This is a genomic window from Streptomyces sp. NPDC050732, assembly GCF_040654255.1.
Lineage (GTDB): Bacteria > Actinomycetota > Actinomycetes > Streptomycetales > Streptomycetaceae > Streptomyces.
The window spans coordinates 1-45,119 of the sequence record NZ_JBFAHP010000054.1 but is presented as its reverse complement, the minus strand read 5'-3'; the positions used below and the strand labels follow the sequence as shown (position 1 = coordinate 45,119).

The 45,119-nt window shown below is 70.4% G+C and carries 33 protein-coding genes and 1 tRNA gene; 18 read left to right on the top strand and 16 right to left on the bottom strand.

What is annotated here, in order from left to right; translation table 11 throughout:
- Window positions 1-245: 245 nt before the first annotated feature.
- Window positions 246-3,359, top strand: a complete 3,114-nt coding sequence (locus tag AB0H82_RS34190) for an endo-alpha-N-acetylgalactosaminidase family protein (RefSeq protein ID WP_362999413.1) — start codon at window positions 246-248, stop codon at window positions 3,357-3,359.
- A 36-nt stretch (window positions 3,360-3,395) separates the two neighbouring features.
- Here AB0H82_RS34190 and AB0H82_RS34185 read toward each other — a convergent pair whose 3' ends face one another.
- Window positions 3,396-5,141, bottom strand: a complete 1,746-nt coding sequence (locus AB0H82_RS34185) for a beta-galactosidase family protein (RefSeq protein WP_362999412.1) — start codon at window positions 5,139-5,141, stop codon at window positions 3,396-3,398.
- A gap of 141 nt (window positions 5,142-5,282) precedes the next feature.
- On the opposite strand from AB0H82_RS34185, the gene AB0H82_RS34180 reads away from it, so the two are divergent.
- From AB0H82_RS34180 to AB0H82_RS34160, 5 genes are all read left to right on the top strand, one after another.
- On the top strand, window positions 5,283-6,191 hold the full coding sequence (locus AB0H82_RS34180; protein ID WP_362999411.1) for an AraC family transcriptional regulator: 909 nt from the start codon (window positions 5,283-5,285) through the stop codon (window positions 6,189-6,191).
- A 44-nt stretch (window positions 6,192-6,235) separates the two neighbouring features.
- Window positions 6,236-6,580 (top strand): chorismate mutase, encoded by a 345-nt coding sequence (locus tag AB0H82_RS34175; protein WP_362999415.1) that lies wholly within the window; start codon window positions 6,236-6,238, stop codon window positions 6,578-6,580.
- A gap of 61 nt (window positions 6,581-6,641) precedes the next feature.
- Window positions 6,642-9,197, top strand: coding sequence for an aminopeptidase N (gene pepN / locus AB0H82_RS34170; RefSeq protein ID WP_362999410.1), 2,556 nt, complete (start codon window positions 6,642-6,644; stop codon window positions 9,195-9,197).
- A 183-nt stretch (window positions 9,198-9,380) separates the two neighbouring features.
- A complete protein-coding gene (locus tag AB0H82_RS34165) occupies window positions 9,381-10,787 on the top strand; it encodes an aminotransferase class V-fold PLP-dependent enzyme (protein WP_362999409.1) in 1,407 nt (468 codons plus the stop codon).
- A complete protein-coding gene (locus AB0H82_RS34160) occupies window positions 10,784-12,232 on the top strand; it encodes a SidA/IucD/PvdA family monooxygenase (RefSeq protein ID WP_362999408.1) in 1,449 nt (482 codons plus the stop codon). The genes AB0H82_RS34165 and AB0H82_RS34160 overlap by 4 nt, the downstream gene beginning before the upstream one ends.
- Window positions 12,233-12,257: 25 nt before the next feature.
- On the opposite strand, the gene AB0H82_RS34155 is transcribed toward AB0H82_RS34160, so the two are convergent.
- Complete coding sequence (locus AB0H82_RS34155; RefSeq protein ID WP_362999407.1) at window positions 12,258-12,650, bottom strand: hypothetical protein; 393 nt, start codon at window positions 12,648-12,650, stop codon at window positions 12,258-12,260.
- Between the two features lie 105 nt (window positions 12,651-12,755).
- Between AB0H82_RS34155 and AB0H82_RS34150 the strand changes: the two genes are divergently transcribed.
- Entirely contained in the window at window positions 12,756-13,949 is a 1,194-nt protein-coding gene (locus AB0H82_RS34150; protein ID WP_362999406.1) for a GDSL-type esterase/lipase family protein, read from the top strand.
- Here AB0H82_RS34150 and AB0H82_RS34145 read toward each other — a convergent pair.
- Window positions 13,946-15,763 (bottom strand): 5'-nucleotidase C-terminal domain-containing protein, encoded by a 1,818-nt coding sequence (locus AB0H82_RS34145; RefSeq protein WP_362999405.1) that lies wholly within the window; start codon window positions 15,761-15,763, stop codon window positions 13,946-13,948. The two genes, AB0H82_RS34150 and AB0H82_RS34145, sit on opposite strands and share 4 nt — an antisense overlap.
- Before the next feature lie 129 nt (window positions 15,764-15,892).
- Here AB0H82_RS34145 and AB0H82_RS34140 point away from each other — a divergent pair, with 129 nt between their 5' ends.
- Window positions 15,893-16,582: an SIMPL domain-containing protein gene (locus AB0H82_RS34140; protein WP_362999404.1), complete on the top strand. Its 690-nt coding sequence runs from the start codon at window positions 15,893-15,895 to the stop codon at window positions 16,580-16,582.
- A gap of 22 nt (window positions 16,583-16,604) precedes the next feature.
- Here AB0H82_RS34140 and AB0H82_RS34135 read toward each other — a convergent pair whose 3' ends face one another.
- On the bottom strand, window positions 16,605-17,396 hold the full coding sequence (locus AB0H82_RS34135; RefSeq protein ID WP_362999414.1) for a glucose 1-dehydrogenase: 792 nt from the start codon (window positions 17,394-17,396) through the stop codon (window positions 16,605-16,607).
- A 171-nt stretch (window positions 17,397-17,567) separates the two neighbouring features.
- Here AB0H82_RS34135 and AB0H82_RS34130 point away from each other — a divergent pair, with 171 nt between their 5' ends.
- The gene (locus AB0H82_RS34130; RefSeq protein ID WP_362999403.1) at window positions 17,568-18,428 is read left to right on the top strand and encodes a helix-turn-helix transcriptional regulator; all 861 of its coding nucleotides are present in this window, start codon (window positions 17,568-17,570) and stop codon (window positions 18,426-18,428) included.
- 129 nt (window positions 18,429-18,557) lie between these two features.
- Window positions 18,558-19,994: a pyruvate kinase gene (pyk, locus tag AB0H82_RS34125; protein WP_362999402.1), complete on the top strand. Its 1,437-nt coding sequence runs from the start codon at window positions 18,558-18,560 to the stop codon at window positions 19,992-19,994.
- A 14-nt stretch (window positions 19,995-20,008) separates the two neighbouring features.
- On the opposite strand, the gene AB0H82_RS34120 is transcribed toward pyk, so the two are convergent.
- The gene (locus AB0H82_RS34120; RefSeq protein ID WP_362999401.1) at window positions 20,009-20,773 is read right to left on the bottom strand and encodes a transcriptional regulator; all 765 of its coding nucleotides are present in this window, start codon (window positions 20,771-20,773) and stop codon (window positions 20,009-20,011) included.
- A 107-nt stretch (window positions 20,774-20,880) separates the two neighbouring features.
- A tRNA-Leu gene (locus tag AB0H82_RS34115) sits at window positions 20,881-20,953 on the bottom strand.
- Between the two features lie 104 nt (window positions 20,954-21,057).
- On the opposite strand from AB0H82_RS34115, the gene AB0H82_RS34110 reads away from it, so the two are divergent.
- The gene (locus AB0H82_RS34110; RefSeq protein ID WP_362999400.1) at window positions 21,058-21,717 is read left to right on the top strand and encodes a response regulator; all 660 of its coding nucleotides are present in this window, start codon (window positions 21,058-21,060) and stop codon (window positions 21,715-21,717) included.
- Window positions 21,718-21,805: 88 nt separating this feature from the next.
- On the opposite strand, the gene AB0H82_RS34105 is transcribed toward AB0H82_RS34110, so the two are convergent.
- The 5 genes from AB0H82_RS34105 to AB0H82_RS34085 all read right to left on the bottom strand — a co-directional run bounded on the left by AB0H82_RS34105 (window position 21,806) and on the right by AB0H82_RS34085 (window position 27,482).
- A complete protein-coding gene (locus AB0H82_RS34105) occupies window positions 21,806-22,522 on the bottom strand; it encodes an ABC transporter ATP-binding protein (protein WP_362999399.1) in 717 nt (238 codons plus the stop codon).
- Window positions 22,519-23,343: an ABC transporter ATP-binding protein gene (locus tag AB0H82_RS34100; protein ID WP_362999398.1), complete on the bottom strand. Its 825-nt coding sequence runs from the start codon at window positions 23,341-23,343 to the stop codon at window positions 22,519-22,521. The genes AB0H82_RS34105 and AB0H82_RS34100 overlap by 4 nt, the downstream gene beginning before the upstream one ends.
- A 3-nt stretch (window positions 23,344-23,346) precedes the next feature.
- Complete coding sequence (locus AB0H82_RS34095; RefSeq protein ID WP_362999397.1) at window positions 23,347-25,194, bottom strand: branched-chain amino acid ABC transporter permease; 1,848 nt, start codon at window positions 25,192-25,194, stop codon at window positions 23,347-23,349.
- Between the two features lie 5 nt (window positions 25,195-25,199).
- Entirely contained in the window at window positions 25,200-26,129 is a 930-nt protein-coding gene (locus AB0H82_RS34090) for a branched-chain amino acid ABC transporter permease (protein ID WP_362999396.1), read from the bottom strand.
- A gap of 102 nt (window positions 26,130-26,231) precedes the next feature.
- A complete protein-coding gene (locus tag AB0H82_RS34085) occupies window positions 26,232-27,482 on the bottom strand; it encodes a branched-chain amino acid ABC transporter substrate-binding protein (RefSeq protein ID WP_362999395.1) in 1,251 nt (416 codons plus the stop codon).
- Between the two features lie 523 nt (window positions 27,483-28,005).
- Here AB0H82_RS34085 and AB0H82_RS34080 point away from each other — a divergent pair.
- Window positions 28,006-28,209, top strand: coding sequence for a hypothetical protein (locus tag AB0H82_RS34080; protein WP_362999394.1), 204 nt, complete (start codon window positions 28,006-28,008; stop codon window positions 28,207-28,209).
- A 154-nt stretch (window positions 28,210-28,363) separates the two neighbouring features.
- Here the strand turns inward: AB0H82_RS34080 and AB0H82_RS34075 are convergent, their stop codons facing one another.
- The 3 genes from AB0H82_RS34075 to AB0H82_RS34065 all read right to left on the bottom strand — a co-directional run bounded on the left by AB0H82_RS34075 (window position 28,364) and on the right by AB0H82_RS34065 (window position 31,671).
- Complete coding sequence (locus AB0H82_RS34075) at window positions 28,364-28,768, bottom strand: hypothetical protein (protein WP_362999393.1); 405 nt, start codon at window positions 28,766-28,768, stop codon at window positions 28,364-28,366.
- A gap of 75 nt (window positions 28,769-28,843) precedes the next feature.
- Window positions 28,844-29,335 carry a hotdog fold thioesterase gene (locus AB0H82_RS34070; protein WP_362999392.1) on the bottom strand — a complete coding sequence of 164 codons (492 nt, stop codon included), beginning with the start codon at window positions 29,333-29,335 and terminating at the stop codon, window positions 28,844-28,846.
- 56 nt (window positions 29,336-29,391) lie between these two features.
- The gene (locus tag AB0H82_RS34065) at window positions 29,392-31,671 is read right to left on the bottom strand and encodes an FdhF/YdeP family oxidoreductase (RefSeq protein ID WP_362999391.1); all 2,280 of its coding nucleotides are present in this window, start codon (window positions 31,669-31,671) and stop codon (window positions 29,392-29,394) included.
- A gap of 124 nt (window positions 31,672-31,795) precedes the next feature.
- On the opposite strand from AB0H82_RS34065, the gene polA reads away from it, so the two are divergent.
- The 5 genes from polA to AB0H82_RS34040 all read left to right on the top strand — a co-directional run bounded on the left by polA (window position 31,796) and on the right by AB0H82_RS34040 (window position 39,724).
- The gene (polA, locus tag AB0H82_RS34060; RefSeq protein ID WP_362999390.1) at window positions 31,796-34,549 is read left to right on the top strand and encodes a DNA polymerase I; all 2,754 of its coding nucleotides are present in this window, start codon (window positions 31,796-31,798) and stop codon (window positions 34,547-34,549) included.
- Between the two features lie 914 nt (window positions 34,550-35,463).
- On the top strand, window positions 35,464-36,414 hold the full coding sequence (locus tag AB0H82_RS34055; protein WP_362999389.1) for a serine hydrolase: 951 nt from the start codon (window positions 35,464-35,466) through the stop codon (window positions 36,412-36,414).
- A gap of 200 nt (window positions 36,415-36,614) precedes the next feature.
- The gene (locus tag AB0H82_RS34050) at window positions 36,615-38,387 is read left to right on the top strand and encodes a lytic transglycosylase domain-containing protein (protein WP_362999388.1); all 1,773 of its coding nucleotides are present in this window, start codon (window positions 36,615-36,617) and stop codon (window positions 38,385-38,387) included.
- Window positions 38,388-38,545: 158 nt separating this feature from the next.
- Complete coding sequence (locus AB0H82_RS34045) at window positions 38,546-38,680, top strand: SPW_0924 family protein (protein ID WP_362999387.1); 135 nt, start codon at window positions 38,546-38,548, stop codon at window positions 38,678-38,680.
- Between the two features lie 45 nt (window positions 38,681-38,725).
- Window positions 38,726-39,724: a DUF3068 domain-containing protein gene (locus AB0H82_RS34040; RefSeq protein ID WP_362999386.1), complete on the top strand. Its 999-nt coding sequence runs from the start codon at window positions 38,726-38,728 to the stop codon at window positions 39,722-39,724.
- Here AB0H82_RS34040 and hrpB read toward each other — a convergent pair.
- Together hrpB and AB0H82_RS34030 are read right to left on the bottom strand one after the other, a co-directional pair.
- Window positions 39,721-42,261, bottom strand: coding sequence for an ATP-dependent helicase HrpB (gene hrpB, locus AB0H82_RS34035; protein WP_362999385.1), 2,541 nt, complete (start codon window positions 42,259-42,261; stop codon window positions 39,721-39,723). The two genes, AB0H82_RS34040 and hrpB, sit on opposite strands and share 4 nt — an antisense overlap.
- A gap of 4 nt (window positions 42,262-42,265) precedes the next feature.
- Window positions 42,266-43,087: a class I SAM-dependent methyltransferase gene (locus tag AB0H82_RS34030; protein ID WP_362999384.1), complete on the bottom strand. Its 822-nt coding sequence runs from the start codon at window positions 43,085-43,087 to the stop codon at window positions 42,266-42,268.
- A gap of 373 nt (window positions 43,088-43,460) precedes the next feature.
- On the opposite strand from AB0H82_RS34030, the gene rpsA reads away from it, so the two are divergent.
- Entirely contained in the window at window positions 43,461-44,972 is a 1,512-nt protein-coding gene (gene rpsA / locus AB0H82_RS34025) for a 30S ribosomal protein S1 (protein WP_358588030.1), read from the top strand.
- Window positions 44,973-45,119: the final 147 nt, after the last annotated feature.

Sequence of the window (45,119 nt, the reverse complement as noted above, 5' to 3'; positions counted from 1 at the left end):
GCCCCCCGGTGTCTACCCCGCGGGGTCGACCTGCGCGGGGGACTTCGACCCGGCGGCGTCGGCGCGCTGCGGCCGGCGCCGCCGCGGTGCCGCCCGGGGGGGGGCCCGCGGTCGCGGGCACCCCGCTTTCGGCATGGGGGCGCAGCGGTTAGTCCAACACCTGCCCCTCCTTTGTCCATGGGCGCGTTCGTCCCGTCCGGCGCATGGTGAGCGGCACGAATTCCGTCCAAGGCGAGGGGTGCCGCATGCTGCCGTCAGAGACGTCCGGGCCGAGCCGCAGAGCAGTGGTCGCGACGGGCGCGATCGCCGGACTGGGGGTCGCCGTGGGAGCGGGCGGCACCGCCTTCGCCAAGGGCGCCCCGGCCGGGCCCCTCGCCGCCGAGGTGGTCCTGCGCTCGGCCGACCTCGACGTGCGCGTCGCCACCGCCTTCCCGCGCGTCGTCTCGTACACCGACCGCGCGAGCGGCGCCGTGCTGCACGGCGGCGCGGACGCCGTCACCACCGTCCTGATCGACGAGACCGAGCACACGCCGAAGGTCACCGCGAGGACCGGCAGGGCGCGCGCCGTGTACGTGCTCGCCTTCGACGGCGGCACCCGGATCGACGTCGAGATCTCCGTCGAGGGCCGGCAGGTCCACTGGCGCGTCACGCGGATCGCGGACACCGCCGCGCTGCGGGTCGGCACCCTGCGCATTCCCGGGCTCGCCCTCCTCTCCGTACGCAGCGACCAGCCCGGCGCCGCCCTCCTCGCCGCGAAGGTGCAGCTGGACAAGGCCAAGAGCGGCGACACCCTCGTCCGGCCCGCCGCCGACACCCCCGCCGAGCGGCCCACCGGCTGCGCGTACGCCGTCGTCGCACACGACCGGCTCGGCGGCGCCGTCGAGACGAACACCGTCTACGACAAGCCCACCTCCGAGGCGGGCACCACCTGGGAGAACGGCCGCCTGTGGCGCGAGACGGTGCGCCCCACCGAAAACGCCGACTACGTAGAGGCCAGGTTGTCGCCGGGACAGTGGACCCACCGCGCCGCGACCGCACCCGTCGACGCCACCGAACCCCTCCCGTACGCCACCGTCGTCATCACCGGCGACCGCAACGGCGACGGCAAGGTCGACTGGCAGGACGCCGCGATCGCCTTCCGCGACATCATGGTGAACCCCCTCGGCGCCGCCGAGCAGCACCTGCGGGTCGTCCCGCACATCCCCTTCAACTTCGCCTCACAGGCCACCAACCCGTTCCTCGCCACGCTCGACGACGTCAAGCGGATCCACCTGGCGACCGACGGCCTGCGCCAGTACACGCTCCTCAAGGGCTACCAGTCCGAGGGGCACGACTCCGCCCACCCCGACTACGCGGACCACTACAACACGCGCGCGGGCGGCCTCGACGACCTCAACACCCTGGTCCGCGAGGGCAAGAAGTGGAACAGCGACTTCGGCGTGCACGTCAACGCCACCGAGTCCTATCCCGTCGCGAACGCCTTCTCCGAGAAGCTCGTCGACAAGAGCAACGAACAGTGGGACTGGCTCGACCAGAGCTACCGCATCGACCAGCGCCGCGACCTGGTCTCCGGAGACATCGTCCAACGCTTCGCCGACCTGCGCGCCCAGACCGACGACGGACTGAACGCCCTCTACATCGACGTGTTCCGCGAGTCCGGCTGGACCTCCGACCGGCTCCAGCGCGCCCTGCGCGCACAGGGCTGGACGGTCACCACGGAGTGGGGCCACGGCTTCGAGCGGTCGGCGGTCTGGTCGCACTGGGCCACCGAGCCCGACTACGGCGGCGACACCTCGCGCGGCATCAACTCCCGCCTCATCCGCTTCGTCCGCAACCACCAGAAGGACGTCTTCGCCGACAAGTGGCCCACCCTCCTCGGCATCGCCCGCATGGGCAACTTCGAGGGCTGGGTCGGCAAGACCGACTGGCACGCCTTCTACGACCTCATCTGGACCCACTCCCTGCCCGCCAAGTACCTCCAGGCACATCCCATCAGGAGCTGGGGAGAGCACGAGATCACGTTCTTCGGAGACGGCCGGTCCGGAGCGACGACGGTGTCCGACGCCTCCGGCGAGCGGCGCATCACCACCGACGGAAACGTCGTCTACGAAGACGGCCGCTACCTCCTCCCCTGGGAGCCCCGCAAGGCCAACGATCCCGCCAAGCTGTACCACTACAACCCGGCGGGCGGCACCAGCAGCTGGCGGCTTCCGGGCGCGTGGGCAGGCCGCTCCAGGGTGGCGCTCTACCGGCTCACCGACCAGGGCAGGGTCTTCGAGTCGTACGTCTCCGTAGCGGGCGGAAAAGTCACCCTCAAGGCAGAACCGAAGCAGCCCTACGTCCTCTACCGCGAGCGCGCCGCGTCCCTGCCCGACCCGCAGTGGGGCCAGGGCACCCCGCTGCACGACCCGGGCTTCCACTCCGGCTCCCTCAAGGGATGGAAGGTCAGCGGCCCCGCCGCAGTGAGGCGCAGCGCACTCGGCGACCACGAACTGGTCATCGGCGCGGGCGGCGCCGCATCCGTGGGGCAGCGCCTGGCCCGCCTGAAGGCCGGCACGTACGTCGCGTCCGTACAGGTGGAGGTCGGCGAGAAGCCGGGGGAGCGGCGCAAGGCGTCCCTGGAGGTGCGCACCGCCGACGGCATCACCGCCGCCAACTTCACCGAGACGTCCACCGCTGGCAACTACGTGGCTGCCGACCGCAAGCACGGCACCCGCTTCCAGCGCATGTTCACGTACTTCACCGTCCCCGAAGGCGGCGGCACGGCCGAGCTGACCCTGCGCACCGGACCCGGGGACGCGCGCGTGCGCTTCGACAACGTACGCGTCGTCGCGACCCGCCGCCCCACCGGGCGCCCCCGCGGCACCCTCGTCCACGAGGACTTCGAACACGTCCCCCAGGGCTGGGGCCCCTTCGTGAAGGGCGACGCCGGCGGCGCCACCGACCCGCGCACCCACATCGCCCAGCGCCACGCCCCCTACACCCAGCGCGGCTGGAACGGGAAGACGATCGACGACGTCATCGACGGCACGAACTCCCTCAAGTCCCGGGGCGAGAACAAGGGCCTCGTCTACCGCACGGTCCCGCACACCGTCCGCTTCACCCCCGGCAAGCGCTACCGCGTCTCCTTCCGGCACGAGAACGAGAAGGCGGACCAGTACGCCTGGATCACCGCGGTCGACGCCCCCGCGCCCCGCGAACTGGACCGCAAGAACCTCCCGGCCGCCACCGAACCCACCACCCTCACCTACGAGTTCACCGCCCCCGCGGAGGGCGAGGCCTGGGTCGGCCTGCGCAAGACCGGCGACGACGGGAAGGCGGAGTTCGTCCTCGACGCTTTCGAGGTCAGCGAGGTCTGAGAGGTCTGAGAGGAGAGGGGTCGGGCTCGGTCGCCCTCACGCCAGCCCGACCCGCTCCCCGCCCTCCTCCAGCTCCAGCACCCACACCTCGTTCGCCCCCTCCCGCAGCACAGGGCCGGGCACGTACAGCGACGTCTGCGGGCCCGCCGACCAGTAGCGGCCCAGGTTGAAGCCGTTCACCCACACGAAGCCACGCGTCCAGCCGGGCAGCTCCAGGGAGGCGTCACCGGGAGCCCCGACCTCGATGACACCCCGGTACAGGCCGGGGCGGCCGTTCCCGGCGCCGGTCGCGGGGACCTCCCGTACCGCCGACGGCACGTCGAACGCGTCGAGGCGCAGCGCGCGGGCCCGCACCCCGTGCAGGTACTGCCGCTCGTGCAGGATGCCGCCGGTGATGCCCTTCGGCTCGCCCGTGCGCGGCCCGTAGTTGACCCGGCCGAGCGACTCCACCCACAGCTCCACGCGCGCGTGCCCGGCGACCGGGGCGAGCAGGGTCGGGGTGCCCTCCGTGAGGACACCCGCCCGTTCCCCGTCGACGTACACCACCGCCCGGTCGCGGAGGCCCCGCACGCTCAGCGGGTACGGCTCGCGCGGGCCCGGCACCGTCACCGCGTAGCGGACCAGACCGCGGTCCACGTCCAGCTCCTCGAACGTGGGCGGGACCGCGTGCTCCGACTCCGGGGTGCCCAGGAAGTCCAGGACCGTGTCCAGGGAGCACCAGGTGGGAAGCGTCGCCGACGCGGGCGCGGCCAGCGACGGCGGGGGCGGGGGCGGCTCCGGCAGGGGAGTGGCGGCGTACTCCGCGAGGACCTTCCTGAACGCCCAGAACTTCGGCGTGGCGCGGCCGCACTCGTCGACGGGCGCGTCGTAGTCGTACGACGTGACGTCCGGCTGCAGCTCCCCGTCGTGCAGCGAGCCGCCGCCCCGGTTGGCGCCCGCCCAGCCCGCGAAGTTCGTGCCGCCGTGCGCCATGTACAGGTTCACCGAAGCGCCGCACTCCAGGATCTCGCGCAGCGCCGCCGCCGCGTCGCCGGCCTCCCGTACGACGTGCTCCGCGCCCCAGTGGTCGAACCAGCCGCACCAGAACTCCATGCACATCAGCGGCCCCCCGGGGCGGTGCGCGCGCAGCTTCTCGAACGCCGCGCGCGCCCCGGACCCGAAGTTGGCGGTCGCCAGGACACCCGGGATCGAGCCGCCGGTCAGCATGTGGTCCTCGGGGCCGTCCGAGGTGAACAGCGGCACGCCCACGCCCTCGGAGCGCAGCAGGTCCACCAGGTGGCGCAGGTACACCTGGTCCGAGCCGTAGCTGCCGTACTCGTTCTCGACCTGCACCATGAGCACGGGGCCGCCGCGGCTCTCCTGGCGCGCCACCACCTGCGGCAGCAGCCGGTGGAACCAGCGGTTCACATGCCCGAGATACTCCTCGTCCCTGGTCCGCGCGCGGGCCCCCACCGCACCGGTCAGCCAGTGCGGCAGGCCGCCGTTCTCCCACTCCGCGCAGATGTAGGGGCCCGGCCGGACGATCGCCCACAGGCCCGCCTCGCGCACCGCGTCCAGGAACCGCCCCACCGCCTCCACGTCGCGGTACGCGCCCGGGCGCGGCTCGTGCAGATTCCACGGGACGTACGTCTCCACGCAGTTGAGCCCCATCGCCCGCAGCATCGCGAGACGGTGACCCCACTGCGCCTCGTGCACCCGGAAATAGTGCAGCGCGCCGGAGAGCAGCCGCACCGGACGCCCGTCCAGCTCGAAATCGTCCTCGCCGACCCTGAACCCGTTCATCGCGTCCTCCCGCTCACGTCCCGCCCACGATCACCTCTGGCGGGCGACGGGGTCCATGGACAAAGATCGAGCCCGGTTGGACGCAAGGAGCGGGCCGGCGCCCGGAGCGGGCCCGCGCCCGGACGAAAGGGGCGGAAGCGGATGTACCACACGTGGATGCGGTATTTCACCCCGAGCCCGGCCCACCACAAGCTCGGCCTCGCCTGCCTCGGCGTCGGCCTCCAGCACGGGCTCCTGCCCACCGTGGGCCCCCGCACCCTCGACCACCACGTCGCCGTCGTCATCAGCTCCGGCGGCGGCTGGTTCCGCGGCCCCGACGGCCGCCGCACCACCGTCACCGCGCCCGCCCTGATCTGGCTCACCCCGGGCGTACGCCACCACTACGGACCCGACCCCGACACCGGCTGGGACGAGTGCTTCGTCGACTTCACGGGACCCGCCACCGCCACCTACACCGAACTCGGCTACATCGAACCCACCCGCCCCGTCGTACCGCTCTCCGACGCGGCGGGCGCCCGCGGCGTCGTCGCCCGCATCGCCCGCGCGGCCCGCCGCGGCAACCCCCTCCTCGAAGTCGAGACCGGCGCCGCCGTCCACGAACTCCTCGTCGCCCTGCGCCGCGCCCGCGCCGACATCGCCCCCGACGGCGACCCCGTCCTCCAGTCCCTCGCCCGCGACGCCTTCAAGACCCTGTCCGTCGCCGAACACGCGGCCCGGCACGGCATGACCCCCGCCGAGCTGCGCACCGCCGTGCGGCGCGGCGCCGGATGCAGCCCCAAGGACTACCTCCTCGGCATCCGCCTGGGCCGCGCCAAGGAACTCCTCGCCGCCACCGAGCTGCCCGTCGCCGCCGTCGCCCGCCGCGTCGGCTACGACGACCCGGCGTACTTTTCACGCCTTTTCACCCGCCGCGTCGGCATGGCCCCCGTCCGCTTCCGCGACCAGCAGGGAAGGGCCGTCCCCGGCGGCTGGTCGCACCGGATACCCGACCCCGACCACCCACCCGTTTTGCGCTCTTCCGCCGGCAGCGGCCCCGGAGCGGCAACGTAGGCTCGTGGCCCATGACCACCAGCCACACCAGTGACGACAACAGCATGAACGGCACGAGCCCCGCCGCCGGCGCCTCCGCCGACTCCGCCCCGGCCCCGGACGACGCCGTGCGCGCCGAGCTGTCCCGGCTGCGCGACAGCATCGACAACATCGACGCCGCCGTCGTCCACATGCTCGCCGAACGCTTCAAGTGCACCCAGCAGGTCGGCCACCTCAAGGCCCAGCACCACCTGCCGCCCGCCGACCCCACGCGCGAGTCCCGCCAGATCGCCCGCCTGCGCGAACTCGCCGAGAGCGCCAAGCTCGACCCCGCCTTCGCCGAGAAACTGCTCAACTTCATCATCGCCGAGGTCATCCGCCACCACGAGACGATCGCCAAGTCCGCCTGACGCCGCCGCCCCGCGGGGGGAGTCCTCCACCCGCCCCCGCACCATCGGGCAGCATGTCCCCATGCCCGTACTGACGCGCGACGAAGCGCAGACCCGTGCCCAGCTCATCGACGTCCACCGGTACACGGTCGAGCTCGATCTGTCCCGGGCGGCCGACCCCGCCCACGACACCTTCGACTCCCGGACCGTCATCCGGTTCGGCGCCCGCACCGAAGGCGCCACCTTCGTCGAGCTCAAGCCCGCCGAGCTGCGCTCCGTCACCCTCGACGGGCACCCGCTCGACCCGGCGGCCCTCACCGGCAACCGCCTCCCGCTCGACGGCCTCACCCCCGGCGAGCACGAACTCCGCGTCGACGCCGCGATGCGCTACTCCCGCACCGGCGAGGGCATGCACCGCTTCACCGACCCCACCGACGGCGAGACGTACACCTACACACAGCTCTTCATGGAAGACGTCCAGCGCGTCTTCGCCGCCTTCGACCAGCCCGACCTCAAGGCCGTCTTCGAGCTGACCGTCACCGCACCCGAGAGCTGGACCGTCCTCGCCAACGGCATCACCGAACACCTCGGCGGCGGCACGTGGCGGGCCGCGGCGACCCCGCTCATCTCCACCTACCTCGTCGCCGTCGCCGCGGGCCCCTGGCACTCGGTCCGCACCGAACACCGCGGGCTGCCCTTCGGCATCCACTGCCGCCGCTCCCTCGGCCCCGCCATGGACGCCGACGCCGACGAGATCCTCGACATCACCCGCGCCTGCTACGACCGCTACCACGAGAAGTTCGAGGAGCCCTACCCCTTCGACTCCTACGACCAGGCGTTCGTCCCCGAATTCAACGCCGGCGCCATGGAGAACCCCGGACTCGTCACCTTCCGCGACGAGTTCGTCTACCGCTCCGCCGTCACCGACACCGAGCGGCAGACCCGCGCCATGGTCATCGCCCACGAGATGGCCCACATGTGGTTCGGCGACCTCGTCACCCTCCGCTGGTGGGACGACATCTGGCTCAACGAGTCCTTCGCCGAGTACATGGGCTTCCAGACCACCGCCGAAGCCACCCGCTTCAAGGACCCCTGGACCGACTTCGGCGTCGCCCGCAAATCCTGGGGGTACGACGCCGACCAGCGCCCCTCCACCCACCCCGTCGCCCCCGACCCCGACGCCGTGCCCGACACCGCGTCCGCGATGCTCAACTTCGACGGCATCTCGTACGCCAAGGGAGCCAGCGCCCTGCGCCAGCTCGTCGCCTGGCTCGGCGAGGAGGACTTCCTCGCCGGCATCAACACCCACTTCGCACGCCACAAGTTCGGCAACGCCACCCTCGCCGACTTCATCGACTCCCTCGCCCACGCCACCGACCGCGACGTCCACGCCTGGGCCGCCGCCTGGCTGCGCACCACCGGCGTCGACACCCTCACCACCAAGGTCGCCCACGCCGGACGCGAATGGACCCTCACCGTCGACCGGGACGGCGGCAGCCACGGACGCGAAGGCGGCCACGGCCCCGAAACCGGCCGTCCCCACCGCATCGCCGTCGGCGTCTACGACCGCGACCTCTCCGGCGGCCCCGGCCTCGTCCTGCGCGAACGCTTCGAGACGGACATCCCCGCCACTGGCCCCGACACCCCGCGCGACGGCGGCCGCCCCGCCCTCATCGTCCCCAACGACCAGGACCTCACCTACGCCAAGATCCGCCTCGACGACCACTCCCAGGAAACCGCCCTGCGCGGCCTCTCCGGCATCCCCGACGCCCTCACCCGCGCCGTCCTGTGGAACAGCCTCCGCGACATGGTCCGCGACGGCGAACTCGACGGCACCACCTACCTCCGGGCCGCCCGCACCCACCTGCCCGAGGAGACCGACCTCGCCCTCGTCCAGGGCGTCCTCGGCTTCGCCACCCACCAGATCGCCGACCGCTACACCACCCCCGACCGGCGGCCCGCCGCCCTCGCCCTCCTCGGCGACCTCTGCCGCGACCTGATCCGCCGCACCGAGGACGGCTCCAACCCCGGCCTGCGCCTCACCGCTGTCCGCGGCTTCATCGACGTCGCCACCCAGGAAGCACCCCTCCAGGCCTGGCTCGCCGAAGGCACCGTGCCCGGCGGCCCCGAACTCGACCCCGAGCTGCGCTGGCGCGTCCTCGCCAGGCTCGCCGTCCTCGACGCGACCGACGAGGACGCCATCGCCGCCGAACTCGCGCGGGACCCGAGCGCCACCGGCCGGGAAGGCGCCGCACGCTGCCGCGCCGCACTGCCCGACGCCGCCGCCAAACGAGCCGCCTGGGACGCCATGTTCGGCTCCGACGACCTGTCCAACTACCTCTTCACCGCCACCGCCCAGGGCTTCTGGCAACCCGAACAGGCCGACCTCGTCAGGGAGTACGTCCCCCGCTACTACGAAGACGCCGTGGCCCTCGCTGCACGCCGCGGACCCGCCATGGCCGAAGCCGCGGGCCGCTACGCCTTCCCCGCACCCTTCGTGGACGCCGAAACACTCCGCCTCGGCGAGCGGTGCCTGCGCGACGCCGAACCCACCCCGGCCCTGCGCCGCAAACTCACCGACCAACTCGACGACCTCGCACGGGCCCTGCGCGTCCGCCAGAGCACGCACCAGGACTGACAGGGCAGCCAGAGGGGCCCCTCCAGATGCGGGGCCCCTCTAGCATCCGAAACCACCCCCACACGTTTTCTCCGCACGGCAGTACCACTTTCGGGTTCGGATCGCCGAGGTACTCGGACGCGCCGTCCGCGCGCCGTACAGGCTGGTGCCCCTGTACGCGCGCACCCGAAGGACCCCTCTCCGATGAGCACCCCGAGCACCCCGCGCACCCCGCCGCCGCCCCTCGCCGGCGGCGCCCAAGGCCCCGACGCCCTGCGGCCGTTGCTCGCCGCCACCCTCGACGCACTCCGCGAAGGCGCCACCGCCCGCGGCGGCCCCCTCCCCGCCGGCGGCCCCCGCGCGGTCACCGACCGCGTCCGCGCCGCCGCCGACCCGGTCCTCCCCGAACACGGCACGGACCCCGAGGCAGCCCTGCGCACCCTCGTCCGCGCCCTCACCGAAGGCGCCGCCGACCCCGCGGACCCCCTGTGCGCCGCCCACCTGCACTGCCCGCCCCTCGCCGTCGCAGCCGCCGCCGACCTGGCCGCGTCCGCCCTCAACCCCTCCATGGACTCCTGGGACCAGGCACCCGCCGCGACCGCACTCGAAACCCTCGTCACCCGCGCACTCGCCGCCGAGATCCACGACGGCGGCGACGCCCTCATCACCACCGGCGGCACCGAAGCCAACCAGCTCGCCCTCCTCCTCGCCCGCGAAGCCCCCACCACCCACGTCCCCCTGCGCCTGGTCACCGGCGAGAACGCCCACCACTCCCTCACCCGCGCCGCCTGGCTCCTCGGCCTGCCCGAACCCGTCACCGTGCCCGCCCCCGCGGGCACCCTCGACCCCACGGCACTCGACGCCGCCCTCACCGACCTCGGCGGCCCACCCGGCACCCACCTCGTCGCCGCCACCGCCGGCACCACCGACGCCGGCCTCATCGACCCGCTCGACGACATCGCCGACATCTGCGCCACCCACGGCGCCCGCCTCCACGTCGACGCCGCGTACGGCGGCGGCCTCCTCTTCAGCGACACCCGCAGAGAACAGCTCCACGGCCTCCACCGCGCCGACACCGTCACCCTCGACCTGCACAAACTCGGCTGGCAACCCTCCGCCGCCGGACTCCTCGCCGCCCGCGACCCCCACGACCTCCGCGCCCTCGAACACCGCGCCGACTACCTCAACGCCGACGACGACACCGAAGCCGGCCTCCCCGACCTCCTCGGCCGCTCCCTGCGCACCACCCGACGCCCCGACGTACTCAAGATCGCCGTCACCCTCAGGACCCTCGGCCGCACCGGGCTCGGCGCCCTCGTGGACCAAGTCTGCGACCTGGCGGCCGAGTTCGCCGGCCAGATCCGGGCCCACCCCGCCTTCGAGCTCTACGACACCCCCACCATCAGCACCGTCCTGTTCCGCCCCGCCCACGCCACCGACGACCACATCGCCCACGTACGAAGGCGACTGCTCACCGAAGGCACCGCCGTACTCGGCCGCGCCGACCTCGAAGGACGACGCTGGCTCAAGGCCACCCTCCTCAACCCCCGCACCCGCCCCGAAGACCTCACCGCGCTCCTCAAGCTCGTGGAAGGAACCACCCCCCGATGACCGGCACCCCCGACCACCCCGGCCCCCGGCCGCTCACCACCCCCGAAGACCCCCGCGACCTTGTCGGCATCGGCATCGGCCCCTTCAACCTCTCCCTCGCCGCCCTCGCCCACCCCCTCGGCGGCCTCGACACCGCCTTCTACGAACAACACCCCGCCTTCCACTGGCACCCCGGCCTCCTCATCGACGGCGCCACCCTCCAAGTCCCCTTCCTCGCCGACCTCGTCACCCTCGCCGACCCCGCCAACCCCTGGTCCTTCCTCAACTACCTCAAGACCCGCGAACGGCTCTTCCCCTTCTACTTCGCCGAGCGCTTCCACATCCAACGCGCCGAATACGACGCCTACTGCCGCTGGGTCAGCGAAAACCTCCCCACCCTCCACTTCGGCCACCAGATCGACGCCGTCCGCTGGAACCCCGAACGCGACCTCTTCGAAGTCGACTACACCCAGCTCGACACCGACGGCGAAGCCGAAGCCCTCGGCCGCACCTACACCAAGAACATCGCCCTCGGCATCGGCACCGCCCCCCACATCCCCGAACCCCTCAAACCCCTCGCCGAAGCCCCCACCGTCCCCGTCATCCACTCCGCCGACTACCTCGACCACCGCGACACCCTGCTCACCGCCGACCACATCACCGTCATCGGCTCCGGCCAGTCCGGCGCCGAAATCTTCCTCGACCTGCTCCGCGCCCGCCCCGTCGGACACGAGAAGATCCACTGGCTCGCCCGCACCGAGGCCTTCGCCCCCATGGAGTACTCCAAGCTCGGCCTCGAACACTTCACCCCCGACTACACCCGCTACTTCCACGCCCTCCCCGAAGCCGTCCGCGACGGCCTCGTCCCCCACCAATGGCAGCTCCACAAAGGCATCGACGCCGACACCATCACCGCCATCCACGACGAGCTCTACCGCCGCACCCTCCACGGCGGCTGGCCCGACGCCGTCCTGACCCCCGGCGTCTCCGTACGCACCGCGGGCCGCGTCGCCAACACCCGCGTCGAACTCCACCTCGAACACCTGCAACAAGGCACCCGCTCCCGCCTCACCACCGACGCCGTCGTCCTCGCCACCGGCTACCGCGAACGCCCGCTCGACCACATCATCGGCGCCCTCGACCCCTACATCCGCAAGGACTCCTCCGCCCGCCCCCGCATCGACGAGCAGTACCGCCTCGTCCTCGACCCCTCCATCACCGGCGCCGGCAGCAACATCTACGTACAGAACGCCGAACGCCACACCCACGGCGTCGGCGCCCCCGACCTCGGCCTCGCCGCCTGGCGCAGCGCCACCATCCTCAACACCCTCACCGGCACGACCGCCTACCCACTGCCGCACCGCACCGCGTTCACCACCTTCGGACTCCACGGCCCCGAACAGCACACCGGCACCACCGGCCGCATCGGCGAACAGCGTGGAAACCTCGTACGCCTCAAGAACTGAGCGCGCCCCAAGAACTGAATGTGCCTCAAGAGCCCGCCGGGCCGCCGAGCTCCCCGACCGCGGCAACCACCCGCCGCGAGGCCGGACACGACCACACGGCGACACCCCTCACCACCCCCGCCTCCAACGGATGCGAGTCGGGGTGCGCGGGACACTCCGGCCACACCGCGGGCTTCAACTCCGCGCACAGCGCCTCCACCGCCCAGTCCTGCGCCTGGTCCGCGAGATCCGCCGTCCACTCCGCCCCACCCGCACCGAACCGCTGCACGAGCCCCGCACCCGAGCCGTCCGGCGCGTACAGCACCACGTACTCACCGATCCCGTCGTCCCGCTCCTCCCGGACGATCGGACGGACCGCACACGTGGCGTCGAGATCACGGAGCACGGGGGCAAGCGCAGCGGCAAGTTCCTCATTCATGAGCGGAATTGTCCGCCCCCAAGCGCCCCGGCACCTCCGAATATTCCTTCACGAAAAGTGCCGGGTGCCGAAATAACCGACCCCCGCGCCTGGGTTCGGACGACCATGACCACAGACTCCACGGCCTCCTGGACCGCAGCCTTCCGCTCCGCCGTCGTCAGCCCCCACGAAACCATCGACCTCTTCGAACTCCGCGGCTTCGCCGGACACACCCTCCGCCAGATCATCCGCCTCGACGGCGGCGGCAGCGCCCTCCGCATCCGCCTCACCAACCGCTACGGCAAGGAACCCCTCCACATCGGCGGCGCCCACCTCGCCAGACGCACCGAAGGCAGCGGCATCGACACCGGCACCGGCACGCCGATCCTCCTCGGCGGCGCCGCGGAATTCACCATCCCCGCCGGGGAGGAAGCCGTCAGCGACCCCGTCGAGCGAGCCGTCACCGCCGGCGAAGAACTCGCCCTCACCCTCTGGCTCCCCGACGACACCGGCCTCTCCACCTACTCCGCCGTCCCCCTGCGCACCGGCTACGCCGTCCCCGGCAACGCCCTCACCGCAGCCACCCTCGACGGCACCGAAGGCCTCGAAGAGCTCGCCACCCGCCACTTCATCAGTGGCGCCGACGTCCTCGCCCCCGCGGGCACCCGCGTCGCCGTCGCCTTCGGCGACTCCTGGTTCGAAGGCACCGGCACCACCCCCGACACCGACCACCGCTTCCCCGACCTGCTCAACGACCGTCTGCGCGCGGCAGGGAGCCGAGGCTGGGTGGTGAACCAAGGCCTTTCCGCCAACCGTCTCCTCACCGACGAGATCGGCGAACGCGCCCTGGCCCGCCTGGACCGCGACGCCCTCGACACCCCCGGCGCCACCCACGTACTGATCCACTTCGGCCTCAACGACCTCGGCATCCCCGGCCAGGAGGCCTACCCCGACCCCGCACCCATCCCCACCGCGAGCGACCTCATCGCGGGCCTCACCGCACTCGCAGAGCGCATCCACGCCGCGGGCCTCACCGCGACCGTCACCACCGTCGGCCCCTACAAGGACACGGTCTTCGAGGGCTACGCCACCCCCGAAGGCATCGCCGTCGCCCGCGAGGTCAACGACTGGATCCGCGGCGCCGACAGCCCCTTCGACACCTACGCCGACTTCGCCGCCGCCGTCGCGGACCCCGCCGACCCCGACCGGATCCACGACGACTACGACAGCGGCGACGGCCTCCACGTCAACGACGCCGGAGCCCAGGCACTCGCCGACTCCGTCGACCTCACCGGCCTGGGCATCCGACTCGCGGGCTAGAACACCGGCGTGCCGTCCCGGGTCAGCTTCCAGTCCACCGAAGCGAACCGGCCCGGGTCGACCGTCCCCTTCGCCTTCACCCAGCCGATGATCGTGTTCCGGATCTCCTCCGAATTCGCCCACAGCTGCTTGGCACCCGCGATGTGCGGGAAATTGCCGCCGCCGCTCGCCCGGTAGTTGTTCACCGCGAGCACGAACTCCGCCTTCGGGTCGATCTCCTTGCCCTCGAAGGACAGCTTCGCGATGCGCGACCCGGCCGGCTTCGCGATGTCGATCTCGTACGTCAGACCGAGCACCGCGTCGTAGTTGTAGTCCGGGATGTTCCCGGCGTTCGTCAGCTTCGCCGGGTCCACCGGGCCGCCCGCAGGGGTCTGCACGTAATAGCGCGCGGAGAACTCCAGATACTCCTTCAGCTGCGCACCCGTGAGCAGCCGCGCCTCCAGCGTGTTCTCGAAGGGGTAAAGCCCCGCCGCGTCCCGGATCGTCACATCACCCGCCGGAATCTGCGCCGTCCGCGAGAAACACGACGCCTGCGAAAGCACCGGCAGCGCCGCGTACGCGCCACCCTTCAACGCCTCCGCGACCGTCTCCTTCTGCACCTGGTTGATCAGATCGATGATCGCGACATCCTTGTACGGGCCCTCGGCCGTGCTCATCGCCGCCGTCGACGTACCGATCACCTGGTTGACGTACGCGACGACCTTCCTGTGCTCGTCCGCGAGAAGCCGCGTCACCTTCTTGTCCTCGGCCACCGTGTTGGAGTTCAGGACCTTCGCCCCGACCTTCTCGACCGTCCACCGGCCCTTCGCCCACACCAGGTCGAAGTCGAACAGCGTGAGGCGCTGCCCCCACTTCAAAGGCTCCGACAGCACGACCTTCTTGCCTGTCTTCTTGTTCTCCACGAAGTACTCGGGAATCTCCGTGTGCGCGTGCCCCACCAGAATCGCGTCGATCCCCGGCACCTGCTCCGCCACCAGACCCGCCGCGTTCTCCACGTACGGCAACTGGTCACCGTACGAGGAAGTGCCACTGGAACCCGAGTGCGCCGACACGATCACCACATCCGCACCCATCGACCGCAGCTTCGGCACCCACTTCGCCGCCTGCTCCTCAAGCCCGGGGAACGTCATCTTCCCCTGCACGTTCGCCTTGTCCCAGATCGCGATCCCCGGATTGGTGAGACCGAGCACCGCCACCTTCACATCACGGCCGTGCGGCGTGCGCAGCCGCTTCATGAAGTACGGCGGGAAAGCCGGCCTCTGCGTCTTCGCGTCCAGCGCGTTCGCCCCGAGCAGCGGAAAGTCGCACTGCTCCTCGAACTTCCGCAGCACCGGTATCCCGTAATTGAACTCGTGATTGCCCAGCGCCGCCGCGTCGTACCCGATCGCGTTCATCGCCTGCGCCATCGGATGCACAGGACCGTGCTTCGCCGTGATCGGATCGACCTTGGCGTAGTAGTACGACAGCTGCGTGCCCTGGATCGTGTCACCCGCGTCGATGAGCAGGGTGTTCCCGCGGCCCTTCTCCGCACGGACCCGATTCACCAGCGTGGAGATCTTCGCCAGACCCACGTCGTTGTGGTCCTTGTCGTCGAACTCCTTGTCCGTGAAGTAGTCCCAGTTGAAGACGTTCCCGTGCAGGTCGGTCGTACCGAGCACCGTGAACGAGTACCGCCGCTCGCGTCGCGCGGACTTCCCGGACGCCTCGACGGACGCGGCGGACGCGGTGGACGGCGCGACAGCGGCGCCCGTGACAGCCACACCCACACCGGTGGCAGCGGACGTACCCAGGAACTTCCTGCGGTTCAGCGGCATATTCGTACTCCTCGATCGACCATGGTTAACGCGCGTAGATTCTGACCCCGCCCACCACACCCGCAACAGACCCCGCAGGTTTCGATCCGATGACTGTCCGGTACGTCCACACGATGCGAGAGTGACCACATGGACGCGACCCCCGACGCACCCCGCCTCGCCGTCCGCGGCGAAGCACACCTCGAAGTCGACCCCGAAATCGCCCGCATCACCCTCACCGTCACCGCCCGCGGCACCGACCGCCGCGACACCCTGAACGACCTCACCCGCCGCAACACCACCGCCCTCGACCTCATCAAGACCTACGGCGAAACCGTCACCGCACTCGAAACCGGCACCTTCACCATCAACCCCGAACTCACCAAACACGGCCGCGGCGAACGCGTCCGCGCCTACCACGGCCGCGTCCACACCACCGCCGAACTCACCGACTTCACCGCCCTCGGCGAACTCACCACCCGCCTCGCCGACCTCGACCTCACCCGCGTCGAAGGCCCCTGGTGGGCCCTGCGCCCCGACTCGCCCACCCACCGCCACGCCAGGCAGCAAGCAGTCCGCGAAGCCGTCCAACGCGCCCGCGAATACGCCGAAGCACTCGGCACCGACCTCGCCGCCCTCATCGAACTCGCCGACATCGGCACCGAACAACCCGTCCCCGGCTACGGCGGCCCCGTCGGCGGCATGCGCTCCGCCGCCGCCTACGGAGGCGCACCCGGCTTCGAAGAGGAAGCGGCCCCCCTCGACCTCGAACCGCAACGCCAGCACGTCTACGCCCAGGTCAACGCCCGATTCACCCTCGTCCCACCGCGACTGGCGTGAACGGCGAACGGCGTGAACGGCCTCAGGCCAGCATGCCCCCGTCGACCCGCAGCACCGTGCCGGTGACATAGGAGGCGCGGTCGCTCAGCAGCCACGCGGCGGCCTCCGCGATCTCCCGCGGCTCGGCGGCACGACCCAGCGGCGTCCGCGCGTTGAGCGCGTCGACGGTGCCGGGAGACCGCTCGTCCCACTCGAACAGCAACTCGGTGAGCGTGGTGCCGGGCGCGACGGCGTTCACACGAATCCCCTCAGGGCCGTACGTGGCCGCCGCCGACGCCGTCAGGCTGTTCAACGCCCCCTTCAACGCCCCGTACGCCGGCAGCTGAGGATTGGCCATCAGAGCACCGACACTGGACGTGTTCACGATGGCCCCGCGCCCCGCCGTCGCACGCATGGCCGCGATCTCCGCCGACATGGCCACCCACGCACCCTTCAGGTTCACGGTGTAGACCTGATCGAAATCGGCCTCCGACAACTCGTCCAGCGGACCGGGCGGCTGACCCGTCGCACCGTTGTTGAAGGCCACGTCGAGCCGCCCGTACACCTCCACGGCACGGTCGACCGCCCCACGCACACTCGCCGGATCGGCCAGATCGCACACCACATGGTCCGCGACGCCCCCCGACGCCCGGATCTCCCCGGCCACCGCCTTGAGCTGGTCCTCCGAGCGCGCCGCGAGAAGCACCCGGGCACCCTCCGCCGCGAACAGCCGCGCCGCGGCCGCACCGATGCCGCGACCGGCCCCCGTGATGAAGGCGACCTTCCCGGCGAGCAGCCCGGAGGCGGTGGAGGACGAGGCGGGTGTGTCGTTCACGATGTCGCTGTCCACGTTGTCGCTGCTCACGTTGTTGTTGCTCACGATGTCGCTGTTCACGTTGTTGTCCGTGTTGTTGTTCATGCCGACGAGCCTGCGCCCGGCCGCCCCGCACAGCCAGGCACCAGCAGTGCCTGGCTGGGCCCCGCGACACCGGTACACACTGGACACGTGGACCGACGAGTACGAGAAGAGCTCGGTGACTTCCTGCGCAGCCGACGCGCCCGGATCACCCCCGCCGACGTGGGACTGCCCGCCGGCACGCGCCGCCGCACCCCCGGCCTGCGCCGCGAGGAGGTGGCACAGCTCGCCTTCATCTCACCCGAGTACTACGCACGCCTGGAACAGGCCCGCGCCCCGCACCCCTCCCGCGAGGTGCTGGCCCAACTCGTCCGCGCCCTGCGCCTCACGGACGTCGAACGCGACCACCTCCACCAACTGGCCGGACTTCCCCCCGCCCCGCCGCCCGGACCCTCCCGGGAAGTGCGGCAGAGCATCGTCGACCTGCTGCACCGCCTGCCCGAGGCCGCCGCGGTCGTCCTGTCCGCCACGTACGAGGTCATCGCCTGGAACCCCCTGGCCGCCGCCCTCATGGAGGACTTCTCCGCCCTGCCCCCGCGCGAACGGAACCTCATCCGGCGCACCTTCCTCACCCCGTACCGGCACGGCCGCCGGCTCTACGGCGTCTCGGACGCCGAGGAGTTTGCCCGCACCTCCGCACAGCACCTGCGCGCGGCCGCGGCCCGCTACCCCCACGACCCGGAGGTGAACGGCCTGGTCGAGGAACTCCTCGCCGGCAGCGACGAGTTCGCCCGGCTCTGGGCCGCCCACGACGTGACCGACCGGCCCACCCTGTGCAAGACCTTCGAACACCCTCTCGTCGGCACCGTCACCGTCAGGTGCGACGTCCTGGACATCGCCGACCGCGACCAGCGCGTCGTCATCTACACCGCCGCCCCCGGCTCACCGTCCGAGGAGGCACTGCGCCTGCTCTCGGTCGTCGGCACGCAACGCATGGACGTGCCTGGGTGACGCCCGGAACCGCTCATCGGAGCGGCTCCCCGCACAATTCAACACTTGTCAATAACCCTTCATGCAAAGGTTGTTGAGTAGTCACCCCCTACCAATTCCATACCGGCAAGTAAGCCCTAGGCTCGAACCATGCGCCGAGCCAAAATCGTCTGCACCCTGGGGCCCGCCACCGACTCGTACGACCAGATCAAGGCACTGGTCGAAGCAGGAATGGACATCGCCCGCTTCAACCTCAGCCACGGCACCCACGCCGAACACGAGGAGCGCTACCAGCGCGTGCGAAAGGCCTCCGAGGAGACCGGCCGCAGCGTCGGCATCCTCGCCGACCTTCAAGGCCCGAAGATCCGCCTCGGCCGCTTCCGCGAAGGACCCGTACTACTCGAACGCGGCGACGAGTTCACCATCACCGTCGAGGACGGCATCGAAGGCGACCGGCACGTCTGCGGCACCACCTACGACGGCCTCGCCGCCGACGTCACCACCGGCGAACGCATCCTCGTCGACGACGGCAAAGTGACCCTCGAAGTCACAGCGGTCGACGGCCCCCGCGTCACCACCACCGTCATCGAAGGCGGCATGGTCTCCGACCACAAGGGCCTCAACCTCCCCGGCGTCGCCGTCTCCGTCCCCGCCCTCTCCGACAAGGACGAGGAAGACCTCCGCTGGGCCCTGCGTTCGGGAGTCGACGTCATCGCCCTCTCCTTCGTCCGCAGCGGACGCGACATCGAAGACGTCCACCGCATCATGGACGAGGAGAACCGCCGCCTCCCCGTCATCGCCAAGGTCGAAAAGCCCCAGGCCGTCGACAACATCGAAGACATCGTCGCCGCCTTCGACGGCATCATGGTCGCCCGCGGCGACCTCGGCGTCGAAATGCCCCTCGAACAAGTCCCCATCGTCCAGAAGCGCGCCGTCAAACTCGCCAAGCGCAACGCCAAGCCGGTCATCGTCGCCACGCAGATGCTCGACTCGATGATCGACAACTCCCGCCCCACCAGGGCCGAGGCCAGCGACGTCGCCAACGCCGTCATCGACGGCACCGACGCCGTGATGCTCTCCGGCGAGACCAGCGTCGGCAAATACCCCATCGAGACGGTCAAGACGATGGGCCGCATCGTCGAAGCGGCGGAGGAAGACATCCTCGCGAAGGGCCTCCCCCCTCTGACGGAACGCAACAAGCCCCGCACTCAGGGCGGCGCCGTCGCCCGCGCGGCCGCCGAAATGGGCGACTTCCTCGGCGCGAAATTCCTCGTCGCCTTCACCCAGTCCGGCGACACCGTCCGCCGCCTCTCCCGCTACCGCTCACCCATCCCCCTCCTCGCCTTCACCCCCGACAAGGCCACCCGCTCCCAGCTCAACCTCACCTGGGGCGTCGAAACCTTCCTCGGCCCGCACGTCGACTCCACCGACGCGATGGTCGACCAGGTCGACGAGCTCCTCCTCAAGATCGGCCGCTGCGAGAAGGGCGACGTCGTCGTCATCACGGCCGGCTCCCCGCCCGGAGTCTCCGGCTCGACGAACCTGGTCCGCGTCCACCACATCGGCGAGGACGACAGCCCGGAGTAGCCGGGCTCGGGCCGTCAGTATTTCGGGCCGATGTGGGCGTCCATGAGGGCGACGGAGGCTTTGCGGGCGACGGAGATGTTGCGGGAGTTGGCCTGCTTCCAGTCGACTCCGAGCTTGTCCAGGGTGCCGGTGAAGAGCTGGACGATGTCGCTGGACAGGTTGGTGAAGAAGTACCGCGGATACTCGTAGCGCTTGTGCTCCCCGGCTACGAGGCGGGTGGTCCAGTTGGTGATGCGACAGCCGTCCGAGTGGACGAGTCCTTTCACGAACTCCCACGGGTGGGCGTCGACGATCTCCTGCTGCCAGGGTTCGAGGGCGATCTTCCGGTCGTGCTTCTTGCCGGGGCCGTGTTGGGGGAAGAGGCAGGGCCAGTGCTTGCTCCAGGAGGTGACGTACTGGCACCCGACGCTCTGGACCCGGCACACCTTGTTCTCCGGGCGTACGGCCCGGATAGCGTCGGCGCAGGCGTCGATGAGCCCTGGCCAGTCGTCGGCACAGGCGATCCGGAGTGAGTAGACCCCGCGCCGTTGCAGGCTGACGCAACCGTCGCCGAGGTAGAGACCGAGCAGGTACGAGTAGGCGACCGGATTCTCGGGTTCGCCCGGAATGGCACGGCACCGCGGACAAGGACGGGCGCGGTCGTAGCCAAGTGGCTCGATACGGCTTTGCCAGGACCGGATGGCGGCCCGGGAGACGCCGGTCGCTTTGCTCACGGAGTTGAGGCTGTGGCCTTGGCTGACCAAATGCAGCGCCTGTTTGCGTGTGCCCATGTCGTACATGCGCTCACTCTGTGGGGCGGGACCCGCGCGGTGTACAGCAAAAAGCGGATGTTCACGAGAACGCGAAGATCCGCTTGCGAGCTGTAACCTTAGGATCGAAGGTAAAGTGCCCCGGGTGGGATTCGAACCCACGCTGGATGGTGTTTGAGACCACTGCCTCTACCGCTGGGCTACCGGGGCATCCTTCGGAACGAAGGTCAGCGGAGACCCGCTGTGTCTCAAACATACAGGAGCTAGGTAGGCTCAAGGCAAGCAGTAGCCTGCCCTGCAACGAGGAGCCTCCCGTGACCGCCCCCGAGTCGCCCCAGCCCACCGACGCGTCGGACGACGACGACCAGTCGCACGTGCCTCCGGTGACGACCCGTGTCGTCATCGCCGAGGACGAGGCCCTGATCCGGCTCGACCTCAAAGAGATGCTGGAGGAAGAGGGCTACAGCGTCGTCGGCGAGGCCGGTGACGGTGAGAAGGCCGTCGAGCTGGCCCGCGAGCACAAGCCGGACCTCGTGATCCTGGACGTGAAGATGCCCGTTCTGGACGGCATCTCCGCGGCGGAGAAGATCGCCGAGGAGTCCATCGCCCCCGTACTGATGCTGACCGCGTTCTCGCAGCGCGAGCTCGTGGAGCGGGCCCGCGACGCCGGCGCGATGGCGTATCTCGTGAAGCCGTTCAGCAAGAGTGACGTCGTCCCGGCGATCGAGATGGCCGTCTCGCGGTTCACGGAGCTGAAGGCGCTGGAGAAGGAGGTCGCGGACCTCTCGCAGCGCCTTGAGACGCGGAAGCTGGTGGACCGGGCGAAGTCGATCCTGCAGACGGAGTACGGCCTGACGGAGCCGGCCGCGTTCCGGTGGATCCAGAAGACGTCGATGGACCGCCGTCTTTCGATGCAGCAGGTCGCGGAGGCGGTCATCGAGGACGCCGAGGAGAAGAAGGCGTCGAAGGGCTGACCGCTCCTTCAGCGGATACGAGATACGAGGAGGCCCGCACCCCGCGTCAGGGGTGCGGGCCTCCTCGTATGCCAAGGGGGAGTGGGGCTCAGTCCTCGCCCAGATACGCCTTCCGCACCGACTCGTCGTGCAGGAGGTCGCTTCCCGTGCCGGAGAGCACGATTCTGCCGACCTCCATGACGTGGCCGTGGTCGGCCAGCGAGAGCGCCGCCTGGGCGTTCTGTTCGACGAGGAGGATCGTCGTGCCGTTGGCCTTGAGCTCGGAGATGGTGGCCATGATCTTCTGCATCATGATCGGCGAGAGGCCCATGGAGGGTTCGTCGAGCATGAGGAGCTTGGGCTGGGACATGAGGGCGCGGCCCATGGCGAGCATTTGCTGTTCGCCGCCCGACAGCGTGCCTGCTGCCTGTTTCTTCCGTTCTCCGAGGATGGGGAAGAGTTCGTAGGCGCGCTGGATGTCCTTTTCGATGCCTGCTTTGTCGGAGCGGAGGTAGGCGCCGAGGCGGAGGTTGTTCTCGATGGTCATGCGGGGGAAGATGTGGCGGCCTTCGGGGGAGTGGGCGAGGCCTTGGGCCACGATCTGGTCCGCACGGTATTTGCGAATCGGTTTTCCGTTGAATTTGATCGAGCCGCCCACCGGCTTGAGGAGGCCGGACAGGGTGCGGAGCGTCGTGGTCTTGCCCGCGCCGTTCGTGCCGATGAGGGTGACGACTTCGCCTGCCTCGACCTTGAAGCTGATGCCTTTGACGGCTTCGATCTTGCCGTAGGCGACGCGGAGGTCCTCGACCTCAAGGAGTGCGGTCATTTGTTGTTCTCCTCGAAGGGCTCGCCGAGGTAGGCGGCGATGACGCGGTCGTCCTGCTGGACCGTCTCGCTGGATCCTTCGACGAGTTTTTCGCCCTGGACGAGGACGGCGACGCGGTCGCAGAGGTTGAAGATGAAGCGCATGTCGTGCTCGATGACGAGGACGGCGATGCCCATGTCGCGGATGGCGAGGACGAGTTCTTCGGTGGCGCGGGTTTCTTGGGGGTTCATGCCGGCGGTGGGTTCGTCGAGCAGGAGGAGTCCTGGTTCGCTTGCCAGTGCGCGGGCGATTTCGAGCTTGCGCTGTTCTCCGTAGGGGAGGTTGCGCGAGAGGTGTTCGGCTTTTTCGGCGAGGCCGACGAATTCGAGGAGTTCCATGGCGCGGGCCTTGGATGCGGCTTCCGCGCGGTGGAATCCGGGGCCGCGCAACAGTGCCGACCAGAGGCCTTCCTTCGTCCGCGTATGGCGGCCGACGAGCACGTTTTCCAGGACCGTCATGTTGGCGAAGAGGCGGATGTTCTGGAAGGTGCGGGCGATTCCTGCCGCGGTGACCTTGAAGGATTTGGCGGGCAGGACGGTGCCTTTGTAGCGGACTTCGCCCTCTGTCGGGATGTAGAGGCCGGTGAGGCAGTTGAAGAAGGTGGTTTTGCCGGCTCCGTTGGGTCCGATGAGGCCGACGATTTCGCCGGTGTTGACGGTGAGGTCGACGGAGCGTACGGCGGTGAGGCCGCCGAAGCGCATGGTGACGCCGCGGGCGTCGAGGACGGTTTCGCCGGTCGGGGTGGCCGGTGTGGGGTCCTTTTGGGTGGTGTCCGTGGTCATGGGTCAGACCCCCGTCTTGCTGAGGACTGCGGGTGGCGGCGTCTCGCCGGGCGGGAGCTCGGATTCGTGGAATTCGAGTTGGCGGCGGCGGTTGGGGATGAGGCCTTCGGGGCGGAAGCGCATGAGGAGTGCGAGGGCGAGTCCGAAGGCGAACAGCTGGTAGTCGCCGAGGAACTGGAGCTTGTTCGGGATGAGGTAGAGCAGTGCGGCGCCGACGAGGGGGCCGCTGATGGTGCCCATGCCGCCGAGGACGACGGCCGCCAGGAGGAAGGCGGAGTTGGGCGGTACGGAGTTGGCGAACTGGTACTGCTCGGGGGTGACGGTGTAGGTCACGTGGGCCTGTACGGTGCCGGCGAGTCCGGCGAGGGAGGCGCCGAGGGCGAAGGCGATGAGTTTGACGCGGAAGCCGTTGATGCCCATGGCGAGTGCGGCGGTCTCGTCCTCGCGGATGGCGACCCAGGCGCGGCCGATGCGGGAGTCTCCGCTGCGGCGGAAGACGAGGACCACCACGAGGGTGATCAGCAGCATCAGGAAGAAGTAGTTCGCGAAGCGGCCGATGGTGAAGCCCGCGATGCTGTGTTCGAGTCCGAAGTCGAAGCCGAAGATCTTCAGGTTCGGGACGGAGGAGATGCCGTTGGAGCCGTTGGTGATGTCGGGTCCGGAGGAGCCGTCGGAGTTGTTGGCGGCGATGCGGAAGATCTCGCCGAAGCCGAGGGTGACGATGGCGAGGTAGTCGCCGCGCAGGCGGAGGGTGGGGGCGCCGATGAGGACGCCGAAGACGAGGCTTGCGCCGGCGCCGACGAGGATGGCGGCCCAGAAGGGGAGGTGGACGTCGAAGGGTGAGGCGGGGGATCCGGAGACCATGGACGCGGCGTAGGCGCCGACGCCGAGGAAGGCGACGTATCCGAGGTCGAGGAGGCCCGCGAGGCCGACGACGATGTTCAGGCCGAGGGCGACGGTGGCGAAGATGAGGATGTAGACGCCGATGGTGGCGTACTGGTCGTCGCTCTGGGTGAAGGGGAATGCGGCGGCGGCGAGGAACGCGCCGATGAGGGTGATGTTGCGGTGGCGTGCGGTGTAGATGGAGACCTGTGCGACGAGGCCTGCCTTGGCGAGTGCGGCGAAGCCGAAGCCGACGGTGATGAGGAAGCCGATGAAGAGTTCGTCGTATTCGGTGCCGATGCCGTAGGTGAAGACGAGGAGGCCGGTGGCGAGGGCCGCGATGATGATGAGGATCTCTAGGTACGAGTTGAGTTTGCGGGGCGGTGCCGGGGTGGTGTCGGCGGTGAAGGCGCCCTTGATGATGGTGCGGGCGTTGCGTGCGCGGTGTTTGTACTGTTCCCAGGTGCTGTCTTCTTCGTCGACCGGGTAGGTGTGCGGTCGTTGGAAGGGCAGGGCGAGGGCGCCGGTGAGGGCGGTGAGGGTGGCGATGCCCGCGATCCAGCCGCCGGGTTCGAGGTTGGCGAGCCCGCCGAGTGTCTTGCTGATGGCGAAGATCGTGTACCAGGTGGTGGCGAAGGCGGCGAGTGCGGCGTATTTGAGTGCGGCGTCGGCTCCGGCGGGGGCGAGGGCGCGGAGGCCCTTCACGCCGTAGGAGGCGAGTCCGTAGGCGGTGGTGAGGGCGCCTGCGATGAGGACGAGCCATTGGAGGCCGCCGGGGTAGCCGTAGACGGTGAGGTCGCCGGGGAAGCGGGCGGTCCAGGTCCAGGCGAGGAAGGCGGAGACGATGGTGAGGATGCCACCGCCGGTGGCGAGGGCGCGGGCGGGGCCGACGGGGATGGGGAGGAGTCCGGTGGCCGGCTCGTCCTTGTGCGGACGGGGGCTGTCGGCTGCTGTGGTGTGTGTGGTCATGGTTGTCACGCCCTGTCCGCGACGCGCTCGCCGAGGAGGCCTTGGGGCCTGACGAGGAGGACGACGATGAGGAGTACGAACGCCCAGACGTCGGCCCAGGACTGGCCGCCGAGCTTGTCCATGCCGGGGACGTCGTTGATGTAGGCGGTGGCCATGGATTCGGCGAGTCCGAGGACGACGCCGCCGATCATGGCGCCGTAGATGTTGCCGATGCCGCCGAGGACGGCCGCGGTGAAGGCTTTGAGGCCGAGGATGAATCCCATGCGGAAGTCGATCTGGCCGTATTTGAGTCCGCGGGCGACGGCGGCGATGCCGGCGAAGGCGGCGCCGATGGCGAAGGCGACGACGATGACGCGGTCGGTGTTGATCCCCATGAGTTTGGCGGTGTCGGGGTCTTGTGCGGTGGCTTGCATGCCGCGGCCGATGCGGGTCTTCATGACGAAGTAGCCGAGGGCGACCATGCAGAGGGGTGCGGCGATGAGCAGGAAGACGTCGCCGGGTTGCATGGTGACGGAGCCGATGTGGATGGAGCCGCCGGGGAGTTCGGGGAAGGAGCGGGCGGATTTGGCTTCGGGGTACCAGGCCCAGACGGCTTGCTGGAGGGCGAGGGAGAGGCCGATGGCGGTGATGAGGGGGGCGAGGCGGGGGGCTTCGCGGAGGGGTCGGTAGGCGAAGCGTTCGGCGCCGACGGCGATGGTGGTGGAGACGAAGATGGCGCCTATGAGCATGAGGGGGACGGCGGCCCACATGCTGGTGTCGGCGGGGAGCCAGATCCAGACGGTGAGGGCGCCGAATCCGCCGGTCATGAAGATCTCGCCGTGGGCGAAGTTGATGAGCTGGACGATGCCGTAGACCATTGTGTAGCCGATGGCGATGAGGCCGTACATGGATCCCAGTAGCAGGCCGTTGACCAGCTGTTGCGGCAGTTCGTGCACCGCAGGTCCTCCGAGTCTTTCGAGCGACGGATGCGACGCCGCGCGGGGCGCTTGTCTGCGGCGCCCCGCGCGGGTTGTCGTGTGGGCTACGGGCCGGGAGGGTCAGTTGCTCCCGGTGTATGTGCCGGATTCGACGGGCTTCCAGCCGGTCTTCGGGTCGGTGGTCTTGACCTGGTAGACGGTGAGCTGCTTGTTGGTGGCGTCGCCGTATTCGTCGAAGGACACCTTGCCGGTGACGCCGTCGAAGGAGACGCCCTTCATGGCGTCGATGACCTTGGCGCGGGCGTCGCCGGGGAGTTTGCCGTCGTTGTCGTCGACGACCTTCTTGACGGCTTCGATGATGGCCCAGGCGCTGTCGTAGGAGTAGCCGCCGTAGGCTTCGTAGGCTTCCTTGAAGCCGGCTTTCTTGTAGTTGGCGATGAACTCCTTGGCGGAGGGGAGTTCTTCGACGGGCTGGCCGACGGAGGTGGCGTAGTCGCCGATGCCCTGCTTGCCGGAGAGTTTGATGAAGTCGGCGCTGTAGATGCCGTCGCCGCCGACGAGGGGGGCTTTGGATCCGGCCTGTTTCATCTGCTTGCTGAGGGGTCCGGCCTGCGGGTATTCGCCGCCGTAGTAGACGAGGTCGGCGTCGGAGTTTCGGATCTTGGTGGCGACGGCGCCGAAGTCTTTGGTGTCCGGATTGATGTGTTCGGTGCCGACGACCTTGCCGCCGAGTTTGGTGAACTCGTCCTTGAAGGTGGCGGCGAGTCCGGCGCCGTAGGTCTTCTTGTCGTCGACGACGAAGACCTTCTTCTTCTTGGCCTTGTTGTACAGGTACTGGGCTGCGAAGGGTCCCTGGATCGCGTCGGTGGTGGCCGTACGGAAGTACGACTTGTACGGGCGTTCCTTCTTGCCGCCGTTCCAGTCCGGGCCCTGGGTGAGGGCGGGGTTGGTGTTGGCGGGGGAGACCTGGACGAGCTTGGCGTCGTCGAAGACCTTCTGCATCGATTCGGCGACGGAGGAGTTCAGGGGGCCGACGGCGCCGAGGACGTCCTTGTCGGCGACGAGCTTGGTGGCGTTGGTCTGGCCGGACGAGGGCTGGCCCTGGTCGTCGAGCGCCTCGATCTTGAACGTGACGCCGTCGACGTAGTTCTTCTCGTTGGCCTGCTTGGTGGCGAGGTCGACGGAGTTGCGGATGCCGAGGCCCAGCGCGGAGAGCTCGCCGGTCAGTGGCGCGTCGACGCCGATGACGACGGTGGTGCCGCCGCCGCCCTCTTCCCCGTCGTCCTTGTCGTCGCGCGAGCCACAGGCGGTGAGGGTGAGAGCCCCCGCGGTGAGAGCTGCGGTGATGGCTATGAGCGAACGTTGACGCACGATCAGTCCTTTCCCCTGGCACGGCTGTCCCTTGTTGGGATGCCGAGTCGAGCGCGGAACCGAACTGACAGGAATCCGGTGGGCGCGGTGACTGGCCGTGACTCTAAGGGTGGCTTTGTTCTTGGTGGAGTGGTCGGACCAAGGCTGTGACTCTCTTGTTATGCCACGGAGTATTCCGGGCTGGAACGAGGGGGGCGGTTGGGGCTGAATATGGCCTTGTTCGGTGGATCTCGACGTATCCGCATGCTGAGAATCCCCAGCGCAACCGGCAGGACTGTAAAGCTGTTTCACTCATGACAGCGGTGTTCGTGGGCATGCGGCCGCGAGGGCGTCGGAAAGATCATTCGCGTATTCCGGACCCAGGATGTAACTCTGCTTCTCGTTTGCGCGCGTATTACGCAGCGTTACTTCCAGGAAAGGGAGTCCGGCATTCCGTGGCACTTCTCCACATTCGCGAATGTGCATCCTGATGATCAACTTCCGGGGTGATCCCGATTTGACCTCGAAAGGGGTGGGTGGGGAGGTGCTGACCGAAAGGGCTGCGGACGGCTGGCCGACCCCGCGGACGCTCACCGGCGGTCCGGACCTCTGGGTGAAGGTCACGGCGAAAGTGAAGTTCCGGTCCCCGGCCGCGGGCCGCGACATCTCGCCCGCGTACGTCACCGACACGCTCTGCGACGGCCGGGGCGGGGGCGGGGCGGGCGGTGGTTCCGGCCGGGTGAGGTAGAGGCTCAGTCCGGCGGCGCCCACGATCGCGGCCGCGGCGGCGGCGACCGCGGTGCGGCGGTGGCGGAGCCCGCGCGGGTCCGGCCTGGCCGGGCGCGGCGGGGCGGACGCGTGGTCGTAGGTGTCCTCGCCCGGCTCGACGGGCCCGATGGCGTTCACGTCCACGGCCCGCCGCTCGGCCCGCCGTCACGGTGGCGCTCCGCGCACCGCTCGCGGGCCTGACGCGCGATCAATTCCCGTCCCGCGGTTGCCGATTCGCGCCTGCGCTCGGCTCGTGCGGCGTCCAGGATGTCGCGCAGGATCATGTACTGCCCGTTCGACAGGCCCATCGACTGGTAGTCGCCGTAGGTCGTGTCACCCGAGTCGTAGATCTGCTGGGCCCACTTGGTGATGATCGCGGTGCACAGCTCGGCGGGGGACGTGGTGCCGGAGGAGGGGCGGGAGCCGGCGGACGCGGTGGAGCCCTCGGGGCGGTCGGGTCCGTCGCCGCCGGAGCTTCCGCATCCGGCGGCGAGGAGGGCGGCGAGGGCGAGCGCACAGAGCGGTATCCGGTGCCTCATGCACCGACGCTAGACCGGAGCAGCACGCTCCGACAGTGTGCGCTCCGAGATGGCGGGTGTGCCCGGCCCGTGGTGTCAGCCCGTCGCGCCCGCGGAGTCGGTCGCGGTCGCGGGGCCGGCGTCCCGCAGCATGCACGTCAGGCGCGCGCTGCACACCCGCTTGCCCTGCTCGTCGCTGATCACGATCTCGTACGTCGCCGTGGAGCGGCCCCGGTGCACGGGCGTCGCCACGCCGGTGACGAGGCCGGAGCGGGCGCCGCGGTGGTGCGTGCAGTTCAGGTCGACGCCGACGGCGACCTTGTGCACGCCGCCGTGCAGCATCGCGCCGACCGAGCCGAGGGTCTCCGCGAGGACCGCGGAGGCGCCGCCGTGCAGCAGGCCGTACGGCTGGGTGTTGCCCTCGACCGGCATGGTGCCGACGACGCGCTCCGCCGAGGCCTCCAGGACCTGCACGCCCATGCGGGTGCCGAGGTGGCCCGCCGAGAACAGGGAGGGCAGGTCGACCCCGAGCGAGGCGTACTCGTCGATGACCTCCTGCGGGAACTTCACGCTGCGCTGCTCACCCATGGGGCCCGGCTCCGTTCGTTCGTCGTCACACGCGTCACCTGTCGCTGAGCGAACGCTCAGTCGAGCGACGATTGTTCCAGGCGTACGACGACGGACTTGCTGGCAGGGGTGTTGCTGGTGTCGGCGGTGGCGTCCAGGGGCACCAGGACGTTGGTCTCCGGGTAGTAGGCGGCGGCGCAGCCGCGGGCCGTCGGGTAGTGCACGACACGGAAGCCGGGGGCGCGGCGCTCGACGCCGTCCTGCCACTCGCTGACGAGGTCGGCGTACGTCCCGTCGGCGAGGCCGAGGTCCGTGGCGTCGTCCGGGTGGACGAGGACCACGCGGCGGCCGTTCTTGATGCCGCGGTAGCGGTCGTCGAGGCCGTAGATCGTGGTGTTGTACTGGTCGTGGGAGCGCAGGGTCTGCAGCAGCAGCCGTCCCTTCGGGACGGCGGGGTGTTCGACGGGGGCCGCGGTGAAGTTGGCCTTGCCGGTGGTGGTGGGGAAGCGGCGCTCGTCGCGCGGGGCGTGGGGCAGGGTGAAGCCGCCGGGGCGGGCGATCTTCGCGTTGAAGTCCTCGAAGCCGGGGACCACGCGCGCGATGCGGTCGCGCACGGTGGCGTAGTCCTTCTCGAACTCCTCCCAGGGCGTGCGTGAGGCGCTGCCGAGGACGCGGCGGGCCAGGCGGCAGACGATGGCGGGCTCGGAGAGCAGGTGCTTGCTCGCGGGCTCCAGGCGGCCGCGGGAGGCGTGGACCATGCCCATGGAGTCCTCGACGGTGACGACCTGCTCGCCGCCGGCCTGGAGGTCGCGCTCGGTGCGGCCGAGGGTGGGCAGGATCAGGGCGCGGGCGCCGGTGACGGCGTGGGAGCGGTTGAGCTTCGTCGAGACGTGGACGGTGAGGCGGGCGCGGCGCATGGCGGCTTCGGTGACGTCTGTGTCGGGGGAGGCGGCGACGAAGTTGCCTCCCATCGCGAAGAAGACCTTCGCCTCGCCGTCGCGCAGGGCTTTGATGGCGCGGACGACGTCCAGGCCGTGATGGCGGGGCGGTGCGAAGCCGAATTCCTTCTCCAGGGCGTCGAGGAAGGCGGGCGCGGGGCGCTCGAAGATGCCCATGGTGCGGTCGCCCTGCACGTTCGAGTGGCCGCGGACGGGGCAGACGCCGGCGCCGGGGCGGCCGATGTTGCCGCGGAGCAGGAGGAAGTTGACGACTTCGCGGATGGTGGGGACGGCGTGCTTGTGCTGGGTGAGGCCCATCGCCCAGCACACGACGGTGCGCCTGGAGGCGAGGACCATGGCGAGGGCTTCCTCGATGCGGTCGCGCTCCAGGCCGGTGGCCTTGAGGGTGTCGTCCCAGTCGGCGGCCCGTGCGGCCTTGACGAACTCTTCGTAGCCGTGGGTGTGTTCGCGGACGAACTCCTCGTCGACGGCGCCCTCGGTCTCCAGGATGAGCTTGTTGAGGAGGCGGAAGAGGGCTTGGTCGCCGCCGAGGCGGATCTGCAGGAAGAGGTCGGTGAGGGCGGTGCCCTTGAGCATGCCCTGGGCGGTCTGCGGGTTCTTGAAGCGCTCCAGGCCGGCCTCGGGCAGCGGGTTGACCGTGATGATCTTCGCGCCGTTGTTCTTCGCCTTCTCCAGGGCGGAGAGCATGCGCGGGTGGTTCGTGCCCGGGTTCTGCCCGGCGACGATGATCAGGTCCGATTTGTAGAGGTCCTCCAGGAGGACGCTGCCCTTGCCGACGCCGATCGTCTCGGTGAGCGCGGAGCCGGACGACTCGTGGCACATGTTCGAACAGTCGGGGAGGTTGTTCGTGCCGAGCTCGCGGGCGAACAGCTGGTACAGGAACGCCGCCTCGTTGCTGGTGCGGCCCGAGGTGTAGAAGACGGACTCGTCGGGGGAGTCGAGCGCCGCGATCTCCTCGGCGATGATGTCGAAGGCCTGCTCCCAGGAGACCGGCTCGTACCGCTCGGCGCCCTCCGCGAGATACATGGGGTGGGTGAGGCGGCCCTGCTGTCCCAGCCAGTACCCACTGCGGGTGGCGAGGTCGGCGACGGGGTGCGCGGCGAAGAAGTCGGGGGTGACGCGGCGCAGGGTGGCTTCCTCGGCGACGGCCTTCGCGCCGTTCTCGCAGAATTCCGCCTTGTGGCGGTGGTCCGGCTCGGGCCAGGCGCAGCCGGGGCAGTCGAAGCCGTCCTTCTGATTGACGCGGAGCAGGGTGAGGGCGGTGCGGCGCACGCCCATCTGCTGCTGTGCCGTGCGCAGGGTGTGACCGATGGCGGGCAGTCCCGCGGCCGCGTGCTGGACCTCGGCGACCTGCGGCGCGTCCTGGACCGGATCGCCCTTGGGCGGCTTGCTTGCCATGGTCGGCTCCCCTTCGAGCACGTACGTGAGCTACGTCTCCGATCCTCCCACGCGACGGTGACAACGCAGGGGGGCGGGGCCGCGTGGGGCCGGACTGTCAGTGGGGCGTGGCAGGATCGGGGACGTGGCAGAAACAGCATCGAAGAAGAAGTCCGAGACCGCGGCGACGAAGGGTGCGCCGGCCGGTGGTGAGCAGCGCCCGCGCCTGATGCTCATGGACGGGCACTCCTTGGCATACCGGGCGTTCTTCGCGCTGCCCGCGGAGAATTTCACGACGGCGACGGGCCAGCCGACGAACGCGATCTACGGCTTCGCGTCGATGCTGGCGAACACGCTGCGCGACGAGGCGCCCACGCACTTCGCGGTGGCGTTCGACGTGTCGCGCAAGACGTGGCGCTCCGAGGAGTTCCCGGAGTACAAGGCGAATCGCTCCAAGACCCCGGACGAGTTCAAGGGTCAGGTCGAGCTGATCGGCGAGATGCTCGACGCGATGCACGCGGTGCGTTTCGCGGTGGACGGCTTCGAGGCGGACGACGTCATCGCCACGCTGGCGACGCAGGCGGAGGCGGCCGGTTTTGACGTGCTGATCGTCACGGGTGACCGTGACTCCTTCCAGCTGATCACCGACCATGTGACGGTGCTGTATCCGACGAAGGGCGTCTCGGAGCTGACGCGCTTCACTCCGGAGAAGGTCTTCGAGAAGTACGGACTGACGCCCAGCCAGTATCCGGACTTCGCGGCGCTGCGCGGCGACCCGTCGGACAACCTTCCGGGCATCCCCGGTGTCGGTGAGAAGACGGCCGCGAAGTGGATCAACCAGTTCGGTTCGTTCGCCGACCTCGTCGAGCGGGCCGAGGAGGTCAAGGGCAAGGCGGGGCAGAATTTCCGCGACCACCTGGAGTCGGTCAAGCTCAACCGTCGCCTGACGGAGATGGTGCGCGACGTCGAACTCCCCAAGACGGTCACCGACTTGGAGCGCGCGGCGTATGACCGTACGGCGCTCGCGATGGTCCTGGACACCCTGGAGATCCGCAACCCCTCGCTGCGGGAGCGGCTGCTCGCCGTCGACCCGGGTGCGGAGGAGGCCGAGCAGACCCCGGCCGAGCCCGGCGTGGAGCTGGACGGCGTGGTGCTTGGCGCGGGCGAGCTGGCCCCTTGGCTGGCCGAGCACGGCAACGCGATCCTCGGTGTGGCCACCGTCGACACCTGGCAGCTCGGTGCGGGCACGGTCACCGAGGTCGCGCTGGCCGCGGCGGGCGGGGCGGCCGCCTGGTTCGACCCGTCGACCCTGGACGAGGCCGACGAGAACGCCTTCGCGGCCTGGATCTCCGACCCCACCAAGCCGAAGGTCCTGCACAACGCCAAGGGCGCGATGCGGGTCTTCCCGGAGCACGGCTGGACGGTGGACGGCGTCACGATGGACACGGCCCTCGCCGCGTATCTCGTGAAGCCGGGCCGGCGCTCCTTCGCGCTGGACGCGCTGTCCCTGGAGTACCTGGGGCGTGAGCTCGCGCCCGCCTCCGCCGCCGACGGACAGCTCGCCTTCGGTACGGAGGAGGACGACCGGGCCGAGGCCGACTCCCTGATGTCGCAGGCCCGCACCATCCTCGACCTGGGCACGGCCTTCGGCGAGAAGCTGACGGAGGTCGGCGCGAGCGACCTGCTCACCGACATCGAGCTGCCGACGTCCGCGCTCCTGGCACGCCTGGAGCGGCACGGCATCGCGGCGGACCGCCCGCACCTGGAGTCGATGGAGCAGCAGTTCGCGGGCGCGGTGCAGCAGGCCGTGAAGGAGGCGCACGCGGCGGCGGGCCACGAGTTCAACCTGGGCTCGCCCAAGCAGCTCCAGGAAGTCCTCTTCGGCGAGCTGAACCTCCCCAAGACGAAGAAGACGAAGACCGGGTACACCACGGACGCGGACGCGTTGGCCTGGCTCGCCGCCCAGACGGAGAACGAGCTGCCGGTCATCATGCTCCGCCACCGCGAGCAGGCGAAGCTGCGCGTCACCGTCGAGGGCCTGATCAAGGCGATCGCGGCGGACGGCCGCATCCACACCACGTTCAACCAGACGGTGGCGGCGACGGGCCGGCTCTCCTCCACGGAGCCGAACCTGCAGAACATCCCGGTCCGTACGGACGAGGGCCGGGCCATCCGCCGCGGCTTCGTCGTCGGCGAGGGCTTCGAGTCCCTCATGACCGCGGACTACAGCCAGATCGAACTGCGCGTGATGGCGCACCTCTCCGAAGACGAGGGCCTCCTGGAGGCGTTCACGTCCGGCGAGGACCTGCACACGACGGTCGCCTCCCAGGTGTTCAACGTCGACGGTTCCGCCGTCGACGCGGAGATGCGCCGCAAGATCAAGGCGATGTCGTACGGCTTGGCGTACGGCTTGTCCGCGTTCGGCCTCTCCCAGCAGCTGAACATCGACGCGGGCGAGGCGCGCGCGCTGATGGACACGTACTTCGAACGGTTCGGCGGGGTCCGCGACTACCTCCGCCGCGCCGTCGACGAGGCCCGCGCCACGGGCTACACGGAAACGATGCTCGGCCGCCGCCGCTACCTCCCCGACCTCAACAGCGACAACCGCCAGCGCCGCGAGATGGCCGAGCGCATGGCTCTGAACGCGCCGATCCAGGGCACGGCCGCGGACATCGTCAAGATCGCCATGCTGAACGTGCACGGCGCGCTGACCGCGGCGAAGCTCGACTCCCGCATGCTGCTGCAGGTCCACGACGAAATCGTCCTGGAGATCGCTCCGGGCGAGCGGGACCGGGTGGAGGAGCTGGTCCGCAGGGAAATGGCGGGGGCGGTGTCCCTGCGGGCGCCGCTGGATGTGTCGGTGGGTGTGGGGCGGGACTGGGAGTCGGCGGCGCACTAGCCCTGGCGGGCGGCGGAACGGTGCTTTCCCGCCCCGGCGAGCACCGGGAGCCCCCTTGTGCCCGCGCCGTTCCCCGCGCCCCTGAGAGCCCAGCCCCGGGACCTGCCGGATGCGCGCCTGCGGACGGTCGGCGCCTGCTCGCGCAGTTCCCCGCGCCCCTGAGGGGGTGGGAGGGCCTGTCGGTTTGTGCCTGCGGGTGGCTGATGGCTGGGCGCGCAGTTCCTCGCGCCCCTGAGGGGGTGGGTGGGTCTGTCGGTTTGTGCCTGCGGGTGGCTGATGGCTGGGCGCGCAGTTCCTCGCGCCCCTGAGGGGGTGGGTGGGTCTGTCGGTTTGTGCCTGCGGGTGGCTGATGGCTGGTCGCGCCGTTCCTCGCGCCCCTGAAGGGGAGGGTGGGTCTGCCTGTTTGTGGCTGCGGGTGGACGGTGGTTGCTCGCGCCGTTCCCCGCGCCCCTGAGGGGGTGCGTGGGCTTGGCTGTTTGTGGCTGCGGGTGGGTGGTGGCTGGGCGCGCAGTTCCTTGCGTCTCTGAGGGGGCGCCGGGGGGCTGTTTTTAGGGGCGCGGGGAACTGCGCGAGCAACCACGCCGCCACCTGCAGGTGAAAGGAAACCGTCCATGCCCCGCCCTGGGAAGGTGCCGGGGGGGCTGTTTTCAGGGGCGCGGGGAACTGCGCGAGCGACCACGGACCACCCGCAGACGCGACGCAACCGCCCAACCCCCGCCGCGCAGCGGCATGCCCCGCGCAGGGAGTCCGCTCAAGCTCCGCGCAGCGGCATGCCCCGCGCAGGGAGTCCGCTCAAGCCCCGCGCAGCGGCATGCCCCGCGCAGTGGTGCCCGCCAAAGCCCCGCGCAGCGCCCCTCACCCGCGTGGCCCCCGGCAAAGCGACCCCCGACCGACCGTGGGGTCAGGATGAGCGCATGGTCTCTCACCTGCGAAAGTGCCGGACGGCTGTCGCCGCGGCGCTCACCACGGCCCTCCTGGTGCCCATACCGGCGACCGCCGCCGCAGCCGGCGACCTGCAGGGTGCGGACCTCTGCACGGCAGGCCGTGACCTCACTCTCGCCGCCCGGATGTCGAAGGACATCAGGGCGGCTTTGTGGTCCAGGGCCGGCACCGTTTCCGTGTCCGTGCACGACTCCCGTACCGGCCTCGTCTGCGAGCTCGCGAGCCGGCGCCGCTACGACGCGGCGAGCGTCGCCAAGGTCCTGGTGATGGAGGCGGCGCTGCGCCGCGCGCAGGAGTGGCGCCGCGGCCTCACCGGCTGGGAGCACCACCGGATCCGTCCCATGATCACCATTTCGGACAACCACGCGGCGCAGCGCCTGTGGAACGACCTCGGGTACCGCTACCTCTCCCGCTTCCTGCGCCGCGTCGGCACCACCGCCACCACCCTCGGCACGTACGGCCGTTGGGGCCTGACCGGCACCACCGCGGCCGACCAGTCGCGGCTGCTCGACGTGCTGACGGGGGTGCGGGGCGTTCTCGGCCCGGGTGCGCGGGCGTACGGGCTGCGGCAGATGGCCGAGGTGCGGCGCGACCAGCGCTGGGGGGTGCCCGCGGGGATGCCCCGCGGCGTCCGTGCCCACCTCAAGAACGGCTGGCTGCCGCGGGCCACGCACGGCTGGCGCGTGCACAGCGTCGGCATCTTCACCGGCGGCGGCCGCACCTACCGCATCGTCGTCCTCTCGCACGACAACCCGTCGATGGCGTACGGCGTGCGGACCATCGAGCGCATCGCGCAGGCCGTGCACCGGGGCCTCCACAAGGGCCGGGCGATCGGCCAGGAGCTGACTCCGGAGAGCGAGATCAGCGAGGTTCCGGACGGCTCGGCGCCCGCGGAGGGCGAGGACCAGGACCCCGCCGCGTAACAGAGCTGTCGCGGCGTCTTGGCCAACTGGTAAAAACCGGGCACGAACGGGTGCCTGGGCGCGCGAAGTTGTCGTAGTGTCGCCTGAGCCGCCCCACTGGGTGTACGTGCGTGCGAAGGTAGGCGTGTACGTGCTGGAAAGCGTGCACGAGGGTGGGGGCGGCGCGCAACAGTCGTCAAAAGGGGAGGGGTGGCTCGGTCATGGCGCCGGTATTCGGCAGGCGGCTGCGCAGGGGAACGGTGACCGCCGCGGTGGCCGCGGCGGCGGTGGCGGCCCTCGCCGCGTCGCAGGCCCCGGGCGTGACGGACGTACCGCGTGACGGGCAGGCGGCGGGCGCTTCCGACACCCCACCGCCGTCCGGTGACTCCGCGACCGGTGACTCCCCGTACTACACCGACCTGCCTCCCCTGCAGAGCCCCGTCCCGCCGAACGGCGGTGACAAGAAGGCCGAGGCGGGCGTCCCTGCCACGGTCCTGGACGCGTACAAGAAGGCCGAGACCGCCCTCAACACCGACAAGCCCGGCTGCAACCTGCCCTGGCAGCTGCTCGCCGCGATCGGCAAGGTCGAGTCGGGCCACGCCGGCGGCGGCCGTGTCGACGCGAGCGGCACGACGCTCAAGCCGATCCTCGGCCCGGTCCTGAACGGCAACGGCTTCGCGAAGATCACCGACACCGACAAGGGCGCCTACGACGGTGACGTGACGCACGACCGCGCGGTCGGACCGATGCAGTTCATCCCTTCGACGTGGGCCACCTCGGGCCGGGACGGCAACAACGACGGCAAGAAGGACCCCAACAACATCTACGACGCGGCGCTCGCCGCGGCCCACTACCTGTGCGCGAACGGCCGTGATCTGTCCGTCGAGGCCGACCTGCACAAGGCGATCCTGAGCTACAACCGCTCGACGGAGTACCTGAACACGGTCCTGTCGTGGCTGGAGTTCTACCGCAAGGGCACCCACGAGGTTCCCGACGGCAAGGGCGTGCTGCCCGACGAGCGCAGCGACAGCCGCTTCCCGGGCCCCAGCCCGAGCCCGACGTCGCCGAGCACCCCGTCGCCGAAGCCCCCGGCCAAGCAGAAGCCGAAGCCGAACCCGGGGAAGGACAAGCCCGGGAACAACGACGGCAGCAATGGCAGCAGCGGCGGCAGCAACAAGCCCAGTCCGCCGAACGGCGGTGGCGGTTCCGAGCGCCCCGAGCCCGGCTCGCCGGCCGACCGTGTCAAGGACCTGGCGAACGCCGGGACCGGCACGCTCACCGCGACCGCGGGCGACGCCTTCGCCGAGCGGGTCGAGGTGCGCGCACTGTCCAAGTCGGGTGCGTTCGTGGCCGGGGTCAAGGTCAAGTTCACGGTCGTCGGCACCACGGACACCCGCTTCGACGGCGGCGCGAGGACCGTCACCGTCACCACGGGCTCCACCGGCAAGGCCATCGCCCCGGTGCTCGAAGCGGGCGAGCGGACCGGCAGGTTCACCGTGCGGGCCACGGTCGTGGGCCGCACGGTGCCGGGCGTCGACTTCACCGCGGAGGTCACCGCGCGCCAGGCCGACGCGCTCGCCAGGACCAGCGACAAGCCGCTGGTCTGCGAGGCGGGCAAGGAGTTCGCCGACCGGGTCGAGGTCAAGGCGACGTACAAGGGCAGGGCCGCCGCCGGTGTCGCGGCCTCCGCCATGATGGTCACGTCGGCGTCGGACGCGACGGCCAGCGACAAGGGCCCCTACTTCAAGGGCGCGGACGGCAAGCCGATCCGCATGCTGAAGGGCCTGAAGACCGACGCGAACGGCCTGCTGAAGCTGCCGAGGATCTACGCGGACGACGCGGCGGGCACGTATCTGCTGCGCATCGCCACGGCCGGCGGCGGCATCCTCACCGTCGAGCTGAAGGTGAACGCAGCGCCCGACACGACACCCACGCCGTCGGACTCGGCGAGCGCCACCCCGAGCACCACCCCGAGCGCGTCTCCCCGGGCCTAGGAGCCAGAGAACCGGACACCCCGACCGCCCCTCCGCCACCCACGGCGGAGGGGCGGTCGGTGTTTGTGCAACGTGTTCTCATCTTGCTCGTCCGTTGCTACGGTGCCCGCCCTGACGCCCTATCAGTTCCGGCCGCAAGCCGAACCGGGAGGCCCCGTATGCGCGCCCTCATCGCCGCCGCCACCGGCCTCGCCGTCGCGCTCGCCCTGATCCTGACGATCACGGCGATCGGCGCCCCGTCCGGCGGGACGTCCCCCGAGCCGCTCCTCACCACCGTCCCGGAACACCCATAGACGTACGGTCCCCAAGCACCCACAGACGTAGGGAGGGCCGCAGCGATGCGCCGCAAGGCCAGCCTCGTCCTGCTCGCCTTCGCCGTGTTCTTCACGGCCATGTCCCCGCTCATGCGCTGGTACGCCTTCCCGCGGCTCGCGAAGATCCCGCCGAGCCAGTACCAGGACATGGTCCTGGAGGCGGACGACCCGACCCTCATCGACTACGGCTCCATGAAGGCCAAGAAGATCGACAAGGTCACCATCGTGCAGACCCTCAAGGGCAACGTGGAGGCCTCCGAGAAGATCGAGAGGAGCGCCGACCGCGATGTCGTCGTCTGGGACGCCCTCTCCTACGTCCAGGACGACAAGGGCAAGATGGTCTCCAAGATCCCCGAGCGCTACATCTTCGACGCCCACAGCCAGGAACCCGTGCACGCCACGGGCGAGGCGGTCGACGGGGACCCGGTCAAACGCGAGGGCATCGAGTTCAAGTGGCCCTTCCTGACCGAGAAGCGGGACTACGAGTACTTCGACGCGCAGGCCCGCGTCACCCGGCCCATCCACTACAAGGGCACCCAGGACTTCCGCGGCGTGAAGGTCTACTACTTCGAGCAGACCATCCCCTGGACCAAGGTGCCCTTCCCCAAGACGATGCCCGTCAAAGGCATCACTCCGGAGTCCCTCGCCAAGACCGGCACCACCCGCTGGTACACCACCGTCCGCAAGTTCTGGGTCGAGCCGACCACCGGAGCACCCGTCTACGGAGAGGAGATCCAGAACAACGAACTGCGCGGCGGCACACTCCTGGGCGACCGCGACAAGGTCACCGTCTTCTCCGGACACGTGAAGATGCGCGAGGACTACATCAAGGACACCGTCGACCTGGTCAAGTCCCAGCGCGTCCTCGTCCTCCTGCTGACCTCGTACCTCCCCTGGGGCTTCCTCACCCTCGGCATCCTCCTGCTGGCCCTCTCCCTCTGGCTGGAGGCCCGCGGCCGCAGGCCCGGCGACCCCACGCCGACGACGGAGAACGACCCGGAACCGGAGCCGGTCAACGCCTAGGAGCTGCCCCGTCCGGCCTGGCGGGCCTTGGTGTAGCGGGTCGGCTCGGCCGCCGCCGGGTCCTCCGGCCACGGGTGCTTCGGGTAGCGGCCGCGCAGGTCCGCGCGGACCGCGCGGTAGCCCGACCGCCAGAACGAGGCGAGGTCGGCCGTGACGGCGGCAGGACGGCCCGCGGGGGACAGCAGGTGCACGAGCACCGGTACGCGGCCGTCCGCGATCCTCGGCGTCTCGGCGAGCCCGAACATCTCCTGCAACTTGACGGCGAGCACCGGCTGTTCGGGATCGGAGTAGTCGACCCGGATCCTGGACCCGCTCGGCACCTCAAGCCGCTCCGGAGCAAGCTCGTCCAGGCGGCCCGCCTCGCCCGTCGCCCACGGCAGGAGCCGCCCCAGCGCCTGCCCGGCGTCGATCCCCGCCAGGTCGGCCCGGCGCCGGGCCCGGGAGAGCTCGGGCTCCAGCCATTCGTCCGCGCGCGCGTGGAGAGCGTCCTCCGATACGTCGGGCCAGGGCGCCCCGAGCCGGCGGTGCAGGAACGCGAGCCGCTCCCGCAGCTCCCGCGCACCCCGCGACCACTGCAACAGCGCGGTCCCCTCCTGCCGCAACCCGGTCAGCAGCGCCTCCCGCACCAGACGCGGATCGGGCTTCTTCAAGGGCCGCACCGCCAACTCCACGGCGCCGAGACGCTCCACGTGCCGCGCCACGAGCTCGCCGTCGCCCCACGCCACCTCGTCGCCCTCGGAGTACAGCGGTGCGGCGGCGCTCCGGGCGACGTCCTCGTCGATGTGCCCGGCGAGCAGCACGCGCGCGTGCCCCGCGCCCACCGGCCGGTCGGCCACGGCCACGGCGAGCCACCGCGCACCGGACAGCGCGGACCCCTGCCGCGCCTCCGCCCGCGTCCCGCCCGCCATGAGATACACCCCGCCGCCCACGCTCCGCGCCACCCGCTCAGGGAACGCGAGTGCGGCCACCAGACCGGCGACGTACTCGTCGCTCCCCTCGCCGCCACCCTCGGCGGGCCCACCCGGCGCCGCCGAGGCGAGGCGCCCGGCCTCGGTCCGCCACCGCGCCCCATAGGCGTCCTGGCCGCGCCGCGCCGCACGCCAGGCACCCGCGAGGTCGTCGCCGTACTCACGGGGCGGCTCCTCGCTCAACAGCGCCACCGCCTCCGCCGCCCGGCGGGCGCCGACGCGCGGCGCCGCGTCCAGCAGGGCACGGGCGAGGCGCGGATGCAGGCCCACCCGCGACATCCGCGTGCCGCGCTCCGTCGCACGGCCCGTCTCCGGGTCCACCGCGCCCACCGCCACCAGGACGTCCCGCGCCGCCGCCATCGCGCCGCCCGGCGGGGGATCGAGGAGAGCGAGCCCGGACGCGTCAGGATCGCCCCAGCAGGCCGCCTGCAACGCGAACGCCGCGAGGTCGGCCACCTTGATCTCGGGGGCGGGAAAGCGTGGCAGCCGCCCGTCCTCCGCCTCCGCCCAGCACCGGTACACCGCCCCCGGCGCCTCCCGCCCGGCCCGGCCCGCCCGCTGCCGTCCGGCCGCCTGCGAGGCCCGCACGGTCGCCAGCGCGCTCAGCCCGCGCGCGTGATCGACCCTCGGCTCCCGCGCGAGCCCCGAGTCCACGACGACCCGCACCCCCGGCACCGTCAGCGAGGACTCCGCCACGGAGGTGGCGAGCACCACCCGCCGCCCGTCCGACCCGGCGAGCACCGCGTCCTGCACCGCGGCCGGAGCCCGCCCGTGCACCTGCAGCACCTCCACCCCGCCGAGCCCCGCCAGCTGCCCCGCCACCCGCGCGATCTCACCGACCCCGGGCAGGAAGCACAGGACGTCCCCGTCCCGCTCGGCCAGCGCTCTGCGCACCACCGACGCCACATGGGTCAGCAGCGCCGGATCGACCCGCATCCCGTGCGGCGGCCGCACCGCGCGCGGGGGCGGCGCCCACACGACCTCCACCGGGTGCGCGACGCCCCGCGCCTCGACCACGGGCGCACCCCCGAGGATCCGCGCCCAGCCCTCCGCGTCGGTCGTCGCCGACGCCGCGACCAGCCGCAGCTCGGGCCGCAGCGCCGCCCGCACGTCCACCAGGAACGCCGCCACCGTGTCCGCGTCCAGATGCCGCTCGTGGCACTCGTCGAGGACCACGACGTCCACGCCGGCCAGCTCCTGGTCCCGCTGCAGCCGCTGCAGCAGCACCCCCGTCGTCACGACCTCCACGCGCGTGCGCGGGCCCACCACGCGCTCACCGCGCACCGTGTAGCCGACGCTGTCGCCCACCTTCTCGCCGAGCAGCCACGCCATGCGCCGCGCGGCGGCCCGGGCGGCGATGCGGCGCGGCTCGGCGACGACGACACGGCGTACGCCGTCATGGGCGCCCGGCACGTCGACCAGGCCCGCGAGCGCCAGCGGCACCAGCGTCGTCTTGCCCGTGCCGGGCGGCGCGCAGAGCACGGCGCTGCCCGGCCCCTCCAGAGCGGCGGAGAGACCGGGCAGCGCGTCACGTACGGGGAGGTCCAGGGCTGCGTGGTTACGGATCACATGTTCAGTCTCGTACGCATACGTAGATGGCCGTCCCCGGGATCAGGTTTCCGCGCAGCGGGGACCAGCCGCCCCACTCCTGCGTGTTCCAGGCGGGCCACTCCGGCTCCACGATGTCGACGAGCCGGAACCCGCCGGCCACGATGTCCCGCACCCGGTCGCCGATCGTCCTGTGGTGCTCCACGTAGACGGCGTTGCCCTCGTCGTCCTGCTCCACATAAGGAGTGCGGTCGAAGTAGGAGGCCGCTACGGAGAGGCCCTCCGGACCCGGCTCGTCCGGGAACGCCCAGCGGATGGGGTGGGTCGCGGAGAAGACGAACCGCCCGCCGGGCCGCAGCACGCGGCGCACCTCCTTGAGGACCTGCACGGGGTCGGCGACGAACGGCATCACGCCGTAGGCGGAGCAGACGAGGTCGAAGGAGCCGTCCTTGAAGGGCAGCACTCCCGCGTCGGCCTGGACCAGCGGTACGTCCCCGCCGATCCGCAGCGCGTGCTGGAGCTGGCGGTGCGAGAGGTCGAGGGCGACGGGGCGCGCGCCCTGCGAGAGCAGCCAGCGCGAGCACTGGGCGGCACCGGCGCCGATCTCCAGGACGTCCTTGTCCTTGAGGTCCTCCGGCGGACCGAGTAGCTCCGCCTCCACCTCGTCGAGCCCCTCGGGGCCCCACACGAAGCGGTCGTCCCCGAGGAACGTGCCGTGCTCGATCTGGTAGTCGTCGGCATTCCGGTCCCACCAGCCGCGGTTGGCGCGGCTGCTCTCCGTGACGTTCGCGTGACGCCTGGTGGCCTCGGGCTCGGACGGCTCGGATTCTTGGATGATCGGCTCCATCGTCATAATCTTCCGTGTCTTCTGCGTACCCCGGTCGAACCTCGCCGCGGAGGGCCGCGGAGGGGCGCGGTGCGGCCCGTGTGGCCTCAGGCGACAGGTTTTGTGCCGGGTATGCGGCGTTCCGCCCCGGGTGTGCGCCTTCGCGCATTGACCCTGTCCGGCTGCCCCCGTATGCTACAAGTTGCGCTGCGAGCCTGCGCTCCTCAGACATAGCAGGCTGCGCTCGCGTCTGTTGTATGTCCCCTCGGTTGTCGAGGCGCCTTCCCTTGCCGGAAGCCGCGCCTCCTAGGCTGTCCGGCTTCTGCAGAGCGAAATCGGCTCCCGGCGTTGCAGTACCTACGACTTCAATGTCCGTACCGGAGCCCTAACCCACATGACGAGCAGCACCGAGACCACCGCCACCACCCCGCAGGTAGCGGTCAACGACATCGGTAACGAGGAAGCCTTCCTCGCCGCGATCGACGAGACGATCAAGTATTTCAACGACGGCGACATCGTCGACGGCGTCATCGTGAAGGTCGACCGGGACGAGGTCCTGCTCGACATCGGTTACAAGACCGAAGGCGTCATCCCGAGCCGCGAGCTCTCGATCAAGCACGACGTCGACCCGAACGAGGTCGTCAAGGTCGGCGACGAGATCGAGGCCCTGGTTCTCCAGAAGGAGGACAAGGAAGGCCGTCTGATCCTGTCCAAGAAGCGCGCTCAGTACGAGCGTGCCTGGGGCACGATCGAGAAGATCAAGGAAGAAGACGGCATCGTCACCGGTACCGTCATCGAGGTCGTCAAGGGTGGTCTCATCCTCGACATCGGCCTCCGTGGCTTCCTGCCGGCCTCCCTCGTCGAGATGCGCCGCGTCCGCGACCTCCAGCCCTACGTGGGCAAGGAGCTTGAGGCCAAGATCATCGAGCTGGACAAGAACCGCAACAACGTGGTCCTGTCCCGCCGTGCCTGGCTTGAGCAGACCCAGAGCGAGGTCCGCCAGACCTTCCTCACGACCCTGCAGAAGGGCCAGGTCCGCTCCGGCGTCGTTTCCTCGATCGTCAACTTCGGTGCGTTCGTGGACCTCGGTGGCGTCGACGGTCTCGTCCACGTCTCCGAGCTTTCCTGGAAGCACATCGACCACCCCTCCGAGGTTGTCGAGGTCGGCCAGGAAGTCACCGTCGAGGTCCTCGACGTGGACATGGACCGCGAGCGTGTCTCCCTGTCGCTCAAGGCGACGCAGGAAGACCCGTGGCAGCAGTTCGCCCGTACGCACCAGATCGGGCAGGTCGTTCCCGGTAAGGTCACCAAGCTCGTTCCGTTCGGTGCGTTCGTGCGCGTCGACGAGGGCATCGAGGGCCTGGTCCACATCTCCGAGCTGGCCGAGCGCCACGTGGAGATCCCGGAGCAGGTCGTCCAGGTCAACGACGAGATCTTCGTCAAGGTCATCGACATCGACCTTGAGCGTCGCCGGATCTCGCTGTCGCTGAAGCAGGCCAACGAGTCCTTCGGCGCCGACCCGTCGGCCGTCGAGTTCGACCCGACCCTGTACGGCATGGCCGCGTCCTACGACGACCAGGGCAACTACATCTACCCCGAGGGCTTCGACCCCGAGACCAACGACTGGCTCGAGGGCTACGAGACCCAGCGCGAGGCCTGGGAGACCCAGTACGCCGAGGCGCAGCAGCGCTTCGAGCAGCACCAGGCTCAGGTCATCAAGTCCCGCGAGGCCGACGCCCAGGCCGAGGCCGAGGGTGCGGCGGCTCCGGCCGGCGCCGCTCCGGCCGCGTCCAGCGGTGGCGGCGGCGGTTCGTACTCCTCGGAGTCGGACGACAACTCCGGCGCGCTGGCTTCGGACGAGGCGCTTGCCGCGCTGCGTGAGAAGCTCGCCGGCGGCCAGAGCTGAGGCTCGCCTCTAGGCGGTTGTAGCTGAACGGCTGCGGCGGGGGCGGGGCCCCCGGGGGGGGGGGGGGGGCGCCCGGGGGGGGATGGGGGTCGGGGGGTGGGGGGGGGGCAGGCAGAAAACAAGAAGACAACACAGAAAAAGACAAAA

Bases quoted from the DNA above. Each gene is read 5' to 3' on its own strand.
- AB0H82_RS34190 (WP_362999413.1), top strand. From the start codon at position 246: ATGCTGCCGTCAGAGACGTCCGGGCCGAGCCGCAGAGCAGTGGTCGCG.
- AB0H82_RS34185 (WP_362999412.1), bottom strand. From the start codon at position 5,141: ATGAACGGGTTCAGGGTCGGCGAGGACGATTTCGAGCTGGACGGGCGT.
- AB0H82_RS34180 (WP_362999411.1), top strand. From the start codon at position 5,283: ATGTACCACACGTGGATGCGGTATTTCACCCCGAGCCCGGCCCACCAC.
- AB0H82_RS34175 (WP_362999415.1), top strand. From the start codon at position 6,236: ATGAACGGCACGAGCCCCGCCGCCGGCGCCTCCGCCGACTCCGCCCCG.
- pepN (WP_362999410.1), top strand. From the start codon at position 6,642: ATGCCCGTACTGACGCGCGACGAAGCGCAGACCCGTGCCCAGCTCATC.
- AB0H82_RS34165 (WP_362999409.1), top strand. From the start codon at position 9,381: ATGAGCACCCCGAGCACCCCGCGCACCCCGCCGCCGCCCCTCGCCGGC.
- AB0H82_RS34160 (WP_362999408.1), top strand. From the start codon at position 10,784: ATGACCGGCACCCCCGACCACCCCGGCCCCCGGCCGCTCACCACCCCC.
- AB0H82_RS34155 (WP_362999407.1), bottom strand. From the start codon at position 12,650: ATGAATGAGGAACTTGCCGCTGCGCTTGCCCCCGTGCTCCGTGATCTC.
- AB0H82_RS34150 (WP_362999406.1), top strand. From the start codon at position 12,756: ATGACCACAGACTCCACGGCCTCCTGGACCGCAGCCTTCCGCTCCGCC.
- AB0H82_RS34145 (WP_362999405.1), bottom strand. From the start codon at position 15,763: ATGCCGCTGAACCGCAGGAAGTTCCTGGGTACGTCCGCTGCCACCGGT.
- AB0H82_RS34140 (WP_362999404.1), top strand. From the start codon at position 15,893: ATGGACGCGACCCCCGACGCACCCCGCCTCGCCGTCCGCGGCGAAGCA.
- pyk (WP_362999402.1), top strand. From the start codon at position 18,558: ATGCGCCGAGCCAAAATCGTCTGCACCCTGGGGCCCGCCACCGACTCG.
- AB0H82_RS34120 (WP_362999401.1), bottom strand. From the start codon at position 20,773: ATGTACGACATGGGCACACGCAAACAGGCGCTGCATTTGGTCAGCCAA.
- AB0H82_RS34105 (WP_362999399.1), bottom strand. From the start codon at position 22,522: ATGACCGCACTCCTTGAGGTCGAGGACCTCCGCGTCGCCTACGGCAAG.
- AB0H82_RS34100 (WP_362999398.1), bottom strand. From the start codon at position 23,343: ATGACCACGGACACCACCCAAAAGGACCCCACACCGGCCACCCCGACC.
- AB0H82_RS34095 (WP_362999397.1), bottom strand. From the start codon at position 25,194: ATGACCACACACACCACAGCAGCCGACAGCCCCCGTCCGCACAAGGAC.
- AB0H82_RS34075 (WP_362999393.1), bottom strand. From the start codon at position 28,768: ATGAGGCACCGGATACCGCTCTGTGCGCTCGCCCTCGCCGCCCTCCTC.
- AB0H82_RS34070 (WP_362999392.1), bottom strand. From the start codon at position 29,335: ATGGGTGAGCAGCGCAGCGTGAAGTTCCCGCAGGAGGTCATCGACGAG.
- AB0H82_RS34065 (WP_362999391.1), bottom strand. From the start codon at position 31,671: ATGGCAAGCAAGCCGCCCAAGGGCGATCCGGTCCAGGACGCGCCGCAG.
- AB0H82_RS34055 (WP_362999389.1), top strand. From the start codon at position 35,464: ATGGTCTCTCACCTGCGAAAGTGCCGGACGGCTGTCGCCGCGGCGCTC.
- AB0H82_RS34050 (WP_362999388.1), top strand. From the start codon at position 36,615: ATGGCGCCGGTATTCGGCAGGCGGCTGCGCAGGGGAACGGTGACCGCC.
- AB0H82_RS34045 (WP_362999387.1), top strand. From the start codon at position 38,546: ATGCGCGCCCTCATCGCCGCCGCCACCGGCCTCGCCGTCGCGCTCGCC.
- AB0H82_RS34040 (WP_362999386.1), top strand. From the start codon at position 38,726: ATGCGCCGCAAGGCCAGCCTCGTCCTGCTCGCCTTCGCCGTGTTCTTC.
- AB0H82_RS34030 (WP_362999384.1), bottom strand. From the start codon at position 43,087: ATGGAGCCGATCATCCAAGAATCCGAGCCGTCCGAGCCCGAGGCCACC.
- rpsA (WP_358588030.1), top strand. From the start codon at position 43,461: ATGACGAGCAGCACCGAGACCACCGCCACCACCCCGCAGGTAGCGGTC.